Below are 57671 nucleotides of genomic sequence, written 5' to 3'. Positions count from 1 at the left end.
CCGTGAACGGGACGAACACAGACGGCGGCGCCCTCTCTGCCAAATACGTCGACGCCCTCCTGGTCGAGGGAACAGCCTTCACCGGCAACACCGCATCCTCCGACGGCGGCGGAGCAATCTTCGAGTTCTGCAATGCCGCCAACATCACCGGCACCACCTTCACCGACAACACCGCAGGCGACTACGGCGGCGGAGCAGACTTCGAGTTCTGCACCGGCGCCACACTCACCGACACCACCTTCACCGACAACACCGCCGGACAGGGCGGCGGCGGGGCAGGCTTCGGAGGCTGCACTGCCGCCACGCTCACCAACTGCCGCTTCGACAACCCCACCAACATCCATGCACGCGGTTCCACCGCCGTCCTCAACGGCACCTACGCCTCCGGCACCACCATCGCCGGCGGCCCGTACCTCGGCGGCAACCTCTGGCTGAACGATCCGGCGCAGAACATCTCGGAGTGCGGTAAGGACGCCGACTTCGACGGCATCTGCGACGAAAACCTGAGCATCCCGAACTTCGGCACCGACGAACTCCCATTGATCTACGACCCCGACCGCGGCACCGTCCAGATCAACGCCACCCCCGCCGACGCCTTCGTCTCCGTCGACGGCACCAACACCACCCGCACCGCGGGCGGCGCCTTCTACCTCCCCGTTGGGAACCACACCGTTTCGGTGCACAAGGAAGGGTTCTTCACCTGTGAGCAGGACTTCACCATCACCGCCGGCGAGAACGACCCCCTCACCTTCGACCTCATGGAGAGCACCCACCCGATAGACTGGTACGTCTCGACGATCAGCGGGAACTTCAGCAGTCTCCAGGAGATCCCCGAGATCGGCGAGGGCGACACCATCCACATCTGGGGCATGGCCGGGCAGGCGTACGAGGGCGGGATCGTCATCAACGCCTCCGACGTAACCATCCGACAGTGGGAAGGCTCGCCCGTCAAACCGCTCATCACCAGCACCAACCACACCGCCCCCGCCTTCACCGTCACCGCACCCAACGCCACCTTCCGCGGCCTCGACATCTCGGGCAACCGCCTGGACGACGAAGAAGGCCTGGGCGCCGGGATCAGTGCCGCCAGGACATCGCGCCTCACCATCGCCGACTGCACCTTCACCGGCAACGCCGTGAACGGAACCGAGGCGTGCGGCGGTGCGCTCGGGGCCGCGTTCGTCGACGACATCTCGGTCGAGAGGACACAGTTCACCGGGAACAACGCGACGCAGCACGGCGGCGCGGCCTGCTTCGTCTCCTGCACCGCGCCCGCCCTTGCCGACACCACCTTCACCGACAACCACGCCGCCCGCGACAGCGGCGCCGCCCTCTTCTTCAAGACCCCTGCCGCCGCCCTCGCCAACACCACCTTCACCCGCAACACCGCCGGGCATGACGGCGGCGGCGTCGAGTTCGTCTTCTCCGACAACGCCACACTCGCCAACACGCACTTCACCGACAACCGCGCCCGGTACGGCGGCGGCGCCAACATCTTCCGGTCGAATAACACCATGCTCACCGTCACCGCCTTCACCGACAACATTGCAACAGAGGCCGGCGGTGCGGTCAACGCCACCGGGACATCTCGCCTCACCATCGCCGACTGCACCTTCACCGGGAACGCGGCGAACGGAACCGATGCATTCGGCGGTGCGCTCTCCGCCGGGTACGTCGACGACCTCCTGATCGAGAGGACGGCATTCACCGGCAACAACGCCACCCGGTACGGCGGCGGGGCACGGTTCCTCTCCTGCAACGACTCCGTGCTCACCGACACCACCTTCACCGACAACGTCGCACGATTCGGCGGCGGGGTACAGTTCCTCTTCTGCAACGACTCCGTGTTCACCAACGCCACCGTCACCGGCAACCGCGCCTCCAGTTGCGGCGGCGGGGCGGACTTCTTGTATTCACATGGGCCCGTCACCATCACCGACACCGCCTTCACCGACAACACCGCCCCCAACCAGGGCGGCGGCGCACGCTTTTACATTGCCGAAGGCTCCTGCGCCACGCTCAACGGCACCGCCTTCATCGGCAACGCCGCAGGATTCGGCGGCGGGGCATACTTTGCGGGATCTTATCGCGCCGCCCTCCCCGCGGCCGTGCTCGCCGGCGCCACCTTCGTCAACAACACCGCGGAGAAGTTCGGCGGCGGGGCATACCTCGTGGACTGCGATGAAGCCATGCTCACCGCCCTCTCCTTTGACGGGAACAGTGCGGACGACGGCGGCGGCGCATACTTCTATCAATGCGATGCCGCCACGCTCAACACCTCCGTCTTCGCCGGCAACCGCGCCGCCCATGCGGGCGGTGCGATCAACGTCACCGGGCATTGCGGATCCAGCAAAGTTCCCTTACAGCACTTCGCCATCGCCGACTGCACCTTCACCGGGAACGCGGCAGACCAATCCGGCGGTGCGCTCTCTGCCAGAGCGGTCGACAACCTCTCGGTGGAGAGGACGGTGTTCACCGGGAACGACGCACCCGCCGGCGGCGGGACTCATCTCTCCTGGTGCAACGACACCTTCGTCGCCGACTGCCGCTTCGAGAACCCCACCAACGTCCGTGCCGAGCACTCCACCGGCGTCCTCAACGCCACCCGCACCCGCGGCACCACCATCGCGGGCGGCCCGTACCTCGGCGGCAACCTCTGGCTCAATGATCCGGAACAGAACATCTCCGAATGGGGGCCTGACATCGACTGCGACGGCATCTGCGACCAACCGTTGACCATCCCCGGCCTCGGCACCGACCACCTCCCGCTGGCGACCGGCGGGGACCGCGGCACCGTGCTCGTCCGCGCCTCCGCTCACGGCGGGTTCGTCCATATCGACGGCACGAACACCACCCGCACCGCCGACCACTTCCCGGCCCCCGCACCGGTGAGAGCCGCCAACGCACCCACCCCGCCTTCGGATGCATTCTTCCTCCCGGCCGGGAACCACACCGTCGAGATCGTCGGGGCGACGACCTACGGACGGGCAGTGATCAATCTCTCCGTCGGTGCGACCGAACCGGTGATCGTCGAGGTCGGCGAGGTCGAGATCCGGGGCTACGCGAGACCCCGGCAGGGCCTCGCACCCCTCAACGTCTCCTTCGACACCTGGTTCCCCGACCCCGAACCCGACCGCCACACCTGGACCTTCGGCGACGGCAACGAATCGAGCCCGTGCTACTGGCCGTCTCACACCTACGAGAAGGCCGGGACATACACCGCCACCCTGACGGCGGGATGGGGCGAAGGGAGCGACCTCGTCACCCTCGTCCGCACCGTGAACGTCACCGTCGGCATGCCCGCACCCGTCCTCCACCTCTCGGCCACCGAAGGCAACGCACCCTTCACCCTCGGCATCAATGTCAGCGGCGATGGGATGCCTGAGACATGGCACCTCGACCTCGGCGACGGCCGGACGGTCGAGGGCGCAAGCCCGGCCGAGATCAACCGGAGCGTCACCTACGAGAAGGCCGGCACCTACCCGCTCGTCCTCACCGTGAGCACCGGCACATTCGTCAACACCACCACCGCACACGTCACCGTCCACGCACCCCCGGCCACTCCATCCTCTGAATCCAACAGCGGCCATTCACCCATCTCGGCCGGGTCGACCGGGTCGATCCCTGCCGGAGAGAGCGCCTCCATGAAGATGAAGGGCATGAGCATCTACGAGGTCAGGGTGACCGCCGGAGAAGATATCCCGAAGGTCATGATAACCATCGAAAAGACCGGTCGACCCTCAGGCGTCGACGCACCCGCGGGCACGGTCTACGAGTACGACGAGGTGACGCTCTACCACACGACCGAGGACGCGATCGAGGAGATCGTTGTCTCCTTCGGCGTCCCGAAGACCTGGCTCGAGGAGCACGGCATCGACCCGGCGGACGTGGCGCTGTACCGCTACGACAACGACGGGTGGCAGCCTCTCCCGACCAGCGTCGACGGGGAGGACGAGACCTCCTGGCACTTCTCGGCCAGGAGTCCGGGCTTCTTCCTCTTTGCGATCGGCGGCGAACCTTCGCCGCTCTCGACCCCGGTGATGACGCCCGCCGCAGCGGCGGAGACCGTCGAGACGCTGGCGACGCCGGCGGCCGCAGGCCCGGCGACCCCTGCAACCGACCCCCCCTTCCCCACGATGCTGCTCGTCGTCGGCGGGGCGATTGCGATCCTCGTCGTCGGCGTTGTCGTGTGGAGGAGGAGATAGACCTCCCACCTTTTTTTGGAAGGGACCAGGGAGAGTCGTGACATGTTTATTCTATTTTGATTGTCTGTCTGTTCTCTCGCACCGATCTTCATGAAAAGTGTACGGCCGTCCCTTCGTCGGGGGACGAGCGCCCCCGGACCCCTGCGATGGCTATGGACGGGGGATTGCTGAAGGGAGGATCAGGTGAGGATGGCCTTCTTTGATCGAGTGCCTGCCGTCCTGTTTCAATCTTCATGAGGAGAGCCGGGGGGGCGAAAGCCTGCAGACCAGGAGGAGAGTGGCTCGACCGTCTCCCCGACGGTATCCCTCCCCACACCGCCGCCCGCTCACCCCCCGGTCCAGCACCGGATGCTCCTGACCGGATCCCCGTCGCCGGTGAGGTACTCCTCGGTCCCGTCGATATAGACGGCGAAGGCGTCGTCGCAGGGGAAGAAGTAACCGCCTGGATGGTCGTTCTGCCAGTCAAGGTTGATCCAGTACTCGGTCCCGATCAGGCTCTCCCGGCAGTGGTACCAGATCGTCGTGCACTCGTAGCGGTCGCAGATGTAGTGAGCGGCGCCTTTGAGATCCTCGTAGTCGTCGCCGACATAGATCTCTGAAAAGGCGTGGCCGTTGCCGGAGAGATCGTAGGCGGCGACGACCCGCGCCTCGCCGCCGATTGCTGCCATCAGGGCGGTCAGGAGCACGGCGAAATCGTCGCAGTCCCCTTTGAGTCCGGCCTCGATGGTCCGGCTTGCCGGAGAGAAGTACTCGGTGCCCCTCGGGTCGTCGACATAGGTCCATTCTTCGTAGACCTCTTCCCAGATGTCGCAGACCTGCGCGATGTTGAACTCGCCCGCGTTCTCGGCCCTGACCAGGGCGAGGGCGAAGTCGCGGGTGGCCGGCTCCTGGTAGTCGGTGGCGTTCCTGATCGCGGGCCCCATCTCGGTCTCCCATGCTTCGTCGCCGCCGACGAAGAAGACGGCGAAGACGAGGCAGAAGACGATGCCGACGCATGCCCAGAGGGGTGTTCCGCGGTCGAAGATGTGGACCTTCTTCGGCGTGGCCGTCGGTGCGGGTGTGGGTTCTCTCGCTTCCTCGGGGTCGGCGGCCGCCCCGCACCGGTGGCAGTATCGGGTGTCGTCGGCGATCTTTGCCCCGCACTTCCGGCAGTACATGGTTCACACCCTCTTTTTGACGACCAGCGTTCCGGCCGCCATGTCGTGCAGCCCCTGTTTCTTCCTGGTGACAGCGATGATGAAGAAGACCGGGAAAAAGAGTTCGGAGAGTAACTTGCCGATATACCGCACCGTGGCGCGGCCAAACGAGATCCGCTCCCCGTCGGCGTCGGTGACCGCGATCCCGATGGCTCTCTTGCCGACGGTGGCCTGCCGCTGCGAGCTCTCCAGGTAGGCGTAGTAGAAGAAGGAGAAGATGAACGCGATGATATAGATGATGGGTTTGATCTCAAGCAGCAGCGAAAAGACCTGTGAAGAATCCATGAAGATTGTGAGGATGAAGCCGAAAAGGGTGGCCGGCACAAAGAATAATGCCGTAATGACGAGGGAGTCCAGGATACATGCCGCGACCCGTCTGATGAACCCGGCGTATTCGACGGGCGCTTCTTCAGCGGGGGGTGTGGCGGAGACCAGGCGCTTCCCGCATGACGGGCAGAAGGCGGAGTCGTCGGGAATGAGATCACCACAGGTCTGGCAGTACATAATAATGGGTAAAATTTCCAAACGAGTATATAATAACGATCATTTTGTTCCGGCGGGACCAACGGGATATCGGTCCGGAAAATATTCCGAAGAGAAAAAAGCGATCGATGACGGCAGGGGACGTCTCACCTCTTCGACGCTCCCCCACTCCACAACATCTATATCCCCCGCCGCACCATCTCCGCCCTGATGACCCCCGGCATCGGCACCGACGTCGTTTTGATCAGCCGTTTCGAGGGCAAGACCCCGGAACGCGACCGCCGCTTCCTCGAACGCGTCTTCACCGAAAAAGAGATCGCGTATTGTTTCTCGAAGGAGCATCCGGCCCCCCACCTCGCCGCCAGGTTCGCCGGCAAGGAAGCGGTGACCAAAGCCCTCTCCTCCATGGGGATCGACGGCATTGCAATGAACGAAATCGAGATCACCAACGGGCCGTCAGGGGTGCCCTCCGTTACTTTAATATGTCGTGATGCAAGTATGGTCACTGTCCTCGTCAGTCTCTCGCACGATGGGGACATTGCGCTCGCCTGTGCGCTTGCGACGGAGGGGGACGGATGGAGAAGGGACCACAACAACAGAGGATAGAGAAGATATTCTGCGACGTGATCGGTGTACGGGAATCGGACCTCTCCGACGATATCGGTTACAACTCGCACGAACTCTGGGACTCGCTCAAGCACCTCGAACTGGTGGCGGCCCTGGAGGAGGCCTTCGGGATCACCCTGGAGATGGAGGAGATCGTGGAGATGGAGGACTTCGGCAGGGTCAAAGCGGTCGTCTTCTCCCACCTCGAGGAGGGAGAGGAATGAACTTCGTCGACTATCTCCTGGAGAAGAGCCGGGAGCGCGACGCCCTCTTCATCGCCGGGCCGACGGAGACGATCACCCACCGCGACCTCTTCAGGAAGGTGAACGCCCTGGCCCGCCACTTCGGGCAGACCTGCGGGAGGGGGAAACGGATCCTGGTCCTCGCGGAGAACAGTCTCTACTTCTCCCTCTGCTACCTCGCCGCGATGAAGAGCGGGAACACGGCGGTGCTCGTCGAGACGAGGGTCGCAAAAGATCAACTCGAAAAGATCGGCGACCTCTGCGAGTTCGCGTGTTGCTGCGTCCAGGAGAAGTACCGCCCCAAGGTCCGGGACGGGTGGCCGCTTTTCTCGGAGGCCGACTGTGCCGCACTCCCGGTGACCGACGAGGAGTGGGTGGTCGAGACGGCGGACGACGAGACGGCGCAGATCCTCTTCACCTCGGGGAGCACCGGGGAGAAGAAGGGGGTGATGATCTCCCACTGGAACCTGGTGACCAACTCTGAAGCGATCCTGGAGGTGATGCGCCTCACCGAAGAAGACCGGGCGTGTGCGGTCCTGCCCTTCACCTACTGCTACGGGGTCTCGGTCCTCCACACCCATCTCCGGGTCGGCGGGAGCGTGGTCCTGCACACCGCGATCTTCCTCGGGACCGTCATCTCCGAGATCGAGAACTATGGCTGCACCGGGATCTACGGCGTGCCGAGCACCTACCAGATCCTGATCCACCGCACGCCGTTCCTCAAGAAGGCTCTCCCGACGCTCCGGTACATGACCTGCGGCGGCGGGTACCTGGAGGAGAAGTACGTCAGAATGATCACCGACGCCTTCCCTGAGAAGGATCTCTTCATCTACTACGGCGCCACCGAGGCGACGGCCAGGATCTCGGTCCTCGACCCGGCGCTGGTCCTCGAGAGGATGGGGTCGCTGGGCAGGGGGATGCCGGGCGTCGCCCTGGAGGTTCTCCGCCCGGACGGCCGACCGGTGGACCCGGGCGAGATCGGCGAGATCACGGTCCTGAGCAGGACGCCCATGCAGGGTTACTTCAGGGACCCGGTGGCGACCGCGGCGAAACTGAAGAACGGCAGGCTGTACACCGGCGACCTCGGGACCGTCGACGAGGACGGGTACGTCTATTTCAAGGGGCGGGGCAACACCATCATCAAGTCGGCGGGGCACCGGATCACCCCGCGGGAGGTGGAAGATCTCATCAACACCCTGGAGGCGGTGAGCGAGACGGCGGTCGTCGCAGTGCCCGATGAACTGATGGGCGAGGCGGCGGTCGCCGTGGTCCAGCCGGTCGGGGCGCCGTCGGGAGTGCTCCGCGACGAGATCATGAGGCTCTGCCAGTCTTCCCTCCCGTCGTACAAGGTTCCGAAGGTCGTGGTCTTTGCGGAGTCGATGCCCCTCAACGCCTCCGACAAGGTGGACCTGGTCAGGCTGAAGGCGGTGGTCGCCGCCATCCGGGCCGGGGAGGAGGTCGGCGGGTACGAGGAGATCGGACCGAACCGCGGGAGAGGGGGGGCGGGGGACGGCACCGCCCTCTGATCTTCTCTCTGGTTTCCCACCTTTGTGTGCGGGCGGGGTGTCGAGAACGACGGGCGTGCTGATCAGACCGTGCCGTCCCCTCATCACCGAAATTTTCCGCCGTCTCGCGAGAAGATAGGGCGGGGGACGGCATCACGCGTGTTCCCTCCGAAAATGGATCAACTTTCTCCCGTCCGGGTTCTATCCTCGGGGTCATGACGGGGGGACGGCGTGGTGACCAGAACATGCCGCCCCCTCTCGCACGATCTGTTCTGTCATCTCGCGAAAAGATAGGGCGGGGGCGGCGAAGAGCGGCGTGCCCTTCCCCTGTCCGGGTTCTATCTTCGGGGTCATGGCACCAGGACGGCGTGATGATCCGAACATGCCGTCCCCTCATTCCCGAATCTTATCTGTTCTTTCGCGAGAAGATAGGGCGGGGACGGCGAAGAGTGGTGTGCCCCTCTGAGAATCGATCGGCTCTCTCCCGTCCCGGTTCTATCTTCGGGGTCATGACGGGGGGACAGCGTGCTGACCAGAACGTGCCGTCCCCTCTCGCACGATCTGTTCTGTTCTTTCGCGAGAAGATAGGGCGGGGACGGCATCACGCGTGTTCCCTCCGAAAATGGATCAACTTTCTCCCGTTCGGGTTCTATCCTCGGGGTCATGACGGGGGGACAGCGTGGTGATCCGATCGTGCCGTCCCCTCTAGCAAGATCTGTTCTGTCGTCTCGCGAGAAGATAGGGCGGGGACGGCGAAGAGTGATGTGCCCTTCCCCTGTCCGGGTTCTATCTTCGGGGTCATGACAACAGGACGGCGTGATGATCCAAACATGCCGTCCCCTCTCGTACGATCTGTTCTGCCGTCTCGCGAGAAGATAGGGCGGGGACGGCATCACGCGTGTTCCCTCCGAAAATGGATCAACTTTCTCCCGTCCGGGTTCTATCTTCGGGGTCGCGACAACAGAACGGTGTGATGATCAGACCGTGCCGCCCCCTCTCGCACGATCTGTTCTGTCATCTCGCGAGAAGATAGGACGGGGACGGCATCACGCGAGTTCCCTCCGAAAATGGATCAACTCTCTTCCGTCCGGCTTCTATCTCCGGGGTCATGACGATGGGACAGCGTGCTGATCCGAACGTGCCGTCCCACTTCGCAGGATCTGTTCTGCCGTCTCGCGAGGAGATAGGACGGGGACGGCACAGGGCGGCGTGATCCTGCTGGAAATGATCGACACTCTTCTGTCCGGGTTCTATCTTCAGGGTCATGATAACGGAACGGCGTGGTGATCAGACCGTGCCGTCCCACTTCGCAGGATCTGTTCTGCCGTCTCGCGAGAAGATAGCCGAGGGGCGGCGAAGAGCGGCGTGCCCTTCCCCTCTCCGGGTTCTATCTTCAGGGTCATGATAACGGAACGGCGTGGTGATCAGACCGTGCCGTCCCCCCGTCACCGAAATTTTCCGCCGTCTCGCGCAAGGATAGCCGGGGAGCGGCGGCGAGATATGGTGTTCCCGCTCGCCCCTCCCGTACGTGAAAATCTTTACAGCGTCCCGCGGTCAGGGTCGATGGTCGAGGGGTGGAGATCGGCCGGGCCCGTCCTGCCCCAGCGGTAGAAGTAACTGTAGTCGATCGGTCTGGAGGTGGTGGTCTCGGCCCTGAGCACCTCCTCCATCTCGGGCGAGGCCGGCCAGAAGGCGACGGTGGCCGCTTTTTTCTCCTCGGCAAGGGCTTTGCCTGCGGCGACCGCCGTCCGTGCGCTCGAGCCGTCCGGGAGAAAGGCGTCGCGGAGGAGGAGCACCCGCACCCCGGCGCCGTACGGGGTGAGCAGGTCGAAGGCGCAGTAGCCGGAGAGTGCCCCCTCGTCGTCCCGGCATGCGACGACCGTCCGTTTATCGGCGACGGTCTCCGAGAAGTAGAGCCACTCCAGGGTCTCGTGGTCCCGCGCCACCGAGGCGGTGCCGGGCGTGCGGTGCGCCTCCCAGAGTGCGGCAAACTCATCGCCGCACCCGGTGCAGACCTCCCATGACCCGGGTGCGACGCCGTTTTTTTTCCTGAGCAGGGGAGAGACCGCGGAGAGCGGGCCGCGAGCGATGGAGGTGAGGGTCCGTTTTGTTCCGCCGGCCCCCGGACTCGCACCGTACAGCGCCGCCGCCCCCCCATAGTCGCGGACCGAGAGGTACTCCCGGCCGCCGACCGGGAAGGGAACCCTGCTAAAACCCAGGCGCGGGAGCATCGCCTGGACCAGTTCGTTCGGGGTCGTCCTGATGAAGAGGTCGGCGTCCTTCTGGCGCGAGTAGGCGATATTGAGCTGGAGCCCGAGCACCCCGCGCACCTCGGAGCGGACATACCAGGAAGAGGCGGCGCGGGCACGGGCCTCTTTGCCGTCCACCCAGAAGGGGACCGGGATATTCCCGAGGAACCCGGCCACCTCCCGGTCGTCGTCCTCGATCGTCCACCCTCGCGGGATCTCCTCGTCCATCGCGGGGTTTTCGTCCCACCACATCGCAAACCGGCGCATCCAGAGATCTGCCGGGTCGGCTTCGACCTGCGTTGCCAGGAAGGCCGCAAGGCCTTCATACTCGTCGGTGTTGATACTCCGAACCTTCATGATGCATCACCGTCTGAAATGGAACCAGGCAAGGTCGGCAAACGCCCCGGAGCTGAAGAACTTGAAGGTGTTGAAGTCCCAGCCCGAGAAGATCCGGTTGAGCCTGAAAAGGTTGTTCCCTGCCCTGACCGGGCCCGGAACCCCGTAAAAGGCCGAGAGATACCCGGCATCCCCGACCAGGGTTTCGATCGCCGCCGAGGTGTCGGCGGCGCCCCCGTTGGGGTAGGAGAGGAAGAGGATCTTTTTCCCGGTCTCGCGTTCGATTCGTTCCTTGGAGTCCCGCACCTCCTTCGCCGCCTGCCTGAGAGGGATGTGGGTGAGCTGGGGATGGGTGACGGTATGGGAACCGAAACTGACGCTGTCCTGCCCCATCTCGCGGACCTGGTCCCAGGTGAGGATGTAGTCGTCCCCGATCTCGGGCGGTTCCACCCGGAGGTCCTCCTCGATCGCATCGATGCACGCAAGTTTCCCGGCCTCGTCGGCGACCTTGAGGACGGACCGTTCGATGAGCGTGACCGCCCTGAACCGCTCGTCCTGTGTCCTGAGCGGGATCTCGCCGAGTCCGTCCACCTCCACCCTCGTCTTCCGGGTGGTATGGATGATGTGCCTGAACCGGTCGAACCAGAAGAGTTCCCGGCGGTCGACGGGGTCGGTGGTGAGGAAGACCGTGGCCGGCACGCCGTACTTCTGGAGCACCGGCCAGGCGTGGGTGTAGATGTCCTGGTACCCGTCGTCGAAGGTGATCGCGGCGGTCCCCTGCGGGAGTTCCCGCCCCTCTGCAAGGGCGTTCACGACCTCGTGGAGGGGGAGGACGCGATGGGTTCCGGCAAGCCATTGAACCGTCCGATCGAACTCTGCGGTCTCCATGCTCGGGATGAGCCATTCGTGACGCTGGGGGCCGACGCGGTGGAAGGTGTAGATGGTGGTTCCGCTTCCGATAGTGTTCCGAAGGTTTCTGTACGCGTCGCACGCGCCTATGGGGCTGAGGAAGGATGAAAAAAGAGAGATAGCCCGGCGTTCAAGATTGACTTCCCCCCGCATGTCCCCATCTGGACCAGAATGAGTATATATAAGTTTCTAAAATCAGCGGGAGGGTTTAGGTCTCCGCCGTCAAAGATCATGGTATGCAGATCGCTGTCATCGGTGCCGGAAACGCTTCGTCCCAGGAGGCGGAATCCGCAGAGACTGTCGGATATCTTCTTGCACAGAACGGGGCCGTCGTCGTCTGCGGAGGGCTTGGCGGCGTCATGGAGGCGGCGTGCCGGGGAGCGAAGGAAGGAGGCGGGACGACCGTCGGGATCATCTCGGGGACCAGCGGGGAGAACCCGTACGTCGATATCGTGGTGAGGAGCGGGCTGGGGCATGCGCGGAACACCCTGGTCGTCGGGTCGGCCGACGCCGTCGTCGCCGTCGGCGGGGCGTACGGCACGCTCTCCGAGATCGCCTTCGCGCTCACGATGAAAAAAGCGGTCTTCGGGGTGGGGACCTGGGAGATCGACGGCGTCGTCCCCTGTCTCACCCCGGAAGAGGCGGTGCTTATGGCAGTTCGCGCCGCACGCCCGTCTCGCTGACCCGGTAGCCGCCGAGGGCGGTGAGCACTCCTTTGAACCGCTCGGAGGAGACCGCCCTGAGGAGGGCGTCCACCCGCGGGTCGTTCAGGATCTCGGCACGGAGGACCAGTTCGTAGCGTTCGGTGGCGACCGGCGTGAAGGCCAGGCCGAGCGCCTTCGCCGCCGAGTATACGCCCATCCCGCACTCGGCCTCCCCCGACCTCACGGCAAGGGCGACGCCGAGATGGGTGGTGAACTCCCGGTCGTATCCGGCGATGGTCCGCGGGTCGGTCCCCTGCTCCCTGAGGAGGTGGTCGAGGAGGATCCTGGTGCCCGAGCCCTTCTGCCGGTTGGCGTACCGGAGACGCGGGAGGTCCTCGAAACTGACCGGTTCCTGCGCGATGAGTCCCTGTTCGCGTTCGGCCACGCAGACGCAGACCAGGTCGTCGTTGGGCATATATTTTCTCAGATACGGGAGGTTGTACTCTCCGTCGGCGCCCAGCAGGTGCATCGGCGCCGCGTGACATTGTCGTTTTTTCAGGGTGAGCAGTCCGCCCATCGAGCCGACATGGGTGGAGTGGACCTCCACGCCCTGCGGCCTCACCAGGTCGGCGAGGGAGTCGAGGGCCGGGTCGTGGCTGCCGGTGATCAGGACCGCCTCCTGTGCCTGCCGGCGCGGGACCATGAGGCGGGCGGCGACGGTCTCGCCGGCTTCCACCCCTTCTTTGGCGGACGGGATGGTCATGACGGCGTTCGCCCGCACCGCACTCATCTGGACACCCGCGCCCCGCGACTGCGGGACGGCCACCCAGGAATCGCCGATCCGCCCCACCGAGAGGAGGACGAACTCGTCGGTCCCGATGTCCGAGTGGAGCGTGGTGGTGAGCGCCGCCTCGACGCGCTCGGGCTCGGGGACCGGGAAACCGTACGCGGCGACGAGCGGGGTGATCACCTCGCGCAGGATCGTGAAGGCCGCGAGTGGGTAGCCCGGCAGCCCGATGACCGGTTTGCCCCGGATCTTCCCGATAATCACCGGCTTGGCCGGTTTGATCCCGACGCCGTGCACGAGCACCTCGCCGAGTTCGTCGATGAGCGAGGCGGTGAAGTCCCGCGTCCCCGCCGACGACCCGGCCGAGATGATGAGGATGTCGTTCTCCTCGATCCCCTCCTCGATCGTCGCCCTGATCAGGTCGGGCTCGTCGGGCACGATCCCGTACCGCTTCGGCGTCACGCCCAGGGACCGGAGGTGGGCCGCGGCCATGACCGAGTTGCTCTCCACCGCCTGCCCCGGCCCCGGCCTGGTGCCGGGGGGCACGAGTTCGCTTCCCGTCGGGATGATCCCGGCGCGGAGGGCGAGCACCGCCACCTCGGTCACGCCGTAGGCCGCGAGGGCCCCGAGTTCGTGGGGCCTGACCGTGTGCAGGGACGGGAGGATCATCTCCGACTCCCCGATGTCCTCGCCCACCGGCCTGACGTGCTGCCAGGGTGCGGCCGGTTTCCTGATGGTGTAGGTGCCGTCCTCGCCGATCCAGACGTCCTCGATCATCACGACGGCGTCGTAAACGTTGGGAACCAGGTTGCCGGTGTTCACCCGGAGGGCGTCGGGCAGGGTGACCGCCCGCGTCTCGCTCGCGCCCCTGGTATCCGCACTCCGCACGGCGATCCCGTCCATCGCCGAGATGTGGACGGTCGGCACCGAGAACCGCGCGAAGATCGGGGTTGCGGTCACCCGGCCGGCGGCCTCCTCGAGCGGGACCGTCTCGGTCCGGGGCCGGCCGCCGCACTCGTCTTTGATAATTTCAAGCGCCCGCGCGAGGGAGACGAGGTCGAGGTAGCGCCTTACCAAAGGACCACCTCCACGTCGTCGCCCTCTTCAAATCCTTCTCGACTTGCCGGGACGACGACGACGCCGTCGCTCCTGACCAGGGTGTTGAGAAGCCCGGACTTGCCGAAGACCGGCACCGCCTCGCCGTCCTCGATCCTGACCCGCACATGGTCCTCCCGGCCCTTCGCCGAGGGGATGTTCGCGGCCAGGCGCACCCGCACCCGCCGCTCGGGCACCGGCGCACCGGCGGCGAGGGCGAGGAGCGGGGCGACGACCGTGGTGAGGACGATGTAGGCCGAGCCCGGATGGCCGGGCAGGCCGATGACCGGCGTCGTGCCGACCCGGCCGATGATCGTCGGTTTGCCCGGCGAAAGAGCGATCCCGTGCACGAGCACCGTACCGAGTTCGCCGATCACCCCGGCGCTCATGTCCCGCACGTCCTTGGACGACCCGCCCGAGATGAGGACGAGGTCGCACTCCTCCACCGCCTGCAAAAGGAGCGGCCTGAGGATGGCGGGGTCGTCTTTCACGATCCCGTAGCGCTTCGCCTCGCACCCGTGCTCCCGGGCGAACCCGGCGCAGAGGTACGAGTTGGCGTCCCGCACCCGCCCCGGTGCGAGGGGTGCGTCGGCCGGCACCACCTCGTTCCCGGTGGAGATGATCCCTACCAGAGGATCCTTCTTCACCGGCACCGTGGTCACGCCGGCCGAGGCGAGCACCCCGAGGTCCTGCGGGTTGAGCCGCCGGCCTGCCGGAAGGACGACCGCACCCGCGGCGAAGTCCTCGTCGTGGGCAAGGACGTTCTCGCCGGGCGCCACCGCCCGGTGGACGAGCACCTCGTCCTCCAGCACCTCCGAGTACTCGACCATGGCGACGGCGTCGGCGCCCGGCGGCATGACGCCGCCGGTCGGAATATACCAGCAGGTCCCGCTCTCCACCGTGCCGGGCGGGGCCTGGCCCATCTCGACTCTCCCTTTGAGCGTGAGCATCGCGGGCAGCGCCTCCGAGGCCCCGGTCGTGTCCCCGGCGGTCACGGCGTACCCGTCCACCACCGAACGGTCGAAACCGGGGAGATCGCCGCCTGCCGCGACGTCCTCCGCGAGCACGCGGTGGAGGGCGGCCTCGAGCCCGACCTCCTCGGTGCCGACCGTCGGTGCGATGGAACGGGCGACCTCGACCGCCTCGGCGACCGGCACCACCTCAAGAAAGAGACTCATTTGAAGCAGCCCAGCTGGCACGCACGGATCTTGATCTTCGGGTCGTGGCGGTTGCAATATCTGGCGATGTCCATCTTGGCGATATCGTATTTTTCGCAGATGGCGAAGGCCTGCTCGCAGCGGATCTCGGTGGTGATCCCGAACTCCTCGAAGGCCTTCTCGATCAACTCTCTGTCCATGAAGTGAGATTGCCCTTCAAAAAGATAGCATTTCCCCTGTGGAGAAGGGGACGGTACAGGACGTGGGGACGGGGGCGGGGGATCTAAGACAGTGGCCATGCACGGATTTTTCCCGGTGTCGTCTCGGGTGCTCTGCCTGTCCGGGTGGGGGGCGCAGCCGGGGTTCGGGCGGCCCATCCCCGGATCTCTCTCCCCCCCTGGCAAGACTTTAGCCCTGCGGCACCGATCATAAGGTATGCATATCGCCCTCCTCTCATCCCGTCTGGACCCGGCCGGCACCAACCTGGCCCGGCGGCTGAAGGAACTTCTCAGGGAACGGGAGGACTGGCCCCTTCTCCGGGCCGCCGACCTCACCTTCCACGAAACCGAGGGGAGACTCATCTACGCCGAAGAGGTCGACCGGGACTTCGGCGCCGACCTCCTGGTCTTCCTCTCCAGGCACACGAGCACCCACCCCGTCCCGGCCCTCACCGTTCACGTCACCGGCAACTTCGGCGAGGCCGTGTACGGCGGCGCGGCCCGGACCCTCCCGCCGGCGGCCCCGGCCATGATGCACGCCGTCCTCCGCGGCCTCGCCCGCCACGCCCCGCCCGGATACCGGGCCGGTTATGAGGCCACCCACCACGGCCCGACCGCCCTCTCGACCCCCTCCCTCTTCGTCGAGATCGGGTCGACCGAGACCGAGTGGAACGACCCCGCCGCCGCCGACGCCGCCGCGCGCGCCGTCCTCGAGGCCGTGCCCGCCCCGGTGATCCCGCTCGTCGGGTTCGGCGGGACTCACTACGCGGTGCGGCAGACCGAGATCACCCTCACCTCGAGAGGCGCCTTCGGACACATCGCCCCCTCGCGCGTCGTCCCTGACCTCGACCGCGCCCTCATCGCCGCGATGGTCGAGGAGACCGGGGCGGTCGCCGCCTATCTCGACCGCAAGGCCCTCTCCAGAGACGAGATCACGACGACCGAAGCGCACCTCTCGGCCCTCGACGTGCCGGTCCTCTCGGAAGGAGAGATCACCGAGATCGGCACCCTCTCCTGGGAGACCTACACCGCGCTCAGGGCCGCGGCCGAGCAGACCGTCCCGGGCGGTCGGGTCCATCCCGGCGGACTGGAGGGTGAAGGGGAGTTCATCGAGGCTCAGATCCCCGAAGACCTCGTCCGGGAAGCCGAACGAACGGACCCGCACGCCTTCAGGGACGGCCTCGACCGTCTTTCGGCGGCCTTCATCGCCACCCCGACCGGCACCACCGCCCCTTCATTCATCACCTTCAAAAATCAAAGCGAAGAAATAATACATGATGTCATATCCCTGTGTATTAAAATCATAGATGTACGGTGGAGCACTGCTGCCGACGGGGACGACCTCGTCATCACCAGGACCCGTTTTGATCCCGGCAAGGCCCGGGCGCTGGGAGTTCCGAAAGGCCCCCTCTTTGGGAAACTTTCCAGCGGCCGTGCCGTCGAGATCGGGGACGCGACGGTCACCCCGTCCATGGTCCAGTCGAGCAGTGTGACCCGCATCCATATTCCGGGGTTGGAGAGGTATATCAATGAAGTCCATTGTTGAAGAGGCATTGTCACGGGCACAAGAGGAATTCGAAGCGCCCGTCCAGCCCGATGACGAGTTGGAAGCGCTCCTGCGCGATCTCAGGACCGAAGTCGTCGTCGTCGGGTGCGGCGGCGGCGGCTCGAACACGATGAGCAGGATCGCCGAGGAAGGAGTAACCGGCGCCAGGTTGGTGGCGGTCAACACCGACGCCCAGCACCTGATCAGGACAAAGGCCGAGACGCGGATCCTCATCGGCAGGCAGCGGACCCGCGGCCTGGGCGCCGGGTCGATCCCCCAGATCGGCGAAGAGGCCGCCCTCGAGAACGAAGACCAGATCAAGGCCGCCCTCGGCGGGGCCGACATGGTCTTCATCACGACCGGGCTCGGCGGCGGGACCGGCACCGGTTCCGCGCCCGTCGTGGCCAAGGCCGCCCACGAGGAGGGCGCCCTGACCATCGCGATCGTCACCCTGCCGTTCACCTCAGAAGGGACGATCCGGGCGGAGAACGCCGAGGCCGGCCTGGAACGGTTGCGCGACGTGGCCGACACCGTCATCGTTGTCCCCAACGACCGCCTCCTCGAAGTCGTCCCGCGCCTCCCCCTCCACGCGGCCTTCAAGGTGGCCGACGAGGTGCTGATGCGGGCCGTGAAGGGCATCACCGAACTGATCACCGTGCCCGGTCTGGTGAACCTGGACTTCGCCGACGTGCGCACCGTCATGGAACGCGGCGGCGTCGCCATGATCGGGATGGGCGAGTCGGACTCCGAGGACAAGGCGGCCGACTCGGTCAAGAAGGCGCTGCGGTCCCCCCTCCTCGACGTCGACATCTCGGGCGCGACCGCCGCGCTCGTCAACGTCGTCGGCGGCCCGGACATGACGATGTCCGAGGCCGAAGGCGTGGTGCAGGAGGTCTACGACCGCATCGATCCGAGTGCGCGGATCATCTGGGGCGCGCAGGTCGACCCCGAAATGGAGGGCAGTATGCGCACCATGCTGGTGGTCACCGGGGTCAACTCCCCACAAATATATGGGCGTAACGAACGCAAATCTCTCCCCAGAGTTTCCAAGGAATTTGACATCGACTTCCTGAGGTGAAATATATATATGGCTATCAGCACTGAGTCAGTGAAGATGAGCTCCATCAACGAGGAGTTCTTCAAAAAGTACATGCGCGTCCTGAAGCTGGCGCGGACGCCGACCCGGGATGAGTTCACCAAGATCGCCCTCGTGGCGGCGATCGGGGTGTTCCTCATCGGGCTCTTAGGGTTCATCATCTACGTGATCATGACCGCGCCGATGCGCTGATGCCCATGACTGAGGATTCCGAGATCAGGATCTTTGCCGTCAAGACGACGGCAAAACAGGAACGTTCGGTAGTGGACGGGATCTATCGTACGGTGTTGCACGACCCTTCGTTCAAGGTGCTCTCCGTCGTCTCGCCCGACGAACTGAAGGGTTACGTCCTCATCGAGGCGGCCGAACCCTTTGCGCGTATCGCCGAACTGATCGAGAGCGTGCCGAGCGCCCGGACGGTGGTGCCCGGCGAGACGAAGATGGACGAGATCGCCCATTATCTCGAGCCCAAACCGGCGGTCTCCGGGATCGACGAGGGGACCATCGTCGAACTGATCGCCGGGCCGTTCAAGGGCGAGAAGGCCGTGGTAAAAAGGGTCGATTCAAACAAAGAGGAGATTACCGTCGAACTCTACGAGTCGATGGTCCCGATCCCGATCACCGTGCGCGGCGACAATGTCAGGGTGATCGACCGGGGCGAATCCTGATCCTCCCCCTGCTCTTTTCATGCGAAAGTGATAGTTTTAATAGTCGGCCGAGGAAACCTTAGTCAACCCAAGCACAGTACCCTAGCGGGGAACGCATGGTGATATAGCTATGGCAGAAACGGTCGAGGTATTGGTACCCGGAGGCAGAGCAACTGCAGGTCCGCCTATTGGTCCTGCCCTGGGTCCCCTCGGTATCAACGTAAAAGCGGTTATTGACGAGATCAATAAGAAGACCGCAGAGTTCAATGGCATGCAGGTGCCGGTGACGATTGAAGTCGACGATAAGAAGAACTTCACTGTCACGGTCGGTATTCCGCCGACGACGGCCCTGGTCATGAAAGAGGTTGGTATCGAGAAGGGGTCCGGAGAGCCTGCCACCCAGTTTGTGGGTGATCTGCCGCTCGAGGCCGCTGTCAGGATCGCACGCATGAAGTTCGACGACATGCTCTCCTACCGTCTCAAGACGGCAGTGAAAGAGGTCGTCGGGACCTGTGTCTCAGTTGGTGTGACGGTCGAAGGCCGTGCACCCAAGGAGATGCTGGCCGCTATCGATGCGGGCGAGTTCGACGGCGCCCTTGAGGAGTAATCGGTATTCATCCATAGGAGATCGAACAAGGTCGCAGACTATGGAGGTCCTCAATGGTTGAGAAACAACAGATATTGGAGGCCGTGAAGACGGCCCTTGAGACTGCGCCCGAACGAAAGTTCCAGGAGAGCGTTGATATTACCATCAACCTCCGGAACATCGATATGGCGCAGCCCAAAAACCGTATCGACGAGACTATTAATCTTCCCAACGGTCTGGGCACCCCGATCAAGGTCGCTGTCCTCGGGAAGGGCGAGATCACGACGCAGGCCAAAGAGGCCGGAGTCGACCTGATCATCAGCCCCGAGGAGATCGAGCGGCTCGGCGGCGAGCCCCGCGAGGCACGGAAGGTCGCGAACGAGTATCGCTTCTTCCTGGCCGAGACGAGCGTGATGGGACTGGTCGGTCGCTGGCTCGGTCCGAGGCTCGGTCCTCGCGGCAGGATGCCGACGCCGGTCCCGACCGGGACGGATGTCCGCCCGATCATCGAGCGGCTCAAGACGTCGGTGAAGATCCGGTCCAAGGACAAGAAGGTCTTCCACGCTCCGGTGGGCAGCACCCAGATGTCGCCCGAGGAGATCGCGGAGAACATCGACGTGATCCTCAAGAGGATTGAGGGGGCGCTGGAGCAGGGTCCGCAGAACATCCGCTCGGTCTACGTCAAGACGACGATGGGCCCGGCAGTGAGGGTGATCTGAGATGGCACTCTATACGCACCACCTGCCTGCGTGGAAGCGTGAGCAGGTCGAGGAGATCAAGGAGCGTTTCGCGAAGTACCCGGTGGTCGGGCTGGTCGATATGCACGGGATTCCGGCAAGCCAGCTCCAGGACATCAGGCAGAACCTTCGCGGGGTCGCCGAGATCAAGATGGCTCGCAAGACGCTCACGCACCGTGCGCTCGACGAGATCGGCGGTGAGGCGGTCGAGATGGGCGAGCACATCTCAGGGCAGAGTGCGCTCATCTTCACGCTTGAGAACCCCTTCAAACTCTACAAGCAGCTGGAACTGACGAAGACGAAGATGGCCGCGAAGCCGGGCGAAACGGCGCCGGAGGACATCGTCGTCGCAAAGGGTCCGACGAGCTTCAAGCCGGGTCCGATCGTCGGTGAACTCCAGCAGGCCGGGATTCCGGCGATGATCGAGGGCGGGAAGGTCAAGATCAGGGAGACCAAGACGGTCGTCAAGAAGGGCCAGGTCATCGATGCGAAGATGGCCGGCGTGCTGGCAAAGCTCGATATCAAGCCGATGGACGTGGGCCTTATCCTCAAGGCGGCGTTCCACGACGGCACGATCTTCGCGCCCGAGACGCTGGCGATCGACGAGACGGTCTACCTCAACCAGATTACGCTCGCGGCCCAGCAGGCATTCAACCTCTCGGTGAACGCAACGATCCTGACGCCGACGACGACCGAGACGATCATCGGCAAGGCGGCACAGGAAGCCAGGAACCTGGCAGTCGAGGCGTGTATCTACGAGAAGGATGTCGCCGACCTCATCGTCGGGCGGGCATACCGCGAGATGCTTGCTATCGCCATGAAGGCCTCGGAAGGCGGGTTCGAACTCGACGAGTCGATCACGCAGGCTTTAGCGGCTGCTGCAGCCGCACCCGCAGCCGCGGCGCCGGTTGCTGAGGAAGCCCCCGCTGAAGAGGAAGAAGAGGAAGAGGAAGAGAAGGAAGAGTCCGGAATGGCCGGTCTCGGGGCTCTCTTCGGATGAACACGAATAAAATTCAAGATTGTAATTTGAGATAGGTGAAAATCATGGAGTACATCTACGCTGCACTGCTCCTGCACAACGCAGGCAAGGACATCAACGAGGAGAATGTCAAGGCCGTTCTCTCCGCTGCCGGTATCGAAGCTGACGACGCCCGTGTGAAGGCCCTCGTGGCCGCACTCGACGGTGTGGACATTGAGGAGGCCATCTCCAAGGCCGCCGTCGCTCCGGTCGCTGCCGCTCCGGCCGCCGCCGCCCCTGCCGAGGCCGCTCCGGCCGAGGAAGAGGCAGAGGAAGAGAAGGAAGAGGAGAAGGAAGAGTCCGGTATGGCCGGGCTCGGTGCCCTCTTCGGCTAAATTTTTTTTCTTTTCTGTTCGTTCGGTTCGTTGGTTTGTCCGGGTGCGAGGGGTCGAGCCCCGGCGATCGGTGTGGAATGTTTGTCCGTCCGGTATGCCTGGGGGCTATGAAAATGATCCGGAGTATCGGTGCTCTTCTGTGCGGGTTCGATCTTCGGGGTCATGACAGCGGGGACGGCGTGGTGATTAGAACGTGCCGCCCTCTGTCACATGATCTGTTCTGCTGTCTCGCGAGAAGATAGGACGGTGGCGGCGAAGAGTGGCGTGCTCCTGCTACAGATCGGCTCTCTCTCATGCCAGTTCTATCTCCGGGGTCATGACAGCGGGGACAGCGTGGTGATCAGACCGTGCCATCCCCTCATCCTTGAATCTGTTCTGCCTTCTCGCGAGAAGATAGGACGGGGGACGGCGAAGAGTGGTGTGCTCCTGCTACAGATCGGCTCTCTCTCTCATGTTGGTTCGATCTTCGGGGTCATGACAGCTGGGACGGCGTGGTGATTAGAACGTGCCGTCCCCTCATCATCGAATCTGTCCTGCCTTCTCGCGAGAAGATAGGACGGGGGACGGCACGAAACGCATGATCCCGCTGAGAGTAGATCGGCACTCTCCCGTCCAGGTTCTATCTTCGGGGTCATGGCACCAGGACCGCGTGCTGATCAGAACATGCCGCCCCCTCATCATCGAATCTGTTCTGCCGTCTCGCGAGAAGATAGGACGGGGACGGCGAAGAGTGGTGTGCTCCTGCTACAGATCGGCTCTCTCTCATGCCGGTTCTATCTCCGGGGTCATGAAAACAGGACGGCGTAATGTTCAGAACATGCCGTCCCCCTTCACCGAACTTGTTCTGTCATCTCGCGAAAAGATAGGACGGGGGACGGCACGGGGTGACGTGCTGATCAGGAACGTGCCGTCCCATCGGAGAATATCCATCGCCGGTTCCTGATGCCCGGCTCTCCAGAAAATTCACCAGACACGGGGCATCCGGTGCCGCCGGTGGACGCCGCGGAGAAAGTTGTCCACCTCCCGGGCCCGCCGCTCGATCGTCCGGCGGTCGCACCCGCCGCGTGCCAGTTCTTCGTCGATGACCGCCTCCACGTCGGTCACCCATCCGGCGGCGTACTCCGAGAGACCGGTGTGCTTGAGCCTCGAGACCGCTTCGAAAACGGTTTCGTAAAAGTAGAACTTGTCGAAGAAGAGGTCGTCGATCCCGGACCGCACGCGGTCCCGCATCAGGTACCGCACCGAGAGCGGGCCGAAACTGAGTCGTCCCACCGGTTCGCCCGCGTCGTCGTAGCCGAGACAGGCAAGCGGTACCGTCCTGAACCGAGCCCCCGACCGCGAGGCGAGCATCCGGTTCGCCACCACGAGCGCCCGCCGTTCGGCGGCAAGGTCGCGGAGCGAGTACGATGCACGGGGCAGGATGAGATACTCGACGGTGCAGGGGTCGTCGGTCCCCTTCACCTTCGTCCTGAACTTCGGGGCCCGCCTCCCGCAGGTCCCCGCCGACATCCCGCCGCCGTCGAAGGTCTCTTTCACGGCGCCGACCAGGTCGTGAAGGGTGCAGGCGAGGGTGTACTGCCCCGGAGGGTCGGGGTACCGGCACTGCACCGAGAACCAGAGAGTGAGCCATGGCTTTCTGAAGAAGGACGGTTCGCAGGGATCCAGGTCTCCACCCCCCACCCGCCGTGGCCGATCGGCCCGGCCGCCAGTGCCGTTGGGATATATCAACCACGATGTATAAAAGATATAAATCTTATGAAATCAGTGGATGGATCGGTGAAGACCCATGCAATGCACGGCCTATGCACACCTCTCTGACGAGAAGTTGAAAAAACTCCGGAAGTTCGAGGAAGAGTTCGGGACCATCCTCGTGGCCTACGAGAAAGTTCCGGCATTTGCCGACCTCTCCGACGATGAGATCAGGGACGTCCAGAAAGAAGAGAAAAAACTCGGCAAGATCCTCATCGCCTACGAGCAGTGACGAAGGTCACCCATCTCACTCTTTTTGAAAGGGGATCGCACAGTATCCAAGGTCCATGTCGGCAGCCACCGCCTTCCAGACCCGATCCGGCGGACGGAGGCGTTTCGAGAGGTCCGCCGTAAGGCAACGGAAACGATAGCAGCGGACGATGTCGGCATAATCGTCCCGGCAGAAGAAGTCCCGCCCGCCCGGTGGGGCGAGGCAGTGGACACACCCATGCGTCACGACCACCATCCCCCGCATGCAGAGAGCGCAGGCCGTCCAGATATCCGCGGTGGAGAAGGCACCGCCCCGCGGGTGGTTGTGCATGAAGACGCGGTGGCAGACGGCATGGAGGGTCCGGTGATCGAAGACGATCGACGACCGCCCGCCAGAAAGGCGGGTGCATACCTCCCCATCCCTGTCGAGGACGATCCCGTGCTCCATCGGTTCGTCCTGGATCGTCGATGCGTGCTCCAGGAGGATCTCACGTTTCATGCCGCTCTGCACCTCGATCAAATTAATATTTCTTAGATAAAAATTATTTGATCTGCGAAGTGAGACGATGATACCGCTTCGTTCAAGATCCAGGGAAGACGAACGCGATCGGATCTACAGCAAAAAGATTTCTCCAGAAATGAAATGTTCATGTTATGAAGATCTTCTGCCGATGGTATTCCAGATAGGGACGATGATTCTTCTCCACCGTCCTCAGTCTCATGCCAGGATAAATGCCAAGCTTCTTCCTGTCGCCATCGCTGAGGTTTCGACTGATGATGATCTTCCCCCCGTCATCAAAACTCACATATCCTCTGTCAAAAGCACGGTCGATCTGTGGAACAAGCAATAACCCATTATAGACATCAAGGCGTTCGAAATTATCCGAATCCCTCCAGGGTTTGATATGAGATGCGACCAGCAACTCAGTTTCCGCACATCCCGTCACCGCACAGGTCTTCCAGTAGTTCTTAAGATCTGACCTGAACACCCCCTGCCCGATACGACTCAGAACCAGAGATGCACGTTCGGTCTCAGGCAGTTCTCGGTATCTCCTCTGAAACTCTTCCATCTCCTGAAAAATAGTATCGCCAGTCTCCGCCCCATATTCTGGACCCGGGATCTTTTGCCCGAGTTCTTTTCTGATATACGCCAGGAGGGCAGGGGAGTGATGCTGCTGGCTCCTCGGGTCCAACCGGTCATATCGCTGTGCACAACGTTTGATATAGGCAAAGTGAAACTGACGGATGAACGGCCAGAGATCAAAATCCGTGCTCGAAGGGATATAATATCCGTTCCGCGATCTGACCACCTGATACTCAGAGTACTCTCCTCGACCCCACTGCCAGTCCTCTCTCCGGTCGAACAGATGCCGCATATCTTTGCTCTCATCCAGCAGGGTTTTATCCAGAGACAGCCACATCCCGTCCCGGTCTATCGTAAAAACGATGAGATGGCCCACCAGGAGTCGGACACCTATCCGGGCACCATCGCGGAAACAATAGACCCCCCACCTGTTCCTGCCATATGAATTCGCTTCAACGATCGATTCGGCAAATACAGAGAGACAGTTCTTTCGATACTTTTTGTCGGGTAAAATTGTTGAGAGGCCCTCTTCGATCTCATCCAGAGTGGTATAATATACCGTCACAGAAGATTCTCCTGCTCGTGGTGGCCGATTGAAGACAGAACATGATCGACGTGTCCCTTCCACACGATAAATATGCTGATTTTTATTTGACCATGCTCCTGCCTGTGGAATGAATGATCGATCCTCCTTACGATGAAGAGAGAACCAGAAATCGGCTCTGTAGAAAACATCCTCTTTTCATCACCTCAACCCCCCTGTGACCTTCACCCATCGCCTTCCCTCCTGTTCACACCGAGGGCTCCGCCCCCGGACCCCCCATGATGAAGATTAGGGCGGAAGGCGGATCAATGGCCATGAAAGGGGGGTTGCAGTCCTCCGCCTATCGCTCGCGCGGGGAGTTCGGGGGGCGGCGAGCCCCCCGTCGAAGAGAACCATCAAGATGATTTACCATGAAAATGATCCTGACGATCCTCTCTTCAGGTTTGCATGAGCATTTGAACTCGTCATATCACGTTGAAGCCGATACGCAGAGGATAGAAAATTCTTCTGATGGATCGACCGCCCCTAATCGCCAAATCTTTCCCGCAATCTCGCGCCGGGGGCTCTGCCCCCGGACCCCCACGACGAGGATAGCCGGGGGGCGGCGATGAAACCAGATCTTCCAAAGGTTCTGTCGCGAGGATTGGGATCCCGCCCACACACCGTAGCGCAGCTCAGAAAATTTTCATCGCGTATGCTTGAGCCCGGGGCTCATGCCCGATTCTACAAAGCCCAGAAATCGTATGATGTGGTACAGGATCCCGATATTATCTCTGGAAAAAAACCCATCACGATCACCACTCACCATCATCAGAATACTCGTTGAACGTCAACCCCTCAGCCCGCTCATCTTCATAATATGCATATATCCCTGCCTCCGGGACATGCATCCCCATGCATACCGGATCTTTCGTTCCGATCAGAATATCCCCGGTATACTCGTAATGCTCGTCACCCGTATCGTACCGCAACTCAAACAGCCAGACATACCGACCCATATAGGCAGACAAAAACGCATCTCTCACATCGACCGGGATAGTGCAATCCATTATGCCCGCCCTCTTTCCTTCCTCGCCAAGCATCCTCTTTGCATGATGCGCATCGACGAGAATAGGCCGGTACAGAATATCACGCAATATCCCGTTCTCTTGGAGATGCCCTATGATCTCATTGAATATCCCCTTTGCAACAGGGTACTCGACGACAACCTCCCGAGGGACAGGAATAATTGCAGAATCGATCATATCTTCTATCTGAGTCCCGTTATCAAGGACTTCATACAGCACCTGGTACGGATAGGTGCTTTCATCATGTACGATCAGACCGTCGATCCTGTTGTCATCAGAAATGGTATGTCCTATTGCAACGATTGCATGTGCTTCTCCCTCGGTTTCATCTGGCCACCAGGGCAAGTAACTCGTATCTTTGATTCCTAAAATCACAGGAATGCCGGATTCCACATACGCATAAATATTTTCAAGATCCGGACTCTTGAGGCGGGGGTTCAGGTTGAACTCCGCACCGCATTCTTCGCACCTGATATATTCACAGTGCCCCAGTTCATGGACCCCATATCCCTTGTCTTCAATAGCCTGCTTGATCTCATCATCATACCACCCGTCTTCCTGATGACGATCCAGACCACCTTTCAGCGCCGTCTTGCTCGCTTCGAAGACGATCTCCGGCACCGTCGGAGGTCGCTGAGACAGGATCATGAGTGCCATCCGTACCGCATACTGTGCACATACCGCCACCTCGGCCTGGACTTTGATGAACGGCACACAACTGACCATTTCTGCACTATTTTCTTTGAGCCTCAGGGCGGTGTCCGGGAAAAAAATCCTCTCACAGGGGAGATAATAATGAGGAGAGGTCATCCACAACGGCGGTCTGATATAAACTTCACTAACCCCGAAAGGAGAGAGATCGACGAATCCAAGATACCTGGGCTCGCGTCCTTCTTTTGTATACAAGGATATTCGAGAGATATGATTTGAGATCTCTTTCAAGGGGAAGTGATCAATGATTCCCTTGATCCTCTCCCTCTCGGAATCTTTCATCGATGCAAGGTTTCGTTTTATCTCTTCGGAGAAATTTCTCTCTTCAGGATTCTCCACAATGCCCTTCAGGATACCAAGCGCCGCATCGATCCCAAAAAGAGTCCGGGAGTAATACTCATTGTACTCATAGTCCCATTCCCTGCTGTAGACGCATTTTTTCAGGATGCAGGAACACGGCCCATCTTCTTCCCCAAAGTAATCGGTATGATGCAAAATCTCGAAGATCTCCGGGTACCTGCACCCGGAAAAAGAGGAGTGCTCAGATCTCAAATGAACCAGACCTTTTATTTCAGGTTTAGACTCATCATGCGGGATTCTTTGAAGATCTTTTTCCCTTTTTTATTTGCATCGCGAACAATTCCCTGAAAATCAATTTTATCAGGACGACCATTTTGAATTCCCCGGGTGTGGGGGATTTTCCCGCTGTACCTGAACCCCACCATTCTCGTCCTCTCACCTGCCACCACGCTCACCCGACCATGACTGATCGATCAATAGAGATGGTGATATCTAATACTATCTATTTTCACCACCGCCGCATCAGGAGGTGGGAAGCATCCCACCCACCCTTCACCCATCTCACAATCTCCCCGACCACCCCCGCGACGAGAGCGCACCTCCCTCCAGAGAGTCCCGGGGGATCTGCACTCGGGGAACATCCTCTACATCAGGATGATGCGTCCGGCCTTGAGACCTCCCTCAAACTCAAATCTCCTTCAAAATTCTTCCACACCGCCGGGATACCATACTCAACGGAGTTCCCCGGCAGATCCCGCAGGAAAAAAACAAAAAAAAGGATGCGATCAGGGGAGCAGGACGATCGCGAAATTTTCCGGCAGTTCGTTCTCCCGGGACATCGACTGCGGGGAGAAGACGACAAAGTCCCCGAGTTCCGACCAGAACCGGTTCATCGAATAATCAGGTTCCGAAGTTTTCTGTTCTGCAAGCGTCTGGTTGATCCCGCCGATCACATCGAACGAACGGTACACATGAGGATACCCCTCGGCCCCCAGGAACGAAGGCGTATCTGTCACGACCTGGAAGTGGAGATGCGGGATATCGGAGTTCCCGCTGTTGCCCACCTGCCCCAGCACCTGCCCTTCCGCAACCGTGTCGCCTTCCTCGACCCTGACCGAGCCCGGAGCCATATGGGCATAGCAGGCATATTTCTCGTCCCCGATATCGACGATGACATAGTTGCCGGCTGCGGTTTCGACGGTGGCCGGCGGGGCGGAATAAATGGTCTCCAGATCAGGAAGACCGTCCAGGACATCCACCACCGTCCCGTTGGCGACCGAATAGATCTCTCTGCCATATCCCAGGTAGTTCTTTGCCAGCGTCGCGTTCCCGACAACCGCCTCCCCCGTCTCCGGGTCCAGGTATATCCAGTCCTGTGCGTACCGCTGGGGAACGCGGGTCACCCCGTTCATCGTGATCTGAGCAAGGAAATGATGAGTCATGGGAGCCGTGCTCTCGATTGCCGTCCATCCGGCGCCACGCATCGGAGAACCGATCACCACCGGCCGAAGATCCGTGCGCACCGCAACCTCGCCGCCATCCAGCGTAACCGGCGACAGCCCGCTCCCGGTCTGGTTCAGGGTCAGCCTGTGGACGAGCCGGTCGGGCACGGCATCCGGACTGACCTTGAACCAGAGAGAGACTCTCGGGACCGGCACTTTTCCCGTACCATTCTCAAGTTCCGCCGCGGTCGGCGGCGGGTCTGCGACCGGATGGTAGAGCGCGGCCAGCATATCCCCCTCAAGAGACCAGAGGCTCTCTCCCGTGGCGGGATCGACGACCTCGACCCTTTCCGGTACGGGCGTCTCGTTTCCGGTCGGCGAGAGTTCGAGTTCGTACGCAAGATTGACGCCTTCCGAACTCGGAACCGGGATGGGCGAGAACGGGACGGTCAGATTCACCGGCGGGATCGCGGATGCCTGCAGTTCCGCTGTGGACTGCGTACATCCGGCGGCAACGATCGCCGCCGTCATGATGAAAAGGATGAAAACCTGGCGGATCTTCGACATGATGGCAGCATCTGGACGACAGATCTAATATATACTATTCGGTGACGCTCCGCCGAGTGCCGATATCCGACCCCTCCCAGAGTGCGGATTCGATCCGGCTGTGGAGAACCGGGCATGAACGGGGTGCACGCATCAAGCATACCTGATGAAAATTTCTCGTCGCTTGCTCTCTCTTTTCAGGACAGATGAAGAGACGGAGACCCTGTTCAACCGCCGCCCCCGCCTATCCTCGTCGTGAGGGGACGACCGGAGGGCTTCGAGTCCTGGGGGTTTCCCCCGGGGGAGACGACAGAACAGATCCCGTGATCGGGGGCGGCACGTTCGGATCACCATGCTGTCCTGGTGCCATGACCCCGGAGATAGAACCGGGACGGGAGAGCGCCGATCTCTTTGCAGCAGGAGCACGCCACCCTTCGCCGCCCCCGTCCTATCTTCTCGCGAGGTGACAGAACAGATTCGAAGATGAGGGGACGGCACATTCGGATCACCACGTCGCCCTGTTTTCATGGCCCTGAGGATAGAACCCGGACGGGAGAGTGCCGATCTCTTTTCAGCAGGAGCACGCCACTCTTCGCCGTCCCCGCCCCATCTTTTCGCGAGACGGCAGAACAGGCGTCGTGACGGGGGGCGGAACGTTCGGATCACCACGCCGCCCTGATATCATGACCCCGGAGATAGAACCCGCACAGAAGAGCACTGATCTACTCTCAGCAGGAGCACACCACTCTTCGCCGCCCCCGTCCTATCTTTTCGCGAGACGGCAGAACAGGCGTCGTGACGGGGGGCGGCCCGTCCTTGATCACCACGCCGCCTTGTTATCATGACCCCGGAGATAGAACCCGCACAGAAGAGCACCGATCTACTCTCAGCAGGATCATGCGTTTCGTGCCGTCCCCCGTCCTATCTTTTCGCGAGACGGCAGAACAGATTCGAAGATGAGGGGGCGGCACGTTCTGATCACCACGCCGCCCTGATATCATGACCCCGGAGATAGAACCTGGACGAGAGAGTGCCGATCTCTTTTCAGCAGGAGCACGCCGCCCTGAGGTTCTCTTCAGAGTTGAATTTTCCTTTGTCCCCCTACCGCTCAGCACGAAGCGTCCCGGCCCAGACGCACTGGCCGAGACTGATGCACCCGTCGCCGAGCGGATACTCGCGGCTGACCATAAGGTCAAGCCCCGCCCCCTCCACCGTGGAGCGGATCGTCTCCCTGATCTGCCGGTTGTAAGCCGCCCCGCCGGAGAGGGCGACGCTGCGGATCCCGCGGTCGTGCGCCGTCCTCACCGCAAGGTCGGCAAGCCCGCGGGCGAGGTTGTACTGCACCGAGGCGGCGATGTCGGCGACCTTTGTCCCGGCCTCGTAGGCGTCGAAGGCTCTCGTGAGGAGGGCCGAGGTCTCGAGGATCTCGCAACTCCCGTCGCGCCCGAAGGAGAGGTTCCAGGTTTCGGGCGTGCCCTGCGCCGCCACGGCCTCCAGTTTCATCGCCGGTTCCCCGTCGTAGGTCCGCTCCCGGCAGATCCCGAGGAGGGCGGACGCCGCGTCGAGCACCCGGCCGGTGCTGCTGGTCTGCGCCACATTGAACCCCCGCTCGACCTGGCGGGCCAGCACCCCGAGTTCGGTCTCGCCCCAGCCGCGGGCGGCCAGAAGATCAAAAGTCCGCTCGCCGGGGAGGATGCCGTAGAGCATCCGTTCCGGGAACCGCGTCGCAAGGTCGCCGCCCGGCATCCCGACCGTCTCCAGGTGGGCCACCCGTTCAAGGTCGGGCACGGCGCCGGCAAAGATCTCGCCGCCCCAGATGGTGCCGTCGTTGCCGTAGCCCACCCCGTCGATGGCGATCCCGACGCACTCCTCCCGCGTCGTGGCGGCGATATGGGCGCGGTGGTGCTGGACGGCGACGAGTTCGGCGCCGGTCTCCTCCGCGAGGGTGCGGGCGTAGCGCGTCGAGAGGAACCGCGGGTGGAGGTCGTGGGCGATCACCTCGAACTCCGCCCCGAGGAGTCCGCCGATCTTCTCCACCGTCTCCTGCAGGTAGGCGAGGGTCTGGGGGTTTCTCACGTTCCCGATATGCGGGGAGGTGACGGTGAAGCCGTGGCGGTAGATCGTCGTGGTGGCGTTGAGTTCGGGGCCCACCCCGAGGATGCACCGCTCGCCGAGATCGATCCGCAACCGCTTCGGGGCGATGCCCCGCGAGAGCCTGATGATATGGCCGTCCCGCACCACCGAGTCGTCGCACCGGTTCACGATCTCGCGGTCGTGGACCAGGAACCCGTCGGCCGTCCCGCCGAGACGGGCCAGGGCGTCGGCGGTTGCGGTGATCATCGGCGTCCCGGGCACGTTGGCGCTGGTCATGACCAGGAGGTCGTGGCCGAGGCGGGCGAAGAGGAGGTGGTGGAGCCCGGTGTACGGGAGCATCACGCCGAGGGTGTGGAGTGACGAGAGCCCGGGGTTGGCAGCGGCGTCTCGTTTCTTCATCACGACGATGGGCCGGACGCGGCTGGTGAGCGCCTCACGGTCCCACGCCGTCGGGTCGACGTACCGGTCCACCACGTCTTCCGTCATCATCACCGCCAGCGGTTGTTCGGGCCGACCCAACCTGGCCTTGAGCGTCCCGGCCGCCTCCTCGGTGCAGGCGAGGTGGAACCCGCCGACCCCGCGGATCGCGAGGACCGCCCCGGCGTCGAGCATCGCCGCGGCGGCGCCGACCGGATCGTCGCCGCCGAGGTCGGCGCCGTCAGGCCCGAGGAGGGCGAGACCAGGTCCGCACCTCCCGCACGCGATCGTCTGGGCATGATGCCGCCGGCACCCGGGATCGGTGTACTCCGCCTCGCAGGCGTCGCACATCGGGAACTCCTCCATCGCCGTCCGCTCCCGGTCGTACGGGAGGCTCCTGATGATGCTGTACCGCGGCCCGCAGTTGACGCACGAGGTCGCCCAGTAGCCCTCGTACCGCCCGCCCGGCGTGAAGATGTCCCTGATACACTCGTCGCAGACGGCGACGTCGGGCGGGATCAGCCCGTCCAGGGCCCCTGTCCCGCTCGACCGGATCACAAACCCCGTTTCGACCTCTTCGTCGAGAGGCAGCACCTCGACCGAGTCGATGACCGAGAGAGGCGTCCCCCCGGCCACTGCCTGACAGAACTCCGAAAAGCGCGCACCGGAAGCGGCGATCTCGACCCTGCTCCCGAGGTTCTTGACCCACCCTGATATCGTGTATTTCTCGGCGAGAGCATAGACAAAAGGACGAAAACCGACGCCCTGCACGATCCCGCGGATGATAATGGTACCTCTGTTTTGCATTGCGCGACCTGCAAAGGTTTATTGGGTTACAGTGCGATATATAAATAGGGTTTTGCGTGACAGGTCATATCAGGATAGTGAATGATCCCGTTGAGATCGTGCCTCTCTTGTTGACATTCAATAATCCGAAATTCAAAGAGATCTATGGACTTTTAAACAAGCAGTGGATGACCGAGCAAGAACTCTGCGAAGAGTGCGACAGTACCTGCGTCGGCCCGTGTCTCTCAATTCTGAAGAAGGGCAATCTCATCGAGGAACAGTGGCGGATGCCCAAACCGGGCGAGAAGCCGAGTAAAGAGTTCAGGACCACCTATGGCGGGTTCAGGGCGAACTTCCAGTGTACGATGACCGATCTGGCCGACCTCATCTACCTGGCGCTCTCGACGGATGAGAATCTGCGGTCGATGGTCACCAACGTCGAGGACGAGTTGGAGGCCGGGAACACGTCCATCGCCGACATCGCCAGGAAGTACAGTGTATCTCCCCTCTATGTCAAGGGTCTGACCAAACGGATCCCGAACCTCGACGTCAAGGGGCAGGGGCTGATGTATGTCGAAGACACCAGGTGAAGACCCGGTGGCTGCACTGCTCCGAAGCAAACGGGAGATCACCCGTTTCCAGATCCTGGTCGAGGTCGCCGAGCACCAACCGGCGGTTCGGCAGCAGGAGGTCGCCGAGAAGATGGGAGTGACCCCCCAGGCGGTCTCCGAGTACATCCGAGAACTCGCCGACGACGGGTTCGTCTCGGCCTACGGCAGGGGCCGCTACGAGGTCACCAAAGAGGGGATCGAGTGGGTGCTTGCCAACGCCGAGGTGCTGGAGAACTATGCCCGCCATGTCACCCGCGACGTGATCCAGAAGGTGCGGGTCTGGCCGGCGGTCGCGGCCGAACCCCTCCACAAGGGCGACGCCGTCGGGGTCTTCATGAAAGACGGCTGGCTCTACGCCTCGAAGACCGAACAGAGTGCGATGGGTGAGGTGATCGCCGACGCCGAGGCCGGGCAGGACGTCGGCGTTGCACGGCTCACCGGGCTCATCGACCATGCCGAGGGGACGGTGCACGTCCTCAAGGTCCCGCGGATCGAGCGGGGCGGTTCCAGGAAGATGGACCTGGCCGGGGTGCGGGGGGTCCTGGCCGGCGTGCAGCAGGTGGGGATCGCCGGGCTCGAGGCGGCGGTCGTGATGAAAAGCATCGGACGAAAGCCCGACATCTCTTTTGGCTCGCGCGAAGGCGTGATCGAGGCCGCCTTCCACGGGGTGGAGTGCGCGATCCTCATCGTCGACGAAGAGTTCACCGATTTTCTCAAGAGGCTTGAGACCGCCGGCCTCACCTATGTGATCCACGACCTGATTCTGCCATGACGGTCATCATCGTCCCCCAGCGAGGGTCATACCGGCTGATCATCTATAATGGGAAGAAGGTTCTCGACACCGGTGTTTTCGGGCTGACGTCAACGGCGAAGGGGTATCGTCCGGTCGACTTCAAGACCAGAAAACCGGGACGGCGAAACTATCAGAAGGTCGCGACCAAACAACTCGTCGACCTCATCCGCACCTCGTCGATCTGGATCACGAATCCCGACCCCGCGCTCATGGCTTTTCTCGGCGACTTCCAGGTCTCGTCGAAGGTGGCCCCGCTCTGCCGGACCTGTCTGCTCGAAGACCGGGTCACGGTGCTCAACAAGAAGAACGGGGTGAAGTACGGGCGCGAGCGGGTCTGCATGGACTGTGCGGAACGCGAACTGCGGCGCGAGATGGGGTACCTGGGCCAGTTCGGCCACCGTTCGTTCCAGCATATCAGGGCGCTGCTGGAGACCTATAAGGACGTCGACCGGGTGCTCGGGCTGCTGCAGCCCGAACAGCGTGATCCTTCCCAGACGCTCTTCGACCGGATGGAGGCGGTGAAGCCGATCAAGACCCGCCATATCACGCAGGTGCCGGTCCCGCCGGCGTTTGCGAAGGCGTCCGGGGTGGAGTACCTCACGCCGGTGCAGCAACTCGCGGTGAACGGCGGCCTTCTCGAGGGGAAGGACCTGCTGGTCGTCTCCGCGACGGCGAGCGGCAAGACGTTCGTCGGCGAGATGGCCGGGATGAAGAACCTGCTCGAGAAGGGCGGGCGGATGCTTTTCCTGGTGCCGCTCGTCGCCCTCGCCAACCAGAAGTACTTCAGGTTCAGGGAGCGCTACAAAGACCTGGCCACGGTCTCGCTCCAGACGGGAACGAGCCGGCTCAACCTCCCTGAGACGCGGCCGGTGGGCGAGCGGAACATGCGGGCGCAGATCATCGTCGGCACCTACGAGGGGGTCGACACGATCTTCCGGAACGGCCGGGAACTCAAGGGTGTCGGGACGGTGGTCATCGACGAGGTCCAGAACCTGGAGGAGCCCGAACGCGGTCACCGGCTCGACGGGCTCATCGCGAGGATCAAAAAGACCTCGCCGAATGCCCAGTTCCTCTATCTCTCGGCGACGATCGGGGCGCCGAATGTGCTGGCAAAGAAACTCAATGCAAAACTGGTCAGGTACGACAGCCGGCCGGTCCCGCTCGACCGCCACCTCATCTTCTGCGAGAGGAAGAAGAAGGTGCAGTTCATCAAGTCGATGGTGAGGGAGGAGTTTGCCAGGCGGTCGTCGAAGGGCTACCAGGGGCAGACGATCGTCTTCACCAACGCGAGGGCGCGGTGCCACACCCTGGCCGACGCCATCGGGGCGAATGTCGCCCGGCCGTACCATTCCGGGCTCACCGCAAAGGAGCGTCGGCATGTCGAGGAGCTCTTCGGGTCGCAGAAGATCGCCTGCGTGGTGACGACCGCCGCCCTCGCGGCCGGGGTGGACTTCCCTGCCTCGCAGGTCGTCTTCGATTCCCTGGCGATGGGGATCAAGTGGCTGACGGTCCAGGAGTTCAACCAGATGCTCGGCCGGGCCGGGCGGCCCGACTTCCATGACCAGGGGCGGATCGTCCTCCTCGCCGAACCGGGCGGCACCTACTCGAGGACGTCGAAGGTGACCGAGGAGGAGATGGCGATCGCCCTCCTCAAGGGCGAGATGGAGGAGGTGGCCCCGGTCTACGATATCGAGGGGAGTTCGGAGGAGTTCGCCGCGAACGCCATCGTCTGCAAGGGCGACGAGGCCGAGGTGCGGTGGATGGAGCAGCAGATGGTCGGGACCACCGAACCGGTCCTCGAGACGCTCCAGAAGCACCGCCTGGTCCGGCGCAAGCAGGGGCATATCGAACTCTCCGACCTCGCCGGGGTGATGGCCCGGCACTTCATCGGGGTGGAGCGGTTGCTGCTGGTCCGACACCTGGTGCGGGAGAGCGACGATCCTCTTGAGATCGTGGCCGAGATCGACTGCACCGAGGCCAGGAAGGAAGAGGCCTGACCTCTCATCTCTTTTGCTTTCTCTCTCTCTCTTTCAATCCGGTTGCATGAACTCCGGGCTTTGTTGAGATCATCTGGATCGCTCTCTCTGCGGGCGTGATGATCAGGCGTGCCGCCCTCATCGCAGAACTTTTCCCACAATCTCACGCCGGGGGGAGACCCCCGGACCCCCCACGACGAAGATGGCGGAGGGGCGGCATGATGCTCGACTTCGATTCGTACGGTCTCGGGGCCGACCGAAGAGGATCTCCCGGATCTATTCTGCGTCATCCGGGCGAGGTCCATATCGGGGCAGGGAGTGTATTTTAAACTCTCTGTAACCGATTAAAAAAAGTATCCAGAATAGAATCTTACTTATACTATAAGATGAGAATATCTCCCTATGACTCGGGGACCGACACAGCCCCAGGATAGGAGAAAAGAGATGTCGTGGTCATTTGCTGCACAGATCAAAGGCGAGGGGCTTGACTGCGGGAAAATCGTCCAGGGTGAGGAGGAGGTGCGGGCCTTCATCGGAGAGCACGCGGAGGTCATTCCACCTGCAGAGGCCGTGATCGACAGGCTGAAAAAATACGATCCCCTGACCTGATATTTTTGCTGAAACCCTTTTCTGAAAGAAATCCGCCGGGCCGGTCAGTTGCGATATACAGGCGTCACTTCCGGGGCCGGCGCTCCGGTTTATCTGGTTTGGCTTTTGTAGGATTGGTGGAGACCTTGTTCCGTCGCCGCCCCCACTTATCCTCGTCGTGGGGGGTTCCGGGGGGTGCAACCCCCCGGCGCGAGATTCCAGGAACGATTCTACGATTGAGGGCGGCACGCCTGATCACCACGCCTTCCCCCTGACCCCCGGGATGAAGATCGGGCTGGGAGGCGGAGGGGCGATCGTAAAGAGGGTTGCGCCCTCCTCAGCCACCCTCTAGAAGAGGAGTTCTACAGGGTTTCCTCTTTCCATCTCACGCTCTTCTTGCCAGGCAGACCCAGCGGTCGTAGATGGGATCCCGCGCGTTCTCCCTGACCTCGGTCGTCCTGCCGGCCTCCCGGCACCACTCAGCCACGAGGTCGATCTCCTCCTCGGTGGCGACGGTGATCAGGGTCTCGTCGGTGAGGTCCAGCAGTTCGAAGGTGATCGCCTCCCAGATCCCGGCCTCGAAGGAACGGATCGTCCCCATCATGAAGGCCGCACCGTACGGCGCCGGGCTGAAATAGGCCGTCGCGGCGGTGGCGTCGATGCAGGCCGTCTCCCCGGGCAGAAGCCGTTTCTCCTCAAGCCCGAGGGCGAGCAGCGAAGGATCGTGATCGTAGGCCAGCGGCTGCATCCCGATGGACCTGAGCGCGGCGGCGCCGACCCCGGAACCGCAGCAGCAGTCCAGACAGACCTCGCCGTCTTTGATCCCCCAGACCTCTCCGACGAGGTCTGCGATCTTTTCCTGCCGGTCGGGAGGGATGTCCTCCATCGCCGGGCCGACGGTGCGGAGCAACTCGGTGCTGTAATATTCCCGCATCGCCGCCGCCCAGACCTCCCGTCTCTCCTGATAGATCTCGGCGTCGATCTCGTCGAAGAGATCGATCACCTCGCTCTCCGGCGGGTGGAAGAGATAACTCGCCGCGATCCACCCTTCTTCGGTTCGGAATGCGACCGCGAGGAGCTCCTCGTTCTCGTCGACGAGCAGTCTGCCCTCCTCAGGCCGGCAGGCAAGGATCGGCCAGGCCGACTCGGGCTCGGTCAGGTCTGCAAACGATCCTTCAACAAAGTTCAGGCTGTCCAGTTCCAGAATTTCCGCTGCTTTCATCGCCATTGTTCTCCGCGTTTCGGTCGATCCGTACTCCTTTGGGCGCCCTGATGACCCCGTCGATCCGCGCCTCCTCATGGAGGACCAGGGAGGTGGCGACGACGTCGCCGAGGATGCGGACCCTCTCCGCCACCGTGACCTCGTCTTCGCCCTCCACGTTGCCGTGCACCATCGTCCCGGTGCCGATGCCGACGGCGCCGTGCGCCCGCAGACTCCCGAAGATCGTGGTGCCGTTCCCCACCTCCACCGAGTTGGCCTTGATGTTGCCGTGAAGGCGGCACCCGCTTCCGATGCACATGGGCGCCGGGACCGAGAAGACCTTCATGTCCAGGCGCGCGTTCGGCGGGATGAGAAGAGGCGCCGTATCGTTCTGGTCTTCCTCTTCATCCCCGAAGAGATCTGAGAGCGCCTTTTCGAGCTCGTTCGGATCCTCGATCTTGAGGAGGGTCATCACATAGAGGAGAAGGTAGACGATCACCGGCATCGGGTTGCGGATCGAGATCCAGCCCTTCGCCTCGAAGCCGCGGTCGATCTGCACGTTGTCCCCGATATCGAGGTCGCCCTGCACGATCAGTCTGCCGTGGATCTTCACCCCCTCGCCGAGGTACGCGTCCCCGGCCACGACCACATCCCCGTTGATCTCGCACCAGTTGTCGATCCGCACGTCACCGTCCGCGATCACGCTCCCGTTGAGGGTACAAAACTCGCATACGATGATGTCCTCCCCTTTCAGCCCGTAGTCGATGGTGCACCTGTCCCCGATGATCATGTTTCGTTCGGTCTTCAGGGTGTGCTCCTGGAGTTCGGTGCCGTCAGGGAGCGAGCACTGGTGGAGCCAGTCCTGAACTCCGCTCTCCATGAAACTGTACATCTCTCATCCCGGGGCCTTATGAGTATTTTCAATCGCTTCGATGAGGAGAGGGGGGGTTCGGAATTTTTTGTGGGAAGAATGTTCGCCCCTCTGCACGAGATGCGGTGGCCGGAGACGGCGCCGTCGGGCCCGGCGAGGGAAAGGTTGGATTGCCGATGCGGGCCTGCGCGCGTCCGGGAGGGCGCCGGGGAGGTCGAGCCCGGGGCACTTCGGGGTGGTTTCCCCCGGCGCGTATGGTGCAGGAAGGCGTGGTGATCAGGCGTGCCGCCCACAATCGAAGAGTCTTCACCACCATCTCGCACCGGGGGAAACCCTCCGGACCCCCCACGACGAAGATAGCCGAGGGGCGGCATGATGCTCGACTTCGGTTCGCTCCTCGAACGCACGGATGAGGGTCAGGAATCAATCCCGTTCTGAGATGATATTTTCATCACGTATCCTTGAAGCGTGCTTTCGCTTCAGGAGCGATTCCGCGCAACGCTGAAGCCGGACGTTCGGAAAAAAAGAGAGTGTTCAGGCCATGATCGTGACCGGGGTCACGACCTTGCTCTTGATGACCTCGACCCGGCGGACCGGGAAGATGGTCTTGATGGCCTTGAAGGTCTCCTTGGCCAGGTCGCCGGAGACGACCATCTTGGAGAACTCGTCGAAGGTGGACTGGGCCGCCGTATCGAGGAGGTTCTTCATGGTCGTCGCCCTGATGGCGTGGATCTGACTGTTCTCGGCTCTGTTGATGGTGAAGCAGGTGACGGTGACCCGCACCTTCTTCCCGTCCTTGGTGGTGGCCAGGACAATGGAGTCGACCCGTGAGGTCTTTCTCTTCACCAGCCCGCGCATGTAGTCGCGGGTGATCTCGTGCCCGACGAACTCGGTGTATGCCGCGTCGCCGGCGACGTTGTTCACCTTGAAGCGCATCTTGATGTGCTGCTTCCCGTAGTCCTGAGTGATCTCGCCGAGCGTGGTCTGCAGCACGCGTCCCGACACTTTCTCGGGGTCGGCGGAGATGGTGTCACCGATATAGGTCTTGCCGAAGGCTTCGGGGCTGTAGACCTTGTACCAGGACTTGGCCTTCCAGCCCTCGACCCGCTTTCCAACCTGTTTTCTCTTTGCCATGAAATCACCTTATTTCAAGATTTGAATTTCCTGCTCTGGTTCTCCAGCCAGTTCTGCCATATCTCCGGGCCGTCCGGTGTGGTCGGCGTCGTTCCTGACATCCGCACACACCTCCTCGGCGATGGCGAGGTTCATCAGATAGTCGTCCACTGACGCGATCACCGACCGCAGATGGGTGCCGGTGACCGCGGTCACGACCGCCGGGCCCTCTGCCCTGGTCTCCATCCCGGAGAGATTGTCCGGGGCGAGGGAGGCCGCGACGCACCTGCTTTGGGCGCTCTCCGTGGTGATCCGGCCGGTGATGCCGGTCATGACACCACCGCCCTGATGAACCCGTCTCTGAACGCTTCGACCTGGTCGCCGGGAATCGAGGCGCCGCCCCGGTTTCGGTGGCCCCCGCCCGACCCGCCCAGGGTTGCGGCGAGGTCGCGGAGGACGGTCTCCAGGTCGGTATCCGTTCCCGGCGGACAGCGTGCCGAGACCTGCCAGGCGTCGTCTCGCGGGGCGAGGACCGCCACGGGCGTGTCCCGCCGGAGGTCGAAGGCCAGGCAGTCGGCCACGCCGCTTGCGGCACCCGCGTCCTCGACGCCGTAGACCAGTCCGTCTCTATCGAGGGGTCTGGCCCCCTCGATACCGGCAAGGACGCGGCGCCGGTGCGCTTCCGCAACCGCGAAGGCCTCTTCGACGGCGTCGGGCGACCTGAGACAGACCGAGGCGGCGAGGCCGCCCCGACCTTCCTGGCCGCATCCGTCGACGAGCGCCGCAAGCGTGCAGGCGTCTTCGACGACCTCGCGCTCGATCTGGTAGCGTTTGCCGTAAAGCCGTGAAAAGACCGAGGGTGCGGCGTCGCCGCCGGCCTCGAGCACGAGGAGGGAGAGGAGGAGATCTTCTGAGACCTCCTCCTCGCCGACCGCCTTCTCGAGGATCCCGGTCACGGTCTCGGGCCGCCCGCTCACTCCCCTGATGTAGGGGTCGACGGCGGTCTCGAGGGCCTCGCGCATCCCGCGTCCGGGCAGAAGAAGTCCTTTTTCCGGTGAGATGTAGCCGTTGGCGATCCCTTCGTTGAGGATCTCCAGGTTTTTCCCGACGAACTCCTGTCTGTCCCCGATAACGCCGAGGAGGGCGAGGCCGACCAGGTCGCGGTGGTCGCCGAGCGCCTGCGCCACGAGATATGCCGTGCCTGAGGCCGAGAGTTCCCGCTCCCCGTCGATACCGGCGAGGCGCGGGTTGACGTGGTACGCCCCCTCGAAGTGAGGGACATGATGGTCGACGACCATCACGCTCTCGGGCAGGTCGGCGAGGCCGGCGCCGAGGTCGCAGAGGAGCGTCGACTCAGGATGGACGATGTCGTCGGTCCTGATGGTGCGGCGCACCCGCAGCCGAAACCGCCCGCCCGCTCTGCGGATCGCCTGGCAGAGGATTGCCCCTGCGGCGATCCCGTCGGCGTCATGGTGGGCGTAGACTTCGATGAAGTCGGCGGCGCGGATCTGTTCTGCGACCTCTTCGGCAACGGCCTGGATGGACATGACTTATCTGGAGAGGAGAATCTCGGCAGTCTCTGGTTTGTACGTCCAGTCCGCGGCGAGCTTTCCGCTCGACCGGTAGTACTTCACAAGGCGGCGCACCTTGGACTCGGTGAGCTGGAGTTGCCGCTTGTTGTGCAGGTCTTTCTTGTTCTCCTCAAGGTGCTTGCGCATCGCGAGTGCCTTGGCGATGAGGTTCCTGAGGTCTTCAGGGATCTCGGTGCCAAGTCCGTTCTCTTCGAGGATCTCGCCGATCTTCTTGCCGGCCACGAGCTTGATGTCAGGGATACCGTACTTGTCCCTGAGGATGAACCCGATCTCGCTGCTGGATTTGCCCGTCTTGCGAAGGTCGATGATGACCTTCACGGCCTCTTCCGCAGAGATCCCACACCACTCTGGTGCCTCGGTGCGGTACGGAGCGACCGATCCGGATTTGCCCCTCCGCCGTGCATGCATTCGTGCCATATTCTACCTCACATTGACCAGAGTAAGTCCAGAAAAGAGCAGTATTGCTACTGACCTCTCTGTAATCCCGAGCCACTTCGGGCCGTGCCGTGAGGCACGTCGGACTTACGTCAGCCAGCACCGTTCAGTGCTGTATATATAATGCGGCGCCGGCGTCTTAAGGCTGTCGCCCTGCCCGGCGCGGGGGACAGGTGGAGAAAGAACCTTTATAATCCGGGAACGCCAACATAATATGGCTCAGGCGATAGTAGTCTAGTGGTAGGACAGTGGCTTCCCAAGCCACTAACTCGGGTTCGAATCCCGGCTATCGCATGCCTGTTTTCATTCGAAATGTTTTCTTCTGTTCTTATTCTGATCACTTCGTCGGCCGCGGCCGAACGAATTCATATATTTTCACGGAGCACAGATTCCGATCCATGAAAGTCGGGATTATCCGTTGTCTGATGACGGAGGATGTCTGTCCCGGGACGATGGATTTCATCGTGACACGGGAGGGGAAAGGTGCCTTTCAGGAGACCGGGCCGGTCGATATCGTCGGATTCGTGACCTGTGGCGGGTGTCCGGGAAAACGGGCCATCCCGCGCGCGAAAATGCTTGTCGAACGGGGGGCGGAAGCGATTGTGCTGGCGTCCTGCATCAGCAAGGGAAATCCCATCGGCTATCCATGCCCGCATTTTGCCAATCTCAGGGATGCGGTGATGAAGGCCGTCGGCCCGGAGATCCCGGTCATCGAGTGGACGCACTGAGTCGCCGCTCCCTGCCCCGATCTCCATATGCGGCCCTCGTCATCCCATATTCCGGGTCTGGAGAATCAGGCATGAACCTCCGGCTCAAGCATACGGGATGAAAATTTCTCGTCGTTTGATCTCCCATATTTAGACAGGAGAACTGATTGATACCTCGCTCCATCACCACCCCGTCCCTATGCGCGAGCGCGTGGGAACGCCATAGATGCTTCTTTGTGCTACGAGGAGATGAGGATCTTTCAACCATCATCCATCGCTATCTTCTGCGAGGGTAAGGCCGGAGAATTTTGGGATGACCTCATAGTCAGGGGATCGTGACATACCGGTACACTCTGTATTCTAAGACAAGATGTCTTGACATACCGGTACCCCTCCCATTCTAAGGTAAGAGATCTTGACATATTCTCGGGCATATATCTCTGAAGTGCGCATATGATCTATGAGGAAGAGACGATGAGCGAACGGGCAGGGACATTCGTCCCACAAAAAGGTGGCTATGCGGCATTCGTTCCAAAACCGTTGCCACCGCCAGATCTGGATCTCGATGAGAGCCTGCTCCTCCTGCTCTCGAAGGCCGACACCGCTCTGGCACGGCTCGACGGGGTCATCCAGGTGCTCCCGAACCCTGACCTGTTCGTGGCGATGTACATCAAGAAAGAAGCCCTGCTCAGTTCGCAGATCGAAGGGACACAGGCTTCGTTGCGCGGTGTGCTGGAGTTCGAAGCCGACCTGCAACCGGAAGAAAACATCAACGAAGTCCGGGAGGTCGTCAACTACATCAAGGCGATGGGACACGGCATGGAAGAACTTGATTTTTCTGAATTTACCGTTGATCTTCTCAATGAAATCCATCGGTTCCTGATCCAGGGAACGAGAGGCGGTTTCAAGAAGCCTGGCACCATCCGTACCGAACAGAACTGGATCGGTGTCATGGGAACCCCCATACAGGACGCGCTGTACGTCCCTCCCCCTCCGGAGAAGGTGCCCGAACTGATGCACAATCTCGAACTGTTCATCCAGCAGCAGGACAAGATTCCTCTGCTCATAAAAGCATCCCTGATCCACGCACAGTTTGAGTCCATCCACCCCTATATCGACGGGAACGGCCGGATGGGAAGACTTCTGATCACGTTCTTCCTCTACTACAAGGGCATGCTCTCAAAGCCGCTCCTCTACCTGAGTTTCTATCTGAAAAAACACCAGCAGGAATACTACCAGATCCTCAACGATGTCAGGTACGACGGGAACTGGGAGAAATGGATCGCCTTCTTCCTCACGGGAGTGATCGAGACCTCCACCAACTCCGTTGAAACGGCAAAAAAGATCATCGACCTCAGGTCCGACCTGGTGACAACGCTCCTTGAGAAGAATATCGGCGGCGTGATCGCCCTGAAATTCATCGACGTGCTCTTTGAAACGCCCTTGATAACGATCTCACGGGCCGCCGAAGCCCTTGGTGTTAGCCGCCAGACTGCAAACGCTCTGGTGAAAAAGTTTGAGGACGCCGGGATCGTCGTCGAGATCACCGGGAACAAGCGCTACAAAAGGTATATGTTCGGAGACTATCTCCGCATCATTCAGGAAGGTACATACCGATAGGCTGGGGTTTCTTTCTTTCTTTTTTGCTCCCCCTGTGCACGGCTGCAGCAGGAGAACAGCACCCTGAAACGAATGATCGGCTTTGTAGAATTGGGCATGAGGGGAAAACACGCCTCAGGCATACTGCATCAAAACGATTTCATAGCAAACCCTCTGGACGGCCAGCACTGCGGGGGGTGGCCGCCCTCGATCCCTCCGCGTGACTGATAGAGTGGAGACGGCACTCCCCCCTTCATGTCCATTGATGGTGCCTTCCCCGCCCTATCGTCATCCTGGGGGTCCGGGGGCAGCGCCCCCGACATGGTGGTGCGGGAAGGCACGTCGATCCGAGGGGCCGCCCCCAATCGTCGAATATTTCCCGCAATCTCGCGCCGGGGGGAAACCCCCCGGACCCCCCATGACGAAGATGGGTGGGGGCGGCATGATGCTCGACTTCGATTCACTCCTCGAACGCAAGGATGAGGGTCAAGAATCGATCCAGTTCTGAGATGATATTTTCATCCCGTATGCTTGAACCCCCCGTTCATGCCCGAGTCTACAGAATCGAAACAAAAAGCATACGTTAATCCAGATTGAAGAAGAGCCAAATGTTGTCATGACGTATATCGGTTTGGATGATATTAAAGATGGAATATGCCACACATTGTCAATATTTGTAGAGAAAGATGCAGCACTTCTCGATCTTGAAGTGGATGAACGGGCTTTAACCCACCAGATTGCCTGTTATCTCAAAGAACCGTTTTCTGATTGGGATGTTGATTGCGAATACAACCGTAGGGGATATGGTACCAAGGAAACTTCGTCAGGTCCTAAAAGGCCAGACATTATTGTGCATCACAGAAACAAACATGAGAATCGGCTCATAATTGAGGCAAAAAAGAACGGAAATAATACTGATGACGATGATAAAAAATTAAAAGAATTCACCAAAAAATCTGGAAAATATGGATATGATTTCGGCATTCTGTTGATTATACCCGGAAAAAACATGCCCTTCACATTGAGGTGGTATAATGATGGAAAATATATTTTCGAAGAACATTGGCCGATCGGAAATTAAAATTACTCAGGATCTCCTGCCCTCATCCATAAAGATTGAGGGGACGGGCACCACCCCCTGCCCCGATCTCTGCATGAGGTATCCATCACCCAATCTATTTTTTCCTCCCCCTTGTTCTTCCAAATCTCAGGCAGTTCACTCCCTCTGCCGCTTCGTCATCACCATCTTCACCAGCGGGGTCATCAGTTTTGTCGCAAGCCCGTCGAGGTCCCGCCCGACCTTTTTCAGTTCACGGGGAATATCGATCCCCTGCGGACATGCGCCGAGACATTTCCCGCAGCTCCGGCAGCGCGAGGCGTTGGCCGGGTTGTCGTCGAAGCCGATCACCTGCCCGATGTAAAACCCTCGTGTCATGAGTCGGTTGCCGGTCATGTGGTACTGGTTGTAGAAGTGGAAGCACTGCGGGATGTTGACGCCGAAGGGGCAGGGCATGCAGTACGCACACCCGGTGCAGTCGACCCTGATCAGCCGTTTGTAGACGGCCTTCACCTCGTCGACGACGGCACGCTCGGCATCGGTCATCGAACCCGGCAGGGCGTCCTCGCAGGTCAGGAGGTTCTCGCGGATGTGGCGCTCGTCGTTCATGCCCGAGAGGACGGTCGTCACGTCGGGATGGTCCCAGATCCATCGCAGCGCCCACTCTGCCGGGGTGCGGGAGAGCCCTGAGCGGTCGTAGGCCGCCTGCGCCTCGTCCGGCAGGTCGCCGGCAAGCATCCCGCCCCGCAGGGGTTCCATGACCATCACGGCGATCTGCTTCGACGCCGCATATGCCAGGCCCTCCCGTCCGGCCTGGACCTCCTCGTCGAGGAAATTGTACTGGATCTGGCAGAACGTCCAGTCATAGGCGTCGATGATCTCCCTGAAGGTCTTGCGGTCGCCGTGGAAGGAGAACCCGATGTTCGTGATCGTCCCGGCGTCCCGTGCCGCCTCCAGGAAGGCGAAGACGTCCAGGTCGACCAGTTTCTTCCACGAGCGGGCGTCGAGCATGTGGAGGAGGTAGTAGTCGATGTGATCGGTCCTGAGGCGGTTCAACTGGATCTCCAGGATCCGCTCCATCTCTTCCCGCGAGTCGACGAGCCAGGGGGAGAGTTTGTCGGCGATCTTCACCCGCTCCCGGTAGCCGTCCTCGAGGGCCTTGCCCAGGACGCGCTCGCTCTCGCCGCCATGATAGGGATAGGCGGTGTCGAGATAGTTGACGCCGCTCTCGATGGCACTCCTGATCTGTTTGATCGCCCGCGCCTCGTCGATCCGGCCCATCCGTGTCGGGAGACGCATGGCACCGAACCCGAGGGCGGAGAGTCTGTCGCCGTTTTTCGGTACGGTCCTGTACTGCATGGTTCCACCGCGTCGTTGAATGAGGACTTCGCAGGACGGTCCAAAAAAAGCATGGGTCCGGTGCGCCGGCCCTGATCATCACATTTTTGGTGTGCTCGGCAGAGTACAGTGACAGCGAAGAGCATGAGAGACGATCAACCGATAATTTACCTGAACAACGCCGCGACGACCTGGCCCAAACCGGCGGCGGTGATCGAGGCGACCATGGCCGCCCTCGCCGCCCCGGTCTTCGGGTCGGGCCGGACCGCGGGAACGCAGGGCGAGGACTACCCGACCCTCGCCCGCGAGGCCCTGGCCGGCCTCTTCCATGCCGGGCCCGCGGAGCACTATATCTTCACGCAGAATGCCACCGACTCGCTCAACCTCCTCATCCACGGATTCCTCGCCGCCCATCCCGGCCCCTGCCATGTCCTCACCACCGCCCTCGACCACAACTCGGTGCTGCGGCCGCTCCACGAACTGGAACACGAGGGGCGGATCACGCTCACCGTCGTCCCCTTCGAGGAGGACGGGACCGTCTCCCCGGCGGCGGTGCGGGCGGCCCTCCGCCCGGAGACGCGGCTCATGGTCATGGCGCACGGGAGCAATGTCCTCGGCACCGTGCAGGACGTCGGGGCGATCGGGGCGGTCCTCCGTGAGCACGGAGTCTATTTCATCGTCGACGGGGCGCAGACCGCCGGGCACATTCCGGTGGACCTGGGGACGCTCCCGGTCGACGCCTACGTCTTCACCGGGCACAAAGGCCTCTTTGGCATCTCAGGGACCGGCGGGTTCTATATCCGCGACCCCGACGCGGTGGCGCCGGTGCGGGTCGGGGGCACCGGGACCGATTCGTTCTCCCTTCTCCAGCCGCGGGAAATGCCAGAACGCTTCGAGGCCGGGACGCCCAACTACCCCGGCCTGGCGGCGCTCGCGGCCGGCGTGGCGTTCGTCCGGTCGGTCGGCACGGCCGCCATCGCGGAGAAGGCCGAACGCCAGACGGCACTGATCATCAGGGAACTCCAGGCCGAGCAAAACATCCTCGTCTACACTGAACGCCCCGCGCTCCCGATCGTCTCCTTCTCCATCCAGGGCATGGACGACGACGATCTCGGGTTCATCCTGGCCCGCGCCTACGGCGTGGTCGGGAGGACCGGGCTCCACTGCGCCCCCCTGGTGCACCGGGCCATCGACGGCGGGGAAGGGTGCGTGCGGCTCAGTCTCTCCTGGTTCACCACCGACGAGGAATGCAGAACCGCGGCCCGCGCGATCAGGGAGGTGGCACGCCATGCGGATTGTCAGGTCGATCCGGCATAAGTCCTGTGCCGACGGCACCCTGATGAAGGAGTTCGTGCTGAGCGCTCCCCTGACTCGGGAGTTCTTCTCGTATCTCCGGGAGTTCGGGGAGGTGACGGCGATGCCCGGCGTCGGCGAGGGTTTCTACACCTTCGACAAACCCGACTGTTTCTCCATCAAGGGCTTTGCCGGGGACACGACCGTCGAGGTGCGGTTCAGGCGCGAAGCGATGGACCTGACGACCGACTTTCTGTACTCGCTCTTCGCGCTGTACCGCGACGGCGACCCCGACTTCCAGACATTGAAACGGCGCGAGGCGGCGCTGATGACGCGGGTGCACGAGCACCTGTACGGCAGGTGACTGCCCCCACCGCAACACCTCTCATCTCACCCGATCCATTTTTCATGACAACCATGGATGCGAAGATCTGCGCTGCCCTCCTCTCGCAGGTGCGAGAGACACGGCCGCTCGTACACCACATCACCAACACCGTGACGATCAACGACTGCGCCAACATCACCATCTGTGCCGGGGCTGCCCCGGTGATGGCCGAGGCCGCCGAAGAGTCGGCCGAGATGGTCGCGGCGGCCGGGGTGCTTGTCCTCAACATCGGGACGCTTAACCCGGCCCAGGTGGAGTCGATGCTCCTCGCGGGCAAGCGGGCGAACGAACTCGGCGTGCCGGTCGTCCTCGATCCCGTCGGGGCCGGGGCGACGGCGTTGCGGACCGATGCGGTGCTGCGGATCCTCAAGGAGGTGAAGGTCGCCGTGCTGAAAGGGAACGCCGGGGAGATCGGCGTCCTGGCCGGTGCCGGCGGGAAGGTAAGAGGCGTGGACTCGTGCGGACTTGCCGGCGACCCGGTCGAGACGGCGAAGGCCTGCGCCCTGGCGACCGGCACGGTGGTGGCGATGACCGACGAGACCGACGTCGTCACCGACGGCGAAAGGGTCGTGCTGGTCAAAAACGGCCACGCGATGATGGACCGTCTCTCAGGCACCGGGTGCATGGCCTCCTCGGTGGTCGGTTCGTTCGTGGCCGTCGCCGACGATCCCCTCGTCGGTGCGGCCGCGGCCCTGGCCGCTTTCGGGCGTGCCGGGGAGCAGGCGGCCGCGGGTGCGCGGGGACCGTACTCCTTCAGGACGGCGCTCTTCGACGAACTCTACGCCCTGACCCCTGAAGACCTCGAGGAGGAGGCGCGGCTGGAGGTCGTCTGATGGCGGCGTACGACCTGTACGTCGTCACCGACAGCGAGGTCGGCCTCGGCCGCTCCCATCTCGAGCAGGCCAGTCTCGCCGTCGCCGGCGGGGCCGACGTGGTTCAACTCCGGGACAAAGGGATGGGCACCGCCGCCCTCCTGGAGGAGGCGCGTGCGATCCGGGCGGTCACCGAAGACGCCGGCGCCCGCCTCATCGTCAACGATCGCCTGGACGTCGCCCTCGCCGCAGGTGCCGACGGCGTCCACCTCGGGCAGGACGACCTCCCGGTGGAAGAGGCGCGGCTCCTCGCCCCGCCCGGGTTCATCATCGGGGTCTCGGTGGGAACCATTGCCGAGGCGCGGGCCGCGGTCGACGGCGGGGCCGACTATCTCGCCCTCAGCCCCACCTTCTCGACCGGCACCAAGGCCGACGCCGGGCCAGGCCACGGCCTGGCGGCGCTGCGCGAGATCAAATCCGCGGTTGCCGTCCCCCTGCTCGGGATCGGCGGCATCGGCCCAGAGAACGTGGCCGAGGTCATCGCCGCGGGCGCCGACGGGGTTGCCGTCGTCTCGGCGGTCGTCGGTCAGGAGGACGCGGTACGCGCGGCCCGCCGGATGAAAACTCTCATCACCGCGGCAAAAGCCGACATGCTCGTTGCTTCGGGCAGGTTGATGCCGGATCCGGTCCAACCCTGATCCGACACATGACGGGCACAAAACTGAGCGGTATCCTGCCGCAGAAAGAGAAGGGCTATGTCTCGGTGCGGGTGAAGGCCAGGGCCGGGAACCTCACGACCGAACAACTGGCGGTCGTCGGCGCGGCGGCGAAGGAGTACGGCCGGGGCTATGTGGGAGCGACCTTCAGGCTGAACCTGGAGATCCCCGGGGTCAGGCGCGAGGACGCCGAAGCCGTGGCGGCGGCCCTGGCGGCGGTCGGCCTGGAGACCGGGAGCACCGGCCCGACGGTGCGGTCGGTCGTCGCCTGCAAGGGCACGGTCTGCCGGCACGGGTGCGCCGACACCCAGGCCCTCGCCCGGACGATCGAGGAGGCGCAGGGCGGCCGGGCCCTTCCCAGAAAGATCAAGATCGGGATCGCCGGGTGCCCGAACAACTGCGCCAGAGTGCAGTTCAACGACATCGGGCTGATGGCCCGGGCCTACCCCACCTTCGACGCCGACGCCTGCACCGGGTGCGGGGCCTGTGTCAGGATCTGCCGGGAGGGCGTGGTCTCGGTCGACGAGGGGGCGTTCGTCTTCTCGACGGAGCGCTGCATCGGGTGCGGCGACTGCATCGCCGTCTGCCCGAAGGACGCCATCTCGGTCCGCGAGCAGGGGCTCACCCTCTTCCTCGGCGGCCGGGCCGGCCGCCGGGTCAGGGCCGGCACCCGCCTCGCCGGCCTCGTCCCCGAAGAGGAAGCCCCGGCCCTCGTCGGCCGGGTCATCGACTATTTCGCGGAGCACACCCGGCAGGGTGAACGTCTTGGCCAGATGATCGACCGCCTCGGGCAAGACGAGGTCTTTGCGGCCCTCGGGCTCGAACCCGAAGGGGCAGAAGAGTAGCCGGAACATCAATCTCCATCATTTTTCCCGGCCGCGCGATGCGCAGAATGAAACACCTTAAAGGGTACGGCCGTCAATGATTCATATTGCAAAAGGAGGGGGACAGGCCGGATCCCTGTCTCTGTAGCATATGGAAGAGACCGAACACCTGCACGCACTTGAGATCCTCGAGCTCCACGCGGTCAGCATCATCGCCGAGAACCAGCCTGGCGTCCTGCGCGACATCGCCGCCATCATGGCCGCCAACGGGGTGAACGTGGTCACCGTCCAGCAGTCGATCCTGCACTCCGGCGACCACGCGGGAAGAGCGCTCTTTTATTTCGAGGTCGAGTGTGCCGGCGGGATCGGGAAGGTGATCGCCGACCTGCTCGCCGTTCCGACGATGCAGCAGGTCACCACCCTCGACACCTTCTCCAAGATCTTCGGGTCCAGAGTGATCATCATCGGCGGCGGGGCGCAGGTGGCGCAGGTGGCGCTCGGCGCGGTGAACGAGGCCGACCGCCACAATATCAGGGGCGAGCGGATCTCGGTGGACACCATCCCGCTCGTCGGCGAGAAAGACCTGGCCGAGGCGGTGGAAGCCGTCGCCCGCCTGCCCAGGGCCTCGATCCTGGTCCTGGCCGGGTCCCTGATGGGGGGGACGATCTCCACGGCGGTCGACCGCGTGCGGGCGGCCGGGATCCCGGTCGTCGCCCTGAAGATGGCCGGGAGCGTCCCCAGGCACGCCGACCTGGTGGTCACCGACCCCATCCAGGCCGGGGTCTTTGCCGTGATGCACATCTCGAAGCGTGCGGTCTTCAATATCGCCCGCGTCCGCGGGCAGGAGTTTTAAGATGGACGAAGCGGTCATCCAGAAGGCGGTCCGCGTGCTCAGACGCGACGGACTGGTGGTCTACCCGACCGACACGATCTACGGCCTCGGGGCCGATGCGCTCTCCGAACTTGCCGTCGAGCGGGTGTACGAGGCGAAGATGCGGCCGCCCTCCCTGCCGGTCTCGGTGGCGGTCTGCGATATCGAGATGCTCGGTGCGATCGCCCGTCTCGACGAAGCGGCCGAGAGGTTTGTCGACCGGTTCCTGCCCGGCCCGGTGACGGTCGTGCTGAAGGCGAAGTCCTGCCTCCCGACGTCCCTCACCGGCGGCACCGGCACTATCGGGGTCAGGTTCCCCGACCACCCGGTCGCCCTCGCCCTGATCCGGGAACTCGACGCCCCGATCACGGCGACGAGCGCAAATATCCACGGAGGCCCCGACCCGATCACTCCCGACCAGGTCCACGTCCCCCACGACTTTCTCATCGACGGCGGCGTGCTGCGCGGGACCCCGAGCACCGTCGTCGACCTGGTGCACCGCAGGGTCCTGCGTCAGGGTGCACTGATCGAGGAGGTCGGAGCATTTCTGGGAGCATTGGAATGAAAGCGATCAGACTACGCGATTTTATCGAGGATACCGACGGCCGGATCTATGCCGTCTCGGCATATGACAACGACGAACGGGTCGGGTGCGTGCTCAGGTACGCCCCTGACGAGCACGGCGAGCGGGTCGACCCGGATGGTCGGCGGTACACCAAACTGGATTTCGGACCGGCCTTCGAGTATATCAGAAAGCACAAGCCCGAATATCTCGACGACCTTCACCGGGTGCCGCGCGGCGATATCGTGCAGGTCTACAAGCCCGACGAGCGGATGGCTTGGATCGCTTCGCGCGATCCTCGCGTTCAGCGTCTTCTCGACTCCCTCGATCTCCAGGCCGGTACGGTCGGATGCACGGGGTCGCGGGTGCTCGGCCTTGAAAACGGGGCCTCCGACATCGACCTGGTGGTCTACGGCCCGGCCTGGTTCGCGGCGCAGGCGCAGCTGAAGCGCCTGGTCGAGGCCGGGAAGCTCCCGCGGATGAGCGAGGAGATGTGGCGCAAGGTCTACACCAAACGCATCCCGGAGATCTCCTTCGAGACCTTCGTCCTCCACGAGTCGCGCAAGTGGAACCGCGGCGAGTTCGGCGACACCTACTTCGACCTGCTGTACACGCGGTCGTACGACGCCCTTGCCTCGGCCCCGACTGGCCGGGGGAAGGAACTCGGGAGAACGCGGATCGAGGCTACGGTCACCGACGCCTCCAACGCCTTCGACGCCCCCGCGGTCTATGAGGTGGAGCACGACGCGGTCTCGCGGGTGATCTCGTTCACCCACACCTACTCGGGCCAGGCGCTGGCCGGCGAGGTGATCGAGGCCCAGGGCGTCCTGGAGCAGCACGGCGATACGCAGTGGCTCATCGTGGGCACGACCCGCGAGGCGAAGGGCGAGTACATCGTCTCCAAGACGCTGATGGAACAGGCCTGAGAGGGGCGAACCTCCTCTTCCTGCATAAATCTCTTTTTTCGGCTGTGGAGAGTTGGGCATGAACCCCTGGCTCAAGCATACGCGGTTGAACATTTTCTGAGCAGCGCTTCAGCGTGTGGGCGGATCCCTTTCAATCGCCGCCCCACGGCGCGAGACGGCGGTGAAGATTACCATGAAAATGATCTCGAAGACCCTCTCTATTGGCTTGAATGAGGATTTGATCACACTGGCCCTCCTCATGACTGATATGCAGAGGACAGAAACATCTTCTGAATGATCAGTCCTCCGCCTTCCCGGCCCTATCTTCGTCCCGGGGGTCCGGGGGCAGCGCCCCCGGCGCAAGGATATGGGAAGGTGTGATGATCAGGCATGCCGCCCTCATCGTAGATTCTTTCCTGGCGTCTCGCGCCGGGGGGAAACCCCCCGAACCCCCCACGACGAAGATAGCCAGGGGGCGGCATGATGCTCGACTTCGATTCGCTCCTCGTTCGTAAGGATGAGGGTCAAGAATTGATCCAGTTCTGAGATGATATTTTCATCTCGTATGCTTGAGGCGTGCTTTCGCCTCATGAGCAATTCTACAATATGGGCGGCACGCCTGGATCATCGCGCCTTCCCCCCTCTTCGCGCCGGGTGTGGTCGATTCTCGATTCACGTTCCGGAAGGGGAGAATCCGGAGAGCCATCTCACAACAACTCCGAAAGCCGCCGCGGCCCGGGTGCGCACCGTTCCTGGTGCGGGCACCGGGTGCACGGCGGGTTGAGAGGTTTTCTCGGGACCCGTCCTTCTTCAACCTTTTTTGCGGCGTCGACCGCCCTGAGCATCGCCCGCCGGTCCCGGGGGCCCGGGGTGCAGAACCTGAGGACGCCAGAGGGGACGTACTCCACCCACCCGCCGTTCACCTCGAGGCTGAAGTTCTCCCTGACGCAGGCGCTAAAACAGGCGACCCTGACCCGGTCGGCCCCCCAGACCCCGGCCTGCGGCGCCTCGCTCGCCCTGGTGATCGCGAAGGACGGGACGGCGGGGTCGACCTTGTCGACGGTCCCCCTGATCCCGAGGGCGGTGGAAGTGACCGGGACGTCGTGGTCCGAGAAGCGCGGCCATTCTTTTCCCCGGCAGTTCGTCACGCACTGCTCGAAGAGCGCCCGTTCCTCCTCGCCGGCGTACGGGAGGACGGTGCAGACCTCCTCCCAGACAGCGTCGGGTTCGAAGGGGGTGCCGAGGTGGTACGAGACCTGTTTGCAGACCGCATAGCGCGGCGGTTCCTCGTGTTCCTCCTGGCGATCGAGGTACAGGCGGAGGGGACAGAAGCGTGCGGTGACGACGGCGGCGATCCCGATGAGGTCGTCCATCACAAAAACCCTTAATCCTACATTGCTTATACTTAACCCCATGGCACAACACGACCTCTCGGTGAACGTCCCGCAGACGCTGGACCCCGTCTACGCCAACCGGATCCAGGTGGCTTATAAGGAAGACGAGTTCACGTTCATGTTCCTTCACGAGATCCCCGGCACCAACCAGGCGAGGGCCAAGTCGATCGTCTCCATCACCCCGAAGCATGCCAAGAACCTTCTTGCCGTTCTTTCCAAGAGCATGAAGGACTATGAAGAGAAGTTCGGGTCCATCCAGCCGCCCGAGGAGAAGGGCGGGAGCTCGAACGTGACGATGCGGGGCTATTCGTAAGCCTGCGCAGAAACGACCATATTTCTCTTTTTTATTCGCCGTCCGGCACCGGTATTATATATCTTCGTCCCCCTCTTTCGGTCGGGGGGTGAACCGTGATCAGGCATCTGGGCAGGTACCGGGAGATCACCGGAGTGCTGGCGAAGTACGGCCTGGGCGCCGTTTTCGACGGGATCGTCCCTCCCCTGGCCAGGCTCGGGCTCTTGAAACGGGAGCGTGCGGACGGAACCGTCCCGCTCTATCGGCGGGTCCGTCTTGCCCTGGAGGAACTCGGGCCCACCTTCATCAAGTTCGGGCAGATCCTGAGCACCCGCCGGGAACTCCTGCCCCAACCCCTCGCCGACGAACTGACGCGGCTGACCGACGAGGTGGCGCCGCTCCCCTTCGAGACGGTCAGGCCGGTGATCGAGGAGTGCTGCGGCCCGGTCGAGGAGGCCTTCGCCGCCTTCGACGAGGCCCCGGTCGCGGCCGCCTCCCTCGCGCAGGTCCATCGTGCGGTCCTGAAGAACGGGACCGAGGTGGCCGTCAAGGTGCAGCGGCCCGGGATCAGGAAGGTCATCGAGGAAGACCTCGAGATCCTCGCCTCCCTTGCCCGCCGCATCGAAAAGCGGTACCCGGACCTTGCGCTCTACAACCCGGTCGGTCTGGTTCAGGAGTTCTCCGTCCAGATCAGGCGCGAACTCGACTTCGTGCAGGAGGGCAAGCACGCCGAGGTGCTGGCCCACAACCTCGAAGACTTTCCCCGCGTCGTCGTCCCGAGAATCTTCTGGGAATGTTCGGGCCCGCGTCTCCTGACGATGACCTATATCGACGGGGTGAGAATCGACGACCTCGAGGGGATCCGGGCCTCCGGCATCCGCTCAGAAGAGGTCGCCGATATCCTGCTCGGTTCCTATCTCCAGCAGGTCTTCGAGGACGGGTTTTTTCATGCCGACCCCCATACCGGCAACCTCCTCGTGACCCGCGACGGAACGCTCGCCTTCGTCGACTTCGGGACCGTCGGCGTCCTCAGGCCCGAACGCCGGGACGCCTTCATCCGTCTGATGTCGGGCGTCGTGGACGAGGACGTCGAGAGCATCGTCGGCGCCTACCATGACCTGGGGGTGGTCCCGGCCGATGAGGACCTCGACGCATTCAAGGACGAGATCTACGCCACGCTCAGACAGTTCAGGACGTACGAACTCGGGCAGGTGGACTTCGGGGAGGTGATGGAGCAGATCCCCGACACCCTCCGGCGCTACCGTCTCAAGGTCCCGCTCACGATGATGCAGGTGGTCAAGGTGCTCATCTTCCTCACGGCCATCTGCCGGGACCTCGATCCCGGCTTCAATTTTCCGGTCCATGCCGGCCCCAGGATCGCGGAGATCCGGAGAAGGCAGATCTTCTCTCCCGAACATTTTGCGGAGGTCTCGCGGGCGGCGGAAGGGTGGCTCGGCGACACCCTCGAACTCCCGCAGACGGCCAATGTCACGCTCAAGAAGGTCGCGGCCGGAAGCGTCATATTCTCTATCGAAAGCCCTGACATGCTCGCCCTCGGCGCCTCGATCCGGTACGCCGCGAAGCTGCTCCTCATCGGGATGGTCGCGGCCGGGTTCATGATGGGTTCGTCGCTGGTGATGCTCTCCACCGACCGTCCCGTCGCGGCCTGGCTCTGCGGGATGGTCTCGTCGGTGACGTTCCTCGGATACCTGGCGGCGGTCGTCATCGGGGTGGTGGCGGTGTATACCGTCCTGGTCAGGAGGGGGTGACCGTGGACGAGGGACGATACCTTTTTCTGGCGCTATTGCGGATGGAGCACCGGGGCCGTTGCGGCCCCTGAGGGGGGATGTCGGGGCAATGAAGGCGATCGTTGTCGGAGCGGGGTTTGGCGGCCTCTCGGCTGCGGCCCTGCTGGCGCACCGGGGTTTCGAGGTGGAGGTGGTCGAGAAGAACGAGCAACCGGGCGGCCGGGCAGGGGTCTACCGGGAGCAGGGGTTCTCCTTTGACATGGGCCCCTCGTGGTACCTGATGCCCGACGTCTACGAGAAGTTCTTCGCCGAGGTCGGGAAGCGTCCGGCCGACTTCTATGAGCTCAAACGTCTCGACCCGGCGTACAGGATCTTTTTCGGCGGCGGCGAGGTCGTCGACCTCCCGGCCGGTCTCGAGAAGGACTATGCCCTCTTCGATTCCTTCGAGGAGAGGGGCGGCGAGAAACTGAAGGCGTACCTCGACTCGGCAAAAGAGCTCTACGACCTCTCGATCAACGAGTTCCTGTACCGCGACTACCGCTCGATCTTCGACTTTCTCAGCGGCCGGTTGATCATGCAGGGGCGGCGGATGCATATCTTCGAGAGCCTGGAAAAATTCGTCAAGCGGCATTTCGAGAGTGACGAGGCGCAGAAGATCGTCCAGTACTCCATCGGGTTCCTGGGGGGTTCGCCGCAGAACACCCCGTCGTTCTACCATATCATGTCCCACATCGACATGACGATGGGCGTCTGGTACCCGGTCGGCGGGATGCGGGCGGTGGTCGGCGGCCTCTCCGATCTGGCCGGGTCGCTGGGGGTCTCGGTCGCCCTCAACGAACCGGTGGAGCGGATCGAGGTGACTGGGAAGGGGGCGACCGGCGTCGTCACTCCCGCAGGACGCCGCGACGCCGACCTGGTCCTGGTCAATGCCGACTATGCCCATGCCGAACTCGACCTCCTGGACCCCGCCCACCGGAGTTACCCGGAAAAATACTGGCGTTCCAGGGTGCTGGCGCCCTCGGCGTTTGTCGTCTACCTGGGCCTGGACCGGCGGGTGGAGGGCCTGGCGCACCACACCCTCGTCCTGGACCGGGACTGGGAGGAGGGGTTCGACCTCATCTTCGACCCGAAGAAGGCGGCGTGGCCTGACCATCCCTCGTATTATGTCAACGTCCCCTCGAAGACCGACCCGACGGCCGCGCCGCCGGGATGCGAGGCGCTCTTTATCCTGGTACCCCTCGCGCCCGGCCTCGAGGACACGCCGGCCCTGAGAGAGGCGTTCTTCGAGCGGGTCCTCAGCGATCTTGAACGAAAACTGGGCGACGACCTCCGCAGCGCCGTGGCGGTCCGCCGGATCTTTGCGCTGCACGACTTCGAAGAACGCTACAACGCGTACCGGGGCACAGCCCTCGGCCTCTCGCACACGCTCTTCCAGACGGCC

General features: G+C 62.6%; 54 protein-coding genes and 1 tRNA gene (2 of these 55 running past the window's edge). 33 read left to right on the top strand and 22 right to left on the bottom strand.

Features of this window, described 5'->3' with window-relative positions:
- On the top strand, positions 1–4205 hold the 3' portion of the coding sequence (locus E2N92_RS05770) for a NosD domain-containing protein (protein ID WP_220682735.1). Its footprint begins 3571 nt before the window's first position; 4205 of the gene's 7776 nt are visible here — the last part of the coding sequence; the start codon falls outside the window, past its left edge; its stop codon occupies positions 4203–4205.
- A 326-nt stretch (positions 4206–4531) separates the two neighbouring features.
- Here E2N92_RS05770 and E2N92_RS05765 read toward each other — a convergent pair whose 3' ends face one another.
- Both E2N92_RS05765 and E2N92_RS05760 read right to left on the bottom strand, forming a co-directional pair.
- A complete protein-coding gene (locus E2N92_RS05765; RefSeq protein ID WP_220682734.1) occupies positions 4532–5362 on the bottom strand; it encodes a transglutaminase-like domain-containing protein in 831 nt (276 codons plus the stop codon).
- Between the two features lie 3 nt (positions 5363–5365).
- On the bottom strand, positions 5366–5905 hold the full coding sequence (locus tag E2N92_RS05760; RefSeq protein WP_220682733.1) for an RDD family protein: 540 nt from the start codon (positions 5903–5905) through the stop codon (positions 5366–5368).
- A gap of 189 nt (positions 5906–6094) precedes the next feature.
- On the opposite strand from E2N92_RS05760, the gene acpS reads away from it, so the two are divergent.
- Genes acpS through E2N92_RS05745 form a run of 3 tightly spaced genes read left to right on the top strand, consistent with a single transcriptional unit; the run spans position 6095 to position 8258 of the window.
- The gene (gene acpS, locus E2N92_RS05755) at positions 6095–6490 is read left to right on the top strand and encodes a holo-ACP synthase (protein ID WP_220682732.1); all 396 of its coding nucleotides are present in this window, start codon (positions 6095–6097) and stop codon (positions 6488–6490) included.
- Positions 6460–6714 carry an acyl carrier protein gene (locus E2N92_RS05750; protein ID WP_220682731.1) on the top strand — a complete coding sequence of 85 codons (255 nt, stop codon included), beginning with the start codon at positions 6460–6462 and terminating at the stop codon, positions 6712–6714. The genes acpS and E2N92_RS05750 overlap by 31 nt, the downstream gene beginning before the upstream one ends.
- Positions 6711–8258 (top strand): class I adenylate-forming enzyme family protein, encoded by a 1548-nt coding sequence (locus E2N92_RS05745; RefSeq protein WP_220682730.1) that lies wholly within the window; start codon positions 6711–6713, stop codon positions 8256–8258. Before E2N92_RS05750 ends, E2N92_RS05745 begins: the two co-directional genes overlap by 4 nt.
- A gap of 1517 nt (positions 8259–9775) precedes the next feature.
- Here the strand turns inward: E2N92_RS05745 and E2N92_RS05740 are convergent.
- Both E2N92_RS05740 and E2N92_RS05735 read right to left on the bottom strand, forming a co-directional pair.
- Positions 9776–10843: a hypothetical protein gene (locus tag E2N92_RS05740; RefSeq protein WP_220682729.1), complete on the bottom strand. Its 1068-nt coding sequence runs from the start codon at positions 10841–10843 to the stop codon at positions 9776–9778.
- A gap of 6 nt (positions 10844–10849) precedes the next feature.
- Positions 10850–11884, bottom strand: coding sequence for a polysaccharide deacetylase family protein (locus E2N92_RS05735; protein WP_220682728.1), 1035 nt, complete (start codon positions 11882–11884; stop codon positions 10850–10852).
- A gap of 83 nt (positions 11885–11967) precedes the next feature.
- Here E2N92_RS05735 and E2N92_RS05730 point away from each other — a divergent pair, with 83 nt between their 5' ends.
- On the top strand, positions 11968–12414 hold the full coding sequence (locus E2N92_RS05730; RefSeq protein ID WP_220682727.1) for a TIGR00725 family protein: 447 nt from the start codon (positions 11968–11970) through the stop codon (positions 12412–12414).
- Here E2N92_RS05730 and E2N92_RS05725 read toward each other — a convergent pair.
- The 3 genes from E2N92_RS05725 to E2N92_RS05715 are packed head-to-tail and all read right to left on the bottom strand — an operon-like array spanning position 12380 to position 15614.
- Positions 12380–14239, bottom strand: coding sequence for a molybdopterin biosynthesis protein (locus E2N92_RS05725; protein ID WP_220682726.1), 1860 nt, complete (start codon positions 14237–14239; stop codon positions 12380–12382). The genes E2N92_RS05730 and E2N92_RS05725 overlap by 35 nt on opposite strands.
- Entirely contained in the window at positions 14233–15435 is a 1203-nt protein-coding gene (locus tag E2N92_RS05720) for a molybdopterin molybdotransferase MoeA (RefSeq protein WP_220682725.1), read from the bottom strand. Before E2N92_RS05720 ends, E2N92_RS05725 begins: the two co-directional genes overlap by 7 nt.
- On the bottom strand, positions 15432–15614 hold the full coding sequence (locus E2N92_RS05715) for a hypothetical protein (RefSeq protein ID WP_220682724.1): 183 nt from the start codon (positions 15612–15614) through the stop codon (positions 15432–15434). Before E2N92_RS05715 ends, E2N92_RS05720 begins: the two co-directional genes overlap by 4 nt.
- 235 nt (positions 15615–15849) lie before the next feature.
- On the opposite strand from E2N92_RS05715, the gene E2N92_RS05710 reads away from it, so the two are divergent.
- The 8 genes from E2N92_RS05710 to rpl12p all read left to right on the top strand — a co-directional run bounded on the left by E2N92_RS05710 (position 15850) and on the right by rpl12p (position 21597).
- Positions 15850–17178, top strand: a complete 1329-nt coding sequence (locus E2N92_RS05710; RefSeq protein ID WP_220682723.1) for a D-aminoacyl-tRNA deacylase — start codon at positions 15850–15852, stop codon at positions 17176–17178.
- Positions 17162–18256, top strand: a complete 1095-nt coding sequence (ftsZ, locus tag E2N92_RS05705; RefSeq protein WP_220682722.1) for a cell division protein FtsZ — start codon at positions 17162–17164, stop codon at positions 18254–18256. The genes E2N92_RS05710 and ftsZ overlap by 17 nt, the downstream gene beginning before the upstream one ends.
- A 9-nt stretch (positions 18257–18265) precedes the next feature.
- Positions 18266–18466: a protein translocase SEC61 complex subunit gamma gene (locus E2N92_RS05700; protein WP_220682721.1), complete on the top strand. Its 201-nt coding sequence runs from the start codon at positions 18266–18268 to the stop codon at positions 18464–18466.
- On the top strand, positions 18466–18942 hold the full coding sequence (locus tag E2N92_RS05695; protein ID WP_425515761.1) for a transcription elongation factor Spt5: 477 nt from the start codon (positions 18466–18468) through the stop codon (positions 18940–18942). Before E2N92_RS05700 ends, E2N92_RS05695 begins: the two co-directional genes overlap by 1 nt.
- A 109-nt stretch (positions 18943–19051) precedes the next feature.
- Positions 19052–19528: a 50S ribosomal protein L11 gene (locus E2N92_RS05690; protein ID WP_220682719.1), complete on the top strand. Its 477-nt coding sequence runs from the start codon at positions 19052–19054 to the stop codon at positions 19526–19528.
- A 53-nt stretch (positions 19529–19581) separates the two neighbouring features.
- Complete coding sequence (locus E2N92_RS05685) at positions 19582–20226, top strand: 50S ribosomal protein L1 (protein WP_220682718.1); 645 nt, start codon at positions 19582–19584, stop codon at positions 20224–20226.
- A 1-nt stretch (position 20227) separates the two neighbouring features.
- Positions 20228–21244, top strand: coding sequence for a 50S ribosomal protein L10 (locus E2N92_RS05680; protein ID WP_220682717.1), 1017 nt, complete (start codon positions 20228–20230; stop codon positions 21242–21244).
- 44 nt (positions 21245–21288) lie between these two features.
- A complete protein-coding gene (rpl12p, locus tag E2N92_RS05675) occupies positions 21289–21597 on the top strand; it encodes a 50S ribosomal protein P1 (protein WP_220682716.1) in 309 nt (102 codons plus the stop codon).
- A 963-nt stretch (positions 21598–22560) separates the two neighbouring features.
- On the opposite strand, the gene E2N92_RS05670 is transcribed toward rpl12p, so the two are convergent.
- On the bottom strand, positions 22561–23325 hold the full coding sequence (locus tag E2N92_RS05670) for a hypothetical protein (protein ID WP_220682715.1): 765 nt from the start codon (positions 23323–23325) through the stop codon (positions 22561–22563).
- Positions 23326–23383: 58 nt separating this feature from the next.
- On the opposite strand from E2N92_RS05670, the gene E2N92_RS05665 reads away from it, so the two are divergent.
- Positions 23384–23578, top strand: a complete 195-nt coding sequence (locus E2N92_RS05665; RefSeq protein WP_220682714.1) for a hypothetical protein — start codon at positions 23384–23386, stop codon at positions 23576–23578.
- A gap of 15 nt (positions 23579–23593) precedes the next feature.
- Here E2N92_RS05665 and E2N92_RS05660 read toward each other — a convergent pair whose 3' ends face one another.
- The 6 genes from E2N92_RS05660 to hypF all read right to left on the bottom strand — a co-directional run bounded on the left by E2N92_RS05660 (position 23594) and on the right by hypF (position 32568).
- Positions 23594–24055 (bottom strand): hypothetical protein, encoded by a 462-nt coding sequence (locus E2N92_RS05660; protein ID WP_220682713.1) that lies wholly within the window; start codon positions 24053–24055, stop codon positions 23594–23596.
- 148 nt (positions 24056–24203) lie between these two features.
- Positions 24204–25205 carry an HNH endonuclease gene (locus tag E2N92_RS05655; RefSeq protein WP_220682712.1) on the bottom strand — a complete coding sequence of 334 codons (1002 nt, stop codon included), beginning with the start codon at positions 25203–25205 and terminating at the stop codon, positions 24204–24206.
- 773 nt (positions 25206–25978) lie between these two features.
- Complete coding sequence (locus E2N92_RS05650; RefSeq protein ID WP_220682711.1) at positions 25979–27514, bottom strand: C39 family peptidase; 1536 nt, start codon at positions 27512–27514, stop codon at positions 25979–25981.
- A 14-nt stretch (positions 27515–27528) separates the two neighbouring features.
- On the bottom strand, positions 27529–27708 hold the full coding sequence (locus E2N92_RS05645) for a hypothetical protein (protein ID WP_220682710.1): 180 nt from the start codon (positions 27706–27708) through the stop codon (positions 27529–27531).
- A 339-nt stretch (positions 27709–28047) separates the two neighbouring features.
- Positions 28048–29271 (bottom strand): M23 family metallopeptidase, encoded by a 1224-nt coding sequence (locus E2N92_RS05640; protein WP_220682709.1) that lies wholly within the window; start codon positions 29269–29271, stop codon positions 28048–28050.
- Between the two features lie 1080 nt (positions 29272–30351).
- Positions 30352–32568, bottom strand: a complete 2217-nt coding sequence (gene hypF / locus E2N92_RS05635; RefSeq protein WP_220682708.1) for a carbamoyltransferase HypF — start codon at positions 32566–32568, stop codon at positions 30352–30354.
- Between the two features lie 56 nt (positions 32569–32624).
- Between hypF and E2N92_RS05630 the strand changes: the two genes are divergently transcribed.
- The 4 genes from E2N92_RS05630 (at position 32625) to E2N92_RS05615 (ending at position 36536) form a co-directional block, all read left to right on the top strand.
- The gene (locus E2N92_RS05630) at positions 32625–33137 is read left to right on the top strand and encodes an ArsR family transcriptional regulator (RefSeq protein ID WP_220682707.1); all 513 of its coding nucleotides are present in this window, start codon (positions 32625–32627) and stop codon (positions 33135–33137) included.
- The gene (locus tag E2N92_RS05625; RefSeq protein WP_220682706.1) at positions 33118–33930 is read left to right on the top strand and encodes a DUF7839 domain-containing protein; all 813 of its coding nucleotides are present in this window, start codon (positions 33118–33120) and stop codon (positions 33928–33930) included. Before E2N92_RS05630 ends, E2N92_RS05625 begins: the two co-directional genes overlap by 20 nt.
- Positions 33927–35948, top strand: coding sequence for a DEAD/DEAH box helicase (locus E2N92_RS05620; protein ID WP_220682705.1), 2022 nt, complete (start codon positions 33927–33929; stop codon positions 35946–35948). The genes E2N92_RS05625 and E2N92_RS05620 overlap by 4 nt, the downstream gene beginning before the upstream one ends.
- Before the next feature lie 423 nt (positions 35949–36371).
- Positions 36372–36536, top strand: coding sequence for a hypothetical protein (locus E2N92_RS05615; protein WP_220682704.1), 165 nt, complete (start codon positions 36372–36374; stop codon positions 36534–36536).
- Positions 36537–36900: 364 nt separating this feature from the next.
- Here the strand turns inward: E2N92_RS05615 and E2N92_RS05610 are convergent, their stop codons facing one another.
- The 6 genes from E2N92_RS05610 to E2N92_RS05585 form a co-directional block, all read right to left on the bottom strand.
- Positions 36901–37737, bottom strand: coding sequence for a class I SAM-dependent methyltransferase (locus tag E2N92_RS05610; RefSeq protein WP_220682703.1), 837 nt, complete (start codon positions 37735–37737; stop codon positions 36901–36903).
- Positions 37691–38596 (bottom strand): polymer-forming cytoskeletal protein, encoded by a 906-nt coding sequence (locus E2N92_RS05605; protein ID WP_220682702.1) that lies wholly within the window; start codon positions 38594–38596, stop codon positions 37691–37693. Before E2N92_RS05605 ends, E2N92_RS05610 begins: the two co-directional genes overlap by 47 nt.
- A gap of 525 nt (positions 38597–39121) precedes the next feature.
- Positions 39122–39721, bottom strand: a complete 600-nt coding sequence (locus E2N92_RS05600) for a 30S ribosomal protein S3ae (RefSeq protein ID WP_220682701.1) — start codon at positions 39719–39721, stop codon at positions 39122–39124.
- 9 nt (positions 39722–39730) lie between these two features.
- Entirely contained in the window at positions 39731–40033 is a 303-nt protein-coding gene (locus E2N92_RS05595; protein ID WP_246589330.1) for a KEOPS complex subunit Pcc1, read from the bottom strand.
- Positions 40030–41247 carry a DHH family phosphoesterase gene (locus E2N92_RS05590; RefSeq protein WP_220682700.1) on the bottom strand — a complete coding sequence of 406 codons (1218 nt, stop codon included), beginning with the start codon at positions 41245–41247 and terminating at the stop codon, positions 40030–40032. The genes E2N92_RS05595 and E2N92_RS05590 overlap by 4 nt, the downstream gene beginning before the upstream one ends.
- 3 nt (positions 41248–41250) lie before the next feature.
- Entirely contained in the window at positions 41251–41709 is a 459-nt protein-coding gene (locus E2N92_RS05585; protein WP_220682699.1) for a 30S ribosomal protein S15, read from the bottom strand.
- Between the two features lie 241 nt (positions 41710–41950).
- Between E2N92_RS05585 and E2N92_RS05580 the strand changes: the two genes are divergently transcribed.
- From E2N92_RS05580 to E2N92_RS05565, 4 genes are all read left to right on the top strand, one after another.
- Positions 41951–42021: transfer RNA gene (locus tag E2N92_RS05580), tRNA-Gly, on the top strand.
- Positions 42022–42125: 104 nt separating this feature from the next.
- Positions 42126–42455: a CGGC domain-containing protein gene (locus E2N92_RS05575; RefSeq protein WP_220682698.1), complete on the top strand. Its 330-nt coding sequence runs from the start codon at positions 42126–42128 to the stop codon at positions 42453–42455.
- Positions 42456–42887: 432 nt separating this feature from the next.
- Entirely contained in the window at positions 42888–44054 is a 1167-nt protein-coding gene (locus tag E2N92_RS05570) for a Fic family protein (RefSeq protein ID WP_246589329.1), read from the top strand.
- A 595-nt stretch (positions 44055–44649) separates the two neighbouring features.
- Complete coding sequence (locus E2N92_RS05565) at positions 44650–45114, top strand: hypothetical protein (protein ID WP_220682697.1); 465 nt, start codon at positions 44650–44652, stop codon at positions 45112–45114.
- A 135-nt stretch (positions 45115–45249) separates the two neighbouring features.
- Here the strand turns inward: E2N92_RS05565 and E2N92_RS05560 are convergent, their stop codons facing one another.
- Entirely contained in the window at positions 45250–46449 is a 1200-nt protein-coding gene (locus E2N92_RS05560; RefSeq protein ID WP_220682696.1) for an aldo/keto reductase, read from the bottom strand.
- 108 nt (positions 46450–46557) lie between these two features.
- Between E2N92_RS05560 and E2N92_RS05555 the strand changes: the two genes are divergently transcribed.
- From E2N92_RS05555 to E2N92_RS05520, 8 genes are all read left to right on the top strand, one after another.
- Complete coding sequence (locus E2N92_RS05555; protein WP_343222867.1) at positions 46558–47745, top strand: aminotransferase class V-fold PLP-dependent enzyme; 1188 nt, start codon at positions 46558–46560, stop codon at positions 47743–47745.
- Positions 47717–48085 (top strand): hypothetical protein, encoded by a 369-nt coding sequence (locus E2N92_RS05550; protein WP_220682695.1) that lies wholly within the window; start codon positions 47717–47719, stop codon positions 48083–48085. The genes E2N92_RS05555 and E2N92_RS05550 overlap by 29 nt, the downstream gene beginning before the upstream one ends.
- 53 nt (positions 48086–48138) lie before the next feature.
- Positions 48139–48939: a hydroxyethylthiazole kinase gene (gene thiM / locus E2N92_RS05545; protein ID WP_220682954.1), complete on the top strand. Its 801-nt coding sequence runs from the start codon at positions 48139–48141 to the stop codon at positions 48937–48939.
- Entirely contained in the window at positions 48939–49616 is a 678-nt protein-coding gene (thiE, locus tag E2N92_RS05540) for a thiamine phosphate synthase (RefSeq protein WP_220682694.1), read from the top strand. The genes thiM and thiE overlap by 1 nt, the downstream gene beginning before the upstream one ends.
- Before the next feature lie 8 nt (positions 49617–49624).
- Complete coding sequence (locus E2N92_RS05535; protein WP_220682693.1) at positions 49625–50479, top strand: 4Fe-4S dicluster domain-containing protein; 855 nt, start codon at positions 49625–49627, stop codon at positions 50477–50479.
- Between the two features lie 130 nt (positions 50480–50609).
- Complete coding sequence (locus E2N92_RS05530) at positions 50610–51311, top strand: DUF5612 domain-containing protein (RefSeq protein ID WP_220682692.1); 702 nt, start codon at positions 50610–50612, stop codon at positions 51309–51311.
- A 1-nt stretch (position 51312) separates the two neighbouring features.
- Positions 51313–51894, top strand: a complete 582-nt coding sequence (locus E2N92_RS05525) for an L-threonylcarbamoyladenylate synthase (protein WP_220682691.1) — start codon at positions 51313–51315, stop codon at positions 51892–51894.
- Complete coding sequence (locus E2N92_RS05520; protein WP_220682690.1) at positions 51891–52817, top strand: nucleotidyltransferase domain-containing protein; 927 nt, start codon at positions 51891–51893, stop codon at positions 52815–52817. The genes E2N92_RS05525 and E2N92_RS05520 overlap by 4 nt, the downstream gene beginning before the upstream one ends.
- A gap of 686 nt (positions 52818–53503) precedes the next feature.
- Here the strand turns inward: E2N92_RS05520 and E2N92_RS05515 are convergent.
- Positions 53504–54169: a CRISPR-associated protein Cas4 gene (locus tag E2N92_RS05515; protein WP_220682689.1), complete on the bottom strand. Its 666-nt coding sequence runs from the start codon at positions 54167–54169 to the stop codon at positions 53504–53506.
- A gap of 40 nt (positions 54170–54209) precedes the next feature.
- On the opposite strand from E2N92_RS05515, the gene E2N92_RS05510 reads away from it, so the two are divergent.
- The 3 genes from E2N92_RS05510 to E2N92_RS05500 all read left to right on the top strand — a co-directional run.
- Positions 54210–54503 (top strand): DUF3467 domain-containing protein, encoded by a 294-nt coding sequence (locus E2N92_RS05510; RefSeq protein WP_220682688.1) that lies wholly within the window; start codon positions 54210–54212, stop codon positions 54501–54503.
- Between the two features lie 95 nt (positions 54504–54598).
- Positions 54599–56251: an ABC1 kinase family protein gene (locus E2N92_RS05505; protein WP_220682687.1), complete on the top strand. Its 1653-nt coding sequence runs from the start codon at positions 54599–54601 to the stop codon at positions 56249–56251.
- An 88-nt stretch (positions 56252–56339) separates the two neighbouring features.
- Positions 56340–57671, top strand: the 5' portion of a protein-coding gene (locus E2N92_RS05500; protein WP_220682686.1) for a phytoene desaturase family protein. 144 nt of this gene lie beyond the right edge of the window; the window shows 1332 of its 1476 coding nt (coding positions 1–1332); the start codon lies at positions 56340–56342; its stop codon lies beyond the right edge, outside the window.

This window comes from Methanofollis formosanus (assembly GCF_019633745.1).
Taxonomy (GTDB): domain Archaea; phylum Halobacteriota; class Methanomicrobia; order Methanomicrobiales; family Methanofollaceae; genus Methanofollis; species Methanofollis formosanus.
This window is presented reverse-complemented; position numbering and strand designations above follow the sequence as displayed.

Bases quoted from the DNA above. Each gene is read 5' to 3' on its own strand.
- E2N92_RS05765 (WP_220682734.1), bottom strand. From the start codon at position 5,362: ATGTACTGCCGGAAGTGCGGGGCAAAGATCGCCGACGACACCCGATAC.
- E2N92_RS05760 (WP_220682733.1), bottom strand. From the start codon at position 5,905: ATGTACTGCCAGACCTGTGGTGATCTCATTCCCGACGACTCCGCCTTC.
- acpS (WP_220682732.1), top strand. From the start codon at position 6,095: ATGACCCCCGGCATCGGCACCGACGTCGTTTTGATCAGCCGTTTCGAG.
- E2N92_RS05750 (WP_220682731.1), top strand. From the start codon at position 6,460: ATGGAGAAGGGACCACAACAACAGAGGATAGAGAAGATATTCTGCGAC.
- E2N92_RS05745 (WP_220682730.1), top strand. From the start codon at position 6,711: ATGAACTTCGTCGACTATCTCCTGGAGAAGAGCCGGGAGCGCGACGCC.
- E2N92_RS05740 (WP_220682729.1), bottom strand. From the start codon at position 10,843: ATGAAGGTTCGGAGTATCAACACCGACGAGTATGAAGGCCTTGCGGCC.
- E2N92_RS05735 (WP_220682728.1), bottom strand. From the start codon at position 11,884: ATGCGGGGGGAAGTCAATCTTGAACGCCGGGCTATCTCTCTTTTTTCA.
- E2N92_RS05730 (WP_220682727.1), top strand. From the start codon at position 11,968: ATGCAGATCGCTGTCATCGGTGCCGGAAACGCTTCGTCCCAGGAGGCG.
- E2N92_RS05720 (WP_220682725.1), bottom strand. From the start codon at position 15,435: ATGAGTCTCTTTCTTGAGGTGGTGCCGGTCGCCGAGGCGGTCGAGGTC.
- E2N92_RS05715 (WP_220682724.1), bottom strand. From the start codon at position 15,614: ATGGACAGAGAGTTGATCGAGAAGGCCTTCGAGGAGTTCGGGATCACC.
- E2N92_RS05710 (WP_220682723.1), top strand. From the start codon at position 15,850: ATGCATATCGCCCTCCTCTCATCCCGTCTGGACCCGGCCGGCACCAAC.
- ftsZ (WP_220682722.1), top strand. From the start codon at position 17,162: ATGAAGTCCATTGTTGAAGAGGCATTGTCACGGGCACAAGAGGAATTC.
- E2N92_RS05700 (WP_220682721.1), top strand. From the start codon at position 18,266: ATGGCTATCAGCACTGAGTCAGTGAAGATGAGCTCCATCAACGAGGAG.
- E2N92_RS05695 (WP_425515761.1), top strand. From the start codon at position 18,466: ATGCCCATGACTGAGGATTCCGAGATCAGGATCTTTGCCGTCAAGACG.
- E2N92_RS05690 (WP_220682719.1), top strand. From the start codon at position 19,052: ATGGCAGAAACGGTCGAGGTATTGGTACCCGGAGGCAGAGCAACTGCA.
- E2N92_RS05685 (WP_220682718.1), top strand. From the start codon at position 19,582: ATGGTTGAGAAACAACAGATATTGGAGGCCGTGAAGACGGCCCTTGAG.
- E2N92_RS05680 (WP_220682717.1), top strand. From the start codon at position 20,228: ATGGCACTCTATACGCACCACCTGCCTGCGTGGAAGCGTGAGCAGGTC.
- rpl12p (WP_220682716.1), top strand. From the start codon at position 21,289: ATGGAGTACATCTACGCTGCACTGCTCCTGCACAACGCAGGCAAGGAC.
- E2N92_RS05665 (WP_220682714.1), top strand. From the start codon at position 23,384: ATGCAATGCACGGCCTATGCACACCTCTCTGACGAGAAGTTGAAAAAA.
- E2N92_RS05660 (WP_220682713.1), bottom strand. From the start codon at position 24,055: ATGAAACGTGAGATCCTCCTGGAGCACGCATCGACGATCCAGGACGAA.
- E2N92_RS05640 (WP_220682709.1), bottom strand. From the start codon at position 29,271: ATGTCGAAGATCCGCCAGGTTTTCATCCTTTTCATCATGACGGCGGCG.
- hypF (WP_220682708.1), bottom strand. From the start codon at position 32,568: ATGCAAAACAGAGGTACCATTATCATCCGCGGGATCGTGCAGGGCGTC.
- E2N92_RS05625 (WP_220682706.1), top strand. From the start codon at position 33,118: ATGTCGAAGACACCAGGTGAAGACCCGGTGGCTGCACTGCTCCGAAGC.
- E2N92_RS05620 (WP_220682705.1), top strand. From the start codon at position 33,927: ATGACGGTCATCATCGTCCCCCAGCGAGGGTCATACCGGCTGATCATC.
- E2N92_RS05615 (WP_220682704.1), top strand. From the start codon at position 36,372: ATGTCGTGGTCATTTGCTGCACAGATCAAAGGCGAGGGGCTTGACTGC.
- E2N92_RS05610 (WP_220682703.1), bottom strand. From the start codon at position 37,737: ATGAAAGCAGCGGAAATTCTGGAACTGGACAGCCTGAACTTTGTTGAA.
- E2N92_RS05605 (WP_220682702.1), bottom strand. From the start codon at position 38,596: ATGGAGAGCGGAGTTCAGGACTGGCTCCACCAGTGCTCGCTCCCTGAC.
- E2N92_RS05600 (WP_220682701.1), bottom strand. From the start codon at position 39,721: ATGGCAAAGAGAAAACAGGTTGGAAAGCGGGTCGAGGGCTGGAAGGCC.
- E2N92_RS05595 (WP_246589330.1), bottom strand. From the start codon at position 40,033: ATGACCGGCATCACCGGCCGGATCACCACGGAGAGCGCCCAAAGCAGG.
- E2N92_RS05590 (WP_220682700.1), bottom strand. From the start codon at position 41,247: ATGTCCATCCAGGCCGTTGCCGAAGAGGTCGCAGAACAGATCCGCGCC.
- E2N92_RS05585 (WP_220682699.1), bottom strand. From the start codon at position 41,709: ATGGCACGAATGCATGCACGGCGGAGGGGCAAATCCGGATCGGTCGCT.
- E2N92_RS05575 (WP_220682698.1), top strand. From the start codon at position 42,126: ATGAAAGTCGGGATTATCCGTTGTCTGATGACGGAGGATGTCTGTCCC.
- E2N92_RS05570 (WP_246589329.1), top strand. From the start codon at position 42,888: ATGATCTATGAGGAAGAGACGATGAGCGAACGGGCAGGGACATTCGTC.
- E2N92_RS05565 (WP_220682697.1), top strand. From the start codon at position 44,650: ATGACGTATATCGGTTTGGATGATATTAAAGATGGAATATGCCACACA.
- E2N92_RS05560 (WP_220682696.1), bottom strand. From the start codon at position 46,449: ATGCAGTACAGGACCGTACCGAAAAACGGCGACAGACTCTCCGCCCTC.
- E2N92_RS05550 (WP_220682695.1), top strand. From the start codon at position 47,717: ATGCGGATTGTCAGGTCGATCCGGCATAAGTCCTGTGCCGACGGCACC.
- thiM (WP_220682954.1), top strand. From the start codon at position 48,139: ATGGATGCGAAGATCTGCGCTGCCCTCCTCTCGCAGGTGCGAGAGACA.
- thiE (WP_220682694.1), top strand. From the start codon at position 48,939: ATGGCGGCGTACGACCTGTACGTCGTCACCGACAGCGAGGTCGGCCTC.
- E2N92_RS05535 (WP_220682693.1), top strand. From the start codon at position 49,625: ATGACGGGCACAAAACTGAGCGGTATCCTGCCGCAGAAAGAGAAGGGC.
- E2N92_RS05530 (WP_220682692.1), top strand. From the start codon at position 50,610: ATGGAAGAGACCGAACACCTGCACGCACTTGAGATCCTCGAGCTCCAC.
- E2N92_RS05525 (WP_220682691.1), top strand. From the start codon at position 51,313: ATGGACGAAGCGGTCATCCAGAAGGCGGTCCGCGTGCTCAGACGCGAC.
- E2N92_RS05520 (WP_220682690.1), top strand. From the start codon at position 51,891: ATGAAAGCGATCAGACTACGCGATTTTATCGAGGATACCGACGGCCGG.
- E2N92_RS05515 (WP_220682689.1), bottom strand. From the start codon at position 54,169: ATGGACGACCTCATCGGGATCGCCGCCGTCGTCACCGCACGCTTCTGT.
- E2N92_RS05510 (WP_220682688.1), top strand. From the start codon at position 54,210: ATGGCACAACACGACCTCTCGGTGAACGTCCCGCAGACGCTGGACCCC.